Origin of the sequence: Mycobacterium sp. PSTR-4-N (genome assembly GCF_022348085.1) — a bacterium.
Taxonomy (GTDB): domain Bacteria; phylum Actinomycetota; class Actinomycetes; order Mycobacteriales; family Mycobacteriaceae; genus Mycobacterium.
Window position 1 is genome coordinate 57,281 of record NZ_JAKRFN010000012.1, and the last position, 55,377, is coordinate 112,657.

A 55,377-nucleotide genomic window follows, 5' to 3' on the forward strand; every position below is an offset into this window, starting at 1 on the left:
GTCGAGGGGGAGAGCGATGCGGGCGGTGGTGTCCGCGGTGAGGGTCACAGCACGATCTCCGGAACCTCGAGGCGCACACCGCGTGCGGAACTCTCGAGGCCGAGTTGGGCGAGCTGGACACCGCGTGCGGCCGAGAGCAGTCCGAAGCGATGCAACCGCGCGGCGAGCACGTCGCGCAGATACTCCTCCCACTGCAGCTTGAAGCCGTTGTCGAGGTCGGCGTTGGCCGGCACGTCGAGCCACTGGTCGCGAAACCTCTCGGTGACGGGCAGATCGGGATTCCACACGGGTTTCGGCGTGTGCGCGCGCTGCTGCGCGACGCAATTCCGCAGTCCCGCAACGGCCGAACCGTGGGTGCCGTCAATCTGGAACTCGACGAGTTCGTCGCGGTGCACACGCACCGCCCACGACGAGTTGATCTGCGCGATGACGCCGCCGGCGATCTCGAAGATGCCGTATGCGGCGTCGTCAGCGGTGGCGGCGTACTCCTTGCCTGCCTCGTCCCAGCGTGTCGGGATGTGGGTGACGGTCTTCGCGGTGACCGCCTCGACCTTGCCCAGCAGACTTTCCATGACGTAGTTCCAGTGGCAGAACATGTCGACGGTGATCCCGCCGCCGTCCTCGGCGCGGTAGTTCCAGCTCGGCCGCTGCGCCGCCTGACCGTCACCCTCGAACACCCAGTAGCCGAACTCGCCGCGCATCGAGAGGATGCGGCCGAAGAAGCCCTCGTCGACGAGTCGGCGCAATTTGACCAGGCCGGGCAGGTAGAGCTTGTCGTGGACGACGCCGGCCACGATGCCGGCGTTCTCGGCCATCCGGGCGAGCTCGATGGCCTCGACCAACGTTTCGGCCGTTGGCTTTTCGGTGTAGACGTGCTTGCCCGCCTTGATCGCGGCGGTCAGTGCCTCGACCCTGCGGGACGTCACCTGGGCGTCGAAGTAGACGTCTACGGTGGGATCGGCGATGACCGCGGCGGTGTCGGTGGTCCAGTGCTCGACACCGTGCCGGGCGGCGAGATCGGCGAGACGGTCGGCGTTACGGCCGACCAGGATCGGCTCGACGGCGACGCGTGAGCCGTCCTCGAGCGCCAAGCCCGAGTCGCGCAACGGCAGGATCGAGCGCACCAGGTGTTGGCGGTAGCCCATGCGGCCGGTGACGCCGTTCATAGCGATGCGCAGAGTCTTGCGGGCAGTGGTCATGGTGAACGTGCTCCATCGTGGGGCGCGGCGTCGACGACGCTGCGCGAAAGGGCGGTGGATTGCACTTCGGAATGCGCATTCCACGGTAAGCTCACAGCCGCGCGTCGGTCAACCCGTGCGCCGGAACTTGCCCGTGACGTGGCGATTGAGAAAGGCAAGCGGATGGCGGTCACCCTGCAGGACGTGGCGACCCGTGCGGGCGTGTCCCAGGCGACGGCGTCCCGGGTGCTCAACGGGTCCGCTCGCGTGCCCGGCGAGGGCGTCGCCGATCGCGTCCGGGCGGCGGCCAGGGAGCTGGGCTACGTGCCGAACGCGCAGGCCCAGGCGCTGGCGAGAGCGTCGACCGGACTGCTCGGCCTGGTGGTGCACGACATCGCCGACCCGTACTTCTCGTCGATAGCGCGCGGCGTGCAGAACGCCTCGCGCGCGGCCGGAAAGCAGGTGCTGCTCGCCAGTACCGACCGCGATTACGACATCGAACGCGACGCGGTCAGCACCTTCATTTCGCACCGCGCCGACGCGATCGTGCTGGCTGGTTCCCGCCAGAGCGGACACCTCGACCGCGACATCGAAACCGAGTTCGGCCGCTACCGGGACAACGGCGGTCGCATCGTCGTCATCGGTCAGCCGTTGGCCTTCGGCGGTGCTGTCGAACCCGAAAATGCTTTTGCCTCAGCAGAACTCGCTGATCAGCTGGTCGAGTTGGGACACACGCAGTTCGCCGTGATCGGCGGGCCGGGCAGCATTCGCACCGCGGTGGACCGCCGCAACGGTTTCGTCGACGCCCTGGGGAGGCGAGGCATCACTCCGCTGGTCGAGGTCTCGGGCGATTTCACCCGCGACGGGGGGCACTCGGCTGCCCGGCGGCTGGCCGCCGCGCTGCAGCTCGGCCCCGCGACCGGCGCCCCGCCGGTGTGCGTCTTCGCCGTCACCGACGTGATGGCCATCGGTGCGATCGCCGCATGGCGGGAGATGGGCCTGGAAGTCCCGCGCGACGTCTGTATCGCCGGCTTCGACGACATCCCCACGCTGCGTGACCATTGGCCGAGTCTTTCGACGGTGGCCCTTCCGCTGGAACGGATCGGGGCACGCGCAGTCGAACTCGCGCTGTGCACCGATCCGGGCGCCGGCGACCGTCGGGAACGAGTCCCCGGCGAGGTCGTGCTCCGCACCAGCACGCAACTCTGACCTCCACTGACGCCGGGTCGTTGCGCAGCGTCGTTGACAGTGTGCGCTGCATCACGTTAGGGTCGGAAGTGCTTCGGAAAGCGCATTCCCATCGGGTGCTCGCCCGCCCGGACCTTCGAATCAAGGATTCATCCATGGCCGTAACCGCACCCGCGGAATCGCGCCGGGCCACGCGCCCCGCCGCACAGGAAAGGCGCCCGCGGCGATCCCCGCGGACATCGTTGTCGCCGATGGCCACGCTGTCGAGCATCTGGCGCCCGTCCGCTCTGCTGCTCGCGCTTCTCGTGGCGTGGTGGGCCGTCACCGAGGCCGACCTCGTCGCTCCCTACATCCTGCCCTCACCCGCCGATACGTGGCAGACCGCCGTGGACAACGCCGCGTACCTCGCCCAGAACACCTGGGTCACCACCTGGGAGACGGTGGTCGGCTTCGCTATCGCCACTGTGGTCGGTGTCTTCGTCGCGGTCGTGATGGTCTACTCGTCGAACATCGAGAAAACCGTCTATCCGTTGATCCTGTTCGCCCAGGTGATCCCGAAGATCGCGATCGCGCCGCTGTTCATCGTGTGGCTGGGTTTCGGCACGTCGCCCAAGATCCTGGTCGCCGTCCTGATGGCGTTCTTCCCGATCGTCATCTCGGGACTGGCCGGCCTGAGGTCGGTCGATCCGGAGATTCTCGAACTGACGTCGACCATGGGTGCGAGCAAGCTCAAGACCTTCGCCAAGATCCGCCTCCCCGCATCGCTGCCCCAGTTGATGTCGGGACTGAAAGTCGCCGCCACACTCGCCGTCACCGGTGCTGTCGTCGGTGAGTTCGTCGGCTCCAACGAGGGACTCGGCTACGTCATCCTGCAGGCCAACGGAAACGTCGACACCGCAATGCTGTTCGCCGCACTCGTGATCATGTCCGTGCTGGGCATCGCACTCTTCGCCATCATCGAGATCGCCGAGAAGCTGCTCATCCCGTGGCACTCGTCGCGCCGCGTCAATTCATCCACCACCCAAGCCTGACCCGGAACCCAGGAGAGACCATGTCGTTGCACCGACGGGCCGTCGGCATCGCCGCCGCGGCCACCGCCACCCTGCTGACGCTGACCGCCTGCGGCGGCAGTGGCTCCGAGACCTCAACCGCCGCCGACGGATCGACTTCACCGGCGACACTGATGCTCAACTGGTACCCCTACGGTGAGCACGCGCCGTTCTACTACGGCGTCGAGAAGGGCATCTTCGCCGAACATGGAATCAACCTCACGATCGACGCCGGGCAGGGTTCGACCAAGACCGTGCAGGCCGTCGGTTCCCAGCAGGTCGATTTCGGCTGGGCGGACACCCCTGCGGTACTCAGCAACATCGACAAGGGCGTCAAGGCCAAGAGCATGGGCGTCTTCCTGCAGACGACGCCGTCGGCGGTGCAGGTGTTCGCGGACTCGGGGATCGAGACCCCCCAGGATCTCGTCGGCAAGACCATCGCGGTATCCGCCGGTGACGCGCCGACGACGACCTTCCCGATCTACCTCGAGAAGGTCGGTGTGCCCGAGGACCAGGTCAAGCAGCAGAGTCTCGACGCCGCGGGCAAGATGTCCGCCCTCATGTCCGGCCGAGTCGACGGATTGATCGGCTTCGCCCACGACCAGGGCCCGACGATCGCGAACAAGAGCGGTCGCGAGATGCGCTACCTCCGGTACAGCGATGCGGGCCTGAACTTCTACAGCAACGGCCTCATCGCCAACACCGAAACCCTCTCCGACAGGACAGAACTCGCGCAGCAGATGGTCGAAGCCACCAGCGAGGCCTTCGCGGCGGCGATCGCCGACCCCGAGGGCGCCGTGGACGCCATGGCAGGCAAAGACCCGCAGATGCCGCCGCGCGAGGTGCTGCTCGAGCAGTGGCGTCAGACCATTCCGTTGTTGAGCACCCCGGCGACCGCGGACCAGGCGCCAGGCGTCAACACCGAAGCAGACTGGAAGTCCACCATCGCCACGCTGAACCAGGCGGGTCTGCTGGAGACGGCCAAGGATCCCAGCGAGTACTGGGACGCCTCCATCAGCCCGCGCGGCAACGAGTGAGGGGACCGGAGATGACCGCCGCCACCATCGATCCGTCGACCGGCGTGACCCCCGCCGGCATCACCGTGGAAGGACTCACGGTGACGTTCTCCTCCAAGCGGGGGACCACCACCGCGCTGCAGGACATCGATCTGCGTGTCGCCGACGGCGAGTTCGTCACCATCGCAGGCCCCTCGGGGTGCGGGAAGTCGACGCTGCTCAAGGTGATCGCCGGACTGACCGGATCCACCAGCGGCGCGGTACGTCTGCGCGGCAGATCCGTGCGTGGGCCCCAGCGCGAGATCGGCTACGTCTTCCAGCGCGCCGCACTGCTCGAATGGCGCAGTGTGCGCAAGAACATCCTTCTTCAGGCCGAGATGCGCGGCATGTCCCGGCAGGACGCTGCGCGCCGGTGCGATCACCTGTTGGACATGACGGGACTCTCGGGCTTCGCCAACGCGATGCCCTACGAGCTCTCGGGCGGTATGCAGCAACGGGTTTCGTTGTGCCGGGCGCTGCTGCACGAACCCGACGTGCTGCTGATGGACGAGCCGTTCGGTGCGCTCGACGCGCTGACTCGGGAAAAGATGAACGTCGAACTGCATCGCATCTGGCGGGAAACACAGACGACAGTCGTCCTGGTGACCCACTCTGTCGCCGAGGCCGTCTACCTGGCCAACCGCGTCGTGGTGATGAGCCCTCGTCCCGGCCGGATCGTCGAGACGCTCGACGTCGACCTGCCAGTGGATCGGGACTACGCCGAGACGATGGAGCGTCCGGAGTTCATTCGCGTCGCCAATCGCGTCCGGGATCTGCTGGGCAGCACGACCGCCGCGGACTGAGGCCCCGACCAATTCGTCGCACCCCGATCGATGTGCCGCGTCCGACGGCGCGCCGCAACACACCGCGTGCTCAGCTGATCACCCGCATCGCCCACGATGACTGCGGTTACGCAACGATTGCGGTGATGTCCAGGTAACATTCATCGCCGCGGATGGCCCGCCGACATCGACGAACCGGGGGGGGACCGTTGCTGACCGTCGTCGTCATTCTGGTGGTCTCCGCAGCACTCATGCTGGGTGCGGCATGGGGCATCTACGGATCCCTACCCGAGAAGGCCGAGGGCTTCATCGTCGCGCTGGCGGGCGGCGCCCTCATCATCTCGGTCGTCCTGGAGCTCGTCCGTCCCGCGACCGAGCAGGCCCCGATATGGGCGGTCTCGCTGGTGGTTCTGCTCGGCGCGATCGTCTTCGCGGTACTCGATCGGTGGGTCAACACGAGGTGGGATTCCGACAGCGGCGGTGGGCTGCTGGCCGCCATCACGCTGGACGGTGTGCCGGAGAACATGGCGCTCGGAGTGGCTCTCATCGGGGCGGGGCCGCTCCAGGTCGCCGCCCTGTCGGGCTCCATCTTCCTGTCTAATCTGCCCGAGGCCGCCGGCGGGGCGAAGCAGATGTCGAGTGGCGGGGCGTCCAACGGCAAGGTGTTCGCGTTGTGGAGCGCCACGGCCGGACTTCTCTCGGTCGCCGCACTGGGCGGCAACCTGCTGCTGGCGGGGGTGCCGGCGGCGGCGCTGGCGCTGATCAGGTGCTTCGCCGGTGGTGCCGTGGTGGCATCGCTGGCCACGGAGGTGTTCCCGAAGGCGTTCAAGCAGGATTCGTACACCACGGGTGTGGCCGCCGCCGGGGGTCTCATCTTGGCGCTTGTGCTGGATCAATTGGGCTGAGGCGTCCGGTTCGGCGGGACCGGCGCCGACTTCCTCGCTCGCCGCGCGGTCTCCTAGGCTCGAGGTGATGGATCCCGAGCGCGAGGTACGAGACCTGCGTGCACGGCTGTCCCGCCAGGCGCGCGCTGTCCGCGACGTCGTGCTGAGCCGGGGGACCGCACGTTTCGACCGCCTCCCGGGTCCGCTGCAACAGGCGAGCCGACTGATCTGGCGGACCGGGCGCGCCGCAGTACACGATCGATTGCCCGGCCTGGCAGCCGAGGCGGCATTGTTCACCCTGATCTCGCTGCCCGCCCTGCTGCTGGCCGTCATCGGCTCCCTGGGCTTCGTCGCAGCAGCTCTGGGCCCCCAGGGCACCGCCGAACTCAGCGAGCTCGTGCTCGGTATCCCCGAGTCGTTCCTGTCCGATCCGACGTACGCCGCCTACGAGAACGCGGTGCAGACCGTGCTCGCCGAGACTCGCGGCGGCGTGGTCTCGCTGAGCTTGGCGCTCAGCCTGTGGACCGGATCGCGAGCAGTCAACCGCTACCTGGAGACGATCACGATCGTCTACGGCGTCGAGCCGAGGCCCGGGTGGCGACGGCGCTTGCTGGCCCTGGGTCTGACGATCGCGGCGCTCGCCGGCGCGGTGGCGGTTCTACCACCCATGGTCATCGGACCGCGGTTGGTGCGCTGGCTGGCACCCGACGCGATCGCCGACACCACGCTGCGTGCTCTGGACCTGATGTTCTGGCCCAGCGTGATACTGGTCGTCCTCGTCGGGCTGGCCACGCTCTATCACATCGGGGTCCCATGGAAGACGCCGTGGCGCCGAGATCTGCCCGGTGCCGTGCTCGCGGTCGCCCTCTGGGTGCTGGCGTCAGCGGGACTGCGGGCCTACCTGACCTTCAGCGTCGCCGATGACGCCATCTTCAGCCAGCTGGCCGTTCCCCTGGCTGTCGTTCTGTGGCTCTGGGTGACCGGCATCGTCATCTTGCTCGGCGCCGAGTTCAACGCCGAAATCGAGCGGATGTGGCCGCACGAGGATCATCCTTGGCGGATCACCAGCCTGCGTGACCGGCTGATCCGGCATCGCTGAACCGCGAGGAGCTCTCACGTGACCGATCGCTCACACGTTGCCCTGCCCGACTACCCGCAGATGGCGGCCGCGCGCGGACGCGTCGAGCCGGTACCGCGCCGAGTCCGCGGATTCTTGGACGGCCAGCAGCTTTTCGACACTGTTGCCGCCAGGTACGTCTGGGAGGTGCCGTACTACCCGCAGTACTACATCCCGCTCAGCGATGTCCGCTCCGACTTCCTGCGTGACGACGATCATCCTCAGAAAGTGCAGTTCGGCACCTCCCGCATGTTCACCGTTGTCGGTCCGTCGACGACACATCCGGCAGCGGCGCGAGTGTTCGACGCCGGCGACGGGATGGTCGCCGGTCTGGTGCGCTTCGAGTGGACGGCCGTGACGTGGTTCGAAGAGGACGAGCCGATCTACGGCCACCCACGTAATCCGTACGTGCGGGTGGATGCCCTCCGCTCGCACCGCCACATCACCGTCGACGTCGACGGCGTCCGGCTGGCCGACACGCGTAGCGCGGTTCTCGTCTTCGAAACAGGCCTGCCGACACGGTATTACATCGACCGGACCGACGTGTCGTTCGATCACCTCGAGCCCTCGGACACCGAGACGCTCTGCCCCTACAAGGGTGTCACGTCCGGGTATTGGTCGGCGCGCATCGGAGAGACGACGCACACCGATCTCGCCTGGACCTATCAGTCCCCGCTACCTGCGGTCGCGCCGATCGCCAACATGGTCGCGTTCTACAACGAGAAGGTCGACATCACTGTCGACGGGCGTGCCCTCGACCGTCCGCACACGCATTTCTGAATGCTGGGTGCTTGCTGTGAGTCGACGAACCATACGGCTGAAAAACGCCACGCCGGGGTATGAAGCCGAGACGAAAGCACGACGGGTCACCGGGCCCGGAAAGCGAGGCGGTCGGCGATGATCCGAGTCGGGGTGGTGGCGGGACTGGCAGTCCTGGCCGTCGTGCTGGCCGCGGGTGGGTTCGTCTGGCACTGGGGGTGGTTCATCGCGGCGGCGTTGGTGGCGATGTTGGCTGCGGTCGGCTGCTACGACCTGGTGCAGCGGCGGCACGCGGTCTTGAGGAACTATCCGATCCTCGGTCACATGCGCTATCTGCTCGAGGCTCTACGGCCCGAACTGCAGCAGTACTTCATCGAGCGCAATTTCGATGGGCGGCCCTTCGACCGAGACGTGCGATCGCTGATCTACGAGCGCGCGAAAGGCACTGCGGCCGAACTGTCGTTCGGCACCGAACGGGACATCGACGAACCCGGTTACGAGTACCTCGTGCACTCGACCGCGCCGATCGAGCAGCCGTCCGATCCGCCCCGGGTGCGCATCGGCGGGCCGGACTGTCGCCGTCCCTACGACATGGCGCTGATGAACATTTCGTCGATGAGTTTCGGGGCGTTGTCGGGCAACGCGTTGAAGGCTCTCAACAACGGCGCCAAGCGAGGCGGTTTCGCCCACGACACCGGCGAGGGTGGGTTGACGCCGTATCACCTCGGCGGTGCAGATGTGGTGTGGGAGATAGGCTCTGGCTACTTCGGCACGCGTACCGAGGACGGAGCCTTCGATCCCGACCAGTTCGAGGACAAGGCAGCCAACGACGCCGTCAAGTGCATCTCCATCAAACTCAGTCAGGGCGCCAAACCGGGTGTCGGCGGTGTGCTGCCCGCGTCCAAGGTCAGCGATGAGATCGCCCGCTACCGCGGTGTTCCCGCCGGCCAGAAGTGTGTCAGCCCGGCTGCGCATTCGGAGTTCCACACGCCGCGTCAGCTGATCGGGTTCGTCGCCCGTCTGCGTGAGCTCGCCGACGGCAAGCCCGTCGGGTTCAAACTGTGCGTCGGCTCCCGGGTGGATGTCCTCGCGATCTGCAAGGCGATGCTCAGTGAGGGGATCACCCCGGACTTCATCATCGTCGACGGTGCCGAGGGCGGTACCGCCGCGGCGCCGCTGGAGTACGAGGATCATGTCGGTCTTCCGTTGACCGACGGATTGATGACCGTGCACAACGCCTTGGTCGGCACCGGGCTGCGCAACCGCATCCGAATCGGGGCCAGCGGCAAGGTGGCTACCGGTACGGACATCGTGAAACGGCTCATCCAGGGCGCCGACTACACCAATGCAGCGCGGTCGATGATGATGGCGACCGGCTGCATCCAATCTCAACGCTGCCACACCAACCATTGCCCGGTGGGCGTCGCCACCCAGGATCCGCGGCGGGCGCGCGCTCTGGACGTCGTCGACAAGAGTGAACGTGTCCACCGTTACCAACAGGCGACGGTCGCCGAGGCGATGCGATTGATGGCGTCCATGGGTGTGTCCGACCCCGCCGACCTGTCGCCGCACCTGCTGCGTAAGCGCTTGTCGGCCACCGAGCAGCGCTCGTACGCAGAGATTTTCGAGTGGTTACCGGCGAAAGCGCTACTCGACGACGCGGTGCCGACGTGGCGCTCGGACTGGGCGGCCGCCGATGCCGACTCGTTCACCCCTGCTCGTCTCCAACACAGATGACCCCGACACAGAAAGGAGCGACATGGCCACCGTCGCTTCGACGCTCGTCTCCGCACTCACCGATCTCGGCGTCCGTCAGGTGTGGGGGGTGGTCGGGGACGCGCTGAACCCCATCACCGACGCCATCCGCCGCCAGGACACGGTGGAATGGATCGGTGTGCGCCACGAGGAAGCGGCGGCCTTCGCCGCGGGGGCGCAGGCCCAGCTCACCGGTTCACTCGGGGTGTGCATGGGCACCGTCGGTCCGGGCTCGCTGCACCTGCTCAACGGTCTGTACGACGCGAAGAAGTCGCACGCCCCGGTGCTGGCGATCTGCGGTCAGGTCCCCACGTCGGACATGTGGAGCAACTTCTTTCAGGAGGTCGACAACGACGCGGTCTTCGCCGACGTGGCCGTGTACCACGCCACCGTCACCGCGCCCACCCAGCTGCCGTATCTGCTCGAGCAGGCAGTCAACTCGGCGCTGGCCCGGCGCGGCGTCGCGGTCCTGACGATTCCCGGTGACATCGGCGATCAAGAGGTTGCCGACCATCAGCGGTCATTCGCGTCGCAGCGCTCGCGGCAGGTGGCCGCGCCCGCCGATGTCGAGGCGGCCGCGGCACTGCTCAACGACGCCGACACCGTGACGATGCTCGTCGGCTGCGGCGCCCGGGAGGCGCGCGAGCAGGTGCTCTCGGTGGCGAAAACACTGGCGGCGCCGATGGTTCTGACGTTGAAGGGCAAGGAGGGACTCGAAGGCGACAACCCCTACCAGGTCGGTCAGTCGGGGCTGATCGGAAACCCGGCGGCGCACCTGGCCTTGCACCAGGCCGATGCCCTGCTGCTGGTGGGTACCGACTTCCCTTACCGGGACTGGCTGCCGCAGGACAAGAAGGTGGTCCAGCTCGACAGCAGACCCGAACACATCGGCCGTCGCCTGCCGGTCGCGGCTCCGCTGGTCGGCGATGCCAAAGACACGCTGGAGCAACTACTTCCGTTGCTTCAGCGGCGGGCCGACACCAAGTTCCTCGACCGCCATCGTAAAGAATTCCAGGTGTGGCACGCCGCGCAGCGCCGGCTGGCTGAACCCGATCACGACCGCAAACTGCTGGGCCGACTACGCAAACACCTGGACAACCCCGACGAGTTGATCCGGCCGGAGGCGGTGGCGGCTGCGATCGACGACGCCGCCTCCGACGACGCCGTCTTCACCTCGGACACCGGCATGTCGACGGTGTGGTTGTCGCGCTTCGTCGAGATGCGCGGCGAGCGGCGGCTGCTCGGCTCCTACAACCTCGGCTCGATGGCCAATGCGATGCCGCAGGCGCTGGGGGCTGCAGCGCTCGACCGCGACCGTCAAGTCATCGCGTTCTGTGGCGATGGCGGGCTGATGATGCTGCTGGGCGATCTTCGTACGGCCGTGACCTACCGGTTGCCCGCGACGTTCGTCGTGTTCAACAACGGACGTCTGGGAATGGTCAAGCTCGAGCAGGAGCAGAGCGGACTGCCCGAACACGGCACCGAACTCGACAATCCCGACATCGCCGCGGTCGCCACCGCCATGGGGTTGCGCGCCCGTTGCGTCACCCGCCCCGACGACATCGCGGACGCCGTCGGCGAGGCGCTGGCTCACGACGGTCCATTCCTGTTGGACTTCCGGACCAACCCGGCCGAGATCTCGATACCGCCCAAGCCGACCGTCGAGCAGGGCTGGGGCTTCGCGATCGCGAAAATGAAGGAAACCCTCAACAGCCGCGAATGATCGCGGGATCGATGCCGTGCAGGTGCGGCAGTGCCGCTCAGGACCACTCGGCGAGCACTCGCATCTTGCCGGCCTTGATCGCCGCGTCGCGCCGAAGGCGCTTCAACTCCGGCGCGAAGGTGTTGCGCTGGTTGCCCTGCAGGTTCAACGGGAGCATCAGCGCGGTGAGAAGCTTGGCTTCCACATGCCACGGCTCCGGGTGCAGCACCCAGGACACCGCCGCGTTCTCCGCCATCCACCGGGTCAGAACCGCTTCACCACCGGCGAAGGTCTGCCGCTTCCCCGACCCGACCCTGCGCAACGCGAAGCCCAGCTCGCCACCGAGGAGGACGCCCAGCGACTTGCGCAGCGTCGAGCCGTCCGCCCCGGCGTTGCCCGCGCCGAAGTGGTAGCGGATGCGTTTGCGCAGATCCTGCGGGGTCTGCGGCTTACCGTCCGCCCGCGGCGGGCCGGGACTCACTCCGACGTACAGCAGGGTCCAGCCGTCGCGCTGCTCGCAGTCGGAGACGTCGATGCCGCCCGGGATCTCCCGGAACCACCACCCGTGCGCACCCGGCCGGGACGGCACCGGATCTGCCTCGGAGAACACCTCGTCACGGGTATACCGCTGCGCAGCAAGGAAATTGGATACCAAGTCCGCGGTACGCCGCTCGGACATCCTGCCAGCCATGGCGCTCAGTCTAGCCGCGCTGATTCACGGCGAACGCGGCTGCGGCGCGCGGGCAGGGCTCACGCTCCGACGAGGGCCCTCAACGCCACATAGAACACCGACGGACCCAGCAGGCAACCCAGCCCGGTGTAGAAGGTCGCGGTCATGGCGCCGTAGGGCACGAGGCGCTTGTCCGTGGCGGCGAGGCCGCCGGCCACACCGGACGTGGTTCCCATCAGACCGCCGTAGGCCATAGCGGACTTCGGATTGTTCAGCCCGATCAGTCGTGCGATCATCGGGGTACCGACCATCACGACAACGGACTTCACCAGTCCGGCCGCCACCGACAGCGCGATCACCTCGGAGCTGGCGCCCACGGCGGTCCCGGTCACCGGACCGACGATGTAGGTGGCGGCACCGGCGCCGATGGTGGCCAACGATTCGGCATCGCGGTACCCGAATGCCGCAGCGACGCAGGCGCCGACGATGAACGACACCACCACGCCCAACACGATGGACAGGGCGCCGGCTGCGCCCGACCGCTTGATCTCTTTCAGATCGACTCCGTAGGCGGTGGACACGATGGCCAGGTCGCGCAGCATCGCTCCGCCCATGAGGCCCAGGCCGGAGAAGACCGCGAAATCGGCCAATCCGTGGTCACCGCCGGTCGTCACGCCGCCCCAGTAGGCCAACGCCAATCCGAGGATGATCGCGATGGCCGATCCGTGCAGTCTGCCGCGGGTCAACGTCGTCGACAGCCAGCCCGACAGCAACACCAGGGCGCCGATGAGCACGAACGCCACCAGCAGATCGTTCTTCTGCAGTACCGAACTGATCAGCTCCATCTCAGGCCTCCTGCTTCTCTTCTTCGGTCAACGGCGGCAGCGGTTCGGCTGGTTCGCCGACACGGGAGAGCACCGGGACAAGCGCGGCGCCGGCGGTCAAAGCCCCCAACCCGGCAAGGATCGCCATGGGACCGCCGGTGACCGCCTTGGCGACATTCTGGATGGAGGCCATCGCTATCACGATGGGGATGTACATCGCACTCCAGAACAGCACGCCTTGCTCACTTGCCTTTGGAAACTTGCCTTTTCGGCGCAACCAGTCGGTGGCGAAGATCAGCATGATCATGGCGAAGCCGACACCGCCGACATTAGCGTCCACACCTAGGACCACGCCCAGCAATTCGCCGACGATCGTGCCGGCGAGCATGCAGAGAGCCAGCGCGGCCACTCCATAGAGAACCATCATCTACTCCTGTGTTGAAGGGTCGTCACGCGTCGACGTCGGCGAACAGATCGGCGTAACGCGTTCGGAGCTCGGCCTTTTGGACCTTCCCCATGACGTTGCGGGGCAGTGCGTCGACCACCCGCACCGCGCGGGGCTGCTTGAACCGCGCGAGATCAGCAGCGACGTGGTCGAGCAACTCGCGCTCCTGTGGCTGCTGATCCGGCGCCGGCACGACGACCGCCACCACTGTTTCGCCGAACTCCGGGTGCGGTACGCCGATCACCGCGGACTCGAGCACCTTCGGGTGGCCGTCGAGCAGCTCCTCGATCTCCTTGGGATAGATGTTGTATCCCCCGGAGATCACCAGGTCCTTGTCGCGTCCGACGATGCAGAGGTAGCCGTCCTCGTCGATACGGCCCAGGTCGCCGGTGATGAAGAACCCGTCCGATCGGAACTCGGCCGCCGTCTTGTCCGGCATCTGCCAGTAACCGGCGAAGACGTTGGGACCGCGCACCTCGACGATGCCGACGTCACCGTCGGGCAGCACCTCCGCTGTGTCGCGGTCGACGACACGCATCTCGGTGCCCGGGAGCGGTTTTCCGACGGTGCCTGGTTTGCGCGGGCCGCCGTCGTAGGGGTTCGTGGTGTTCATGCCCGTCTCGGTCATGCCGTAGCGCTCGAGGATCGCGTGGCCGGTCCGTGCGGCGAACGCCTCGTGGTCGCTGGCCAGCAGCGGCGCAGAACCCGAGACGAACAAGCGCATCTGCGAGCACTGCTCGGCGGTCAACCGCGGGCTCTTGAGCAACCGGGTGTAGAAGGTGGGCACGCCCATCAGCACGGTGGCGCGCGGCAGCAGGTCGACGATGGCGTCGGTGTCGAACTTCGACAGGTAGTACATCGACGCGCCGGCCGCCAGCGTCATGTTGACGGCGACGAACAGGCCGTGGATGTGGAAGATCGGCAGGGCGTGGATGAGTCGATCGTCGGCGGTGTACCGCCACGCCTGCACGAGCGCTTGGCAATTCGATGCGAGGTTGCCGTGGGTGAGCATCGCACCCTTGGAACGTCCGGTGGTGCCGGAGGTGTAGAGGATGGCCGCGAGATCTGTCGCATCGGCGTCGAAGATCTCCTCGTGCCGCTGGTCGTCGCGCAGCAGGGTGCCGTCACCGGACTCGCCGAGGGTTTCGACGACGAGACCGTCGGCGAGGTCGCCGAGTTCGGCGGCGAGATCGGCGTAGTCCGCCTGCCGCTCGGGCGCGCAGACCAGCACACGGGGCTGCGCGTCACCCAGGAAGTACCGCATCTCGGCGGCGGTGTAGGCGGTGTTGAGCGGCAGGAACACGCCACCGATCTGCAGGGTCGCCAGATACAGCGCTACGGCCTCCGGTGACTTGGCCACCTGCATGGCGACACGGTCGCCCGGCGTGACACCGTCGGCCACGAGTCGGGCGGCGATGCGGTGCACGGTGTCGGCGGTGTCGCGGTAACTCACGGTGCGCCCGTCGGGCACTTCGAACAGAGCCTTGTCAGGCTGTCGCGCAACATGATCGGTGAACATGCGGTAGATGGTGGGGGGATGCGCCATCGGTGGTGTTCCTCTCTCGTGGGTTCGGGATCGGGCGTCGGCCAGGGCATGCAGTGGCCCGGTGACAGCGACGCTGCGCCGGCGCACGAACTCCTCGTGGCGACGCTCGAGTTGGCTGGGTTCGTAGAGGTAGTTGACCATCGCCCCGTAGGACTGCTGCCATGCGGCGGCACTGGGGTTGGCCGGCCAGTTCAGCCGCCACGCGGCAGCCCCGTTACCGAGGTGGAAACGGGCGACCGCGTCGACCGGGCGTCCGTCGTCACGCCGCTCCACGGTCAGATAGGTGAGAAGCGCCGACAGGAGTCGGTCGCGACACCGTGCCACCCGGGCAGGGGTGAGATCAGCCGGGTCCAGCATATCCAATTCGTCGGCGAGCGACCGCAATTCGGGATTGGAGCCGATCCTCGCGTCGAGCCAGGTGCGGAAACCGGGAATCGGTGAGATCGTGGCGAACTGCCGCAGATGGGGGAGTTCGGCGCTGACCTGTTCGATGACCTGCTTGATCAGGAAACTGCCGAACGACACGCCGGCGAGCCCGTCGAGTGCGTTGTTGATCGAATACAGCACTGCGGTGTCCGCGCTGGATGGATCGAGCGGCGAATCTGCCTCCAGGAGCGGGGTGATCCGGTCTGGGATGCCCTGTACCAGAGCGACTTCGACGAAGATCAGCGGCACGTCGCCGGTAGCGGGGTGGAAGAACGCGTAGACGCGGCGATCGTCGGGTTGCAGGCGTCGACGGAGCTCGGCATCTCCTGTCATCGGATGGACGCTCTCGTAGCGCAGGAGGTGCTCGCGCAGCCGCGGCGGCGAGTTCCATGTCACCTCCGACATGTGGAGGAATCCCCGATTGAACCAGGACGTCAGGAGGTGGTGGAAGTCGTGGTCGAGGGGCCGCAGACCGGGGTGCGTGCGCATCAGACGACGGAGATCGGCGCGCATCTCCACCAGTGCCAGAGTGGCGCCAGGAGCGTGGTTCATCCTGCGGAGCAGCTGCTGGCGCGCCGGTTCGACGGCGGTGAACAACCCGATCAGTTCCTCGCCTGCGTGTGAACCGGACTCGCGGACGTCATCCCACTGCTGGAACGCGGCGCGGACGCGGTCGGCGTCGACGTCGTAGGCGGTGGTGATGTGACTGAAGAAGTGGAGCTTGGCGTCGTCGTCGAGGTCGGCGTACGCGCCGAGCGCGTCGTGGGCGATCGCCCGCAGGGAGGCCTCCCCGACGTCGCTCATCAGGGTTGCGCACGCGGCGAGCAGCTCGGTCAGTGACCGGCTGTCAACGCGTTCCATGTCTGCTCCTTCTCTGATCCCCGTCGCTCGCTGCCTGCGATGTGACGGAGCCGATATTCATCCGTCGACGTGATATATATAACGTCGACCGTATCGTATAAAAGTGAGCTGCACCACCCCCGTCGTTCGTTAATCTGAGCCCCAGGAGGTGCGGCATGGTGCGAGTCCCGGAATCGCAGCGGGTGCGCGACGCGCTGGAGAACGCTGTCGTCGACGGCCACTACCGGCCCGGTCAGCGGTTGGACCCGGCACAGCTGGAGAAGGAGTTCGGCTGTTCCCGCACGCCGATCCGCGAGGCTCTGCAGGCGCTGGAGCGCTCCGGCCTGGTGCAGATCAAGCCCAAGCAGGGCACGTTCGTCACCGAGCTGAGTATTTCGGAAGTCGCCGAGCGCTTCGAGGTCATGGCCGAGCTCGAAGGCATGGCCGCCCGACTTTCGGCCGGCCGCATCGAGCGCGAGGCGTTGGCGGAACTGGAGTCCGCTCTGCAGGAGTGCGAACTCCACGCGACCGAAGGCGATGCCGACGCGTACTACTACGCCAATGCCCGGTTTCACGGCGTCGTCTACGACTCGTGTGGCAACGACTACCTGCGTCAGCAGGCCCACGCGCTCAAGCGCGTGCTTCAGCCGTATCGGCGCCTACAACTTCGCGTGCCCGACCGCATGCGACGCTCGATGGCCGAGCATCGGGTGATCGCCGACGCCATCTCGCAGGGTGACGCGGGGGCCGCCGAGAACGCGGCGCGCGACCACGTCCTGGTCCAGGTCAAGGAGTTCGGCCACTTGGTGCGCACCTGGCGGCAGCTGTCCGCGAGCTGACGGCAGCAGCCGCGCCACGAGTTCTCACGAGGCCGTGGTGCCGGGTGTCTGCACGCGCTGCGCCAGCCAGGGCAGTGCGTCGGAGAAGGCATGTTCGGCGAACTGCCACGTGTGGAAGCTGATGATCTTGTGGATCGAGCACGAGATTCCCACCGCCTGACCGGCCGCGCACAGATCTTCGGCAGCGCCCAACTCGTCGGTGTCGCGCTCCCCGTCATGGCCGCCGAACCCTGACGGGGAGCTCGACTGCGGGCGGTGCAGGCCGGCGTTCTTCATCACTTGATCGGCGTTGGCCGGGGTGACCGTGTCCTCGAACCAGCCCGCGACATCGGTGTACGGGCCGTGCTCGGTCATCACCGTGCGCGGATTAAAGGCGTCCCACTGCGCGGCGTCACCGCCGTAGAGCCGGTCGATCGTCTGCTGCCTGGTGCCCGCGGTCGGACCGTGGTCGCCCGCGATGTCCTCGAACGTCGCGAACAGATCGGGGTGCATCACCGTCAGGTCCACCGCACACGTGCCGCCCATCGACCAGCCGACGACCGCCCAGTTGATCGCTGCGTCGGACGCACCGTAGTTCGCGACGAGATAGGGCCGAACATCTTCGGTCAGGTGATCGGCGGCGTTGCCGCGCGGCCCGTTGACGCATTCGGTGTCGTTGTTGAAGCTGCCGCCGACGTCGACGAACACGAAAATCGGGGTCTGGCCGTGGTGCTGGCTCGAGTACTGGTCGATGATCGGCATGATGTTGCCGCTACGCATCCAGTCCGCCGGGGTGTTGAACTCGCCGGCGATCATCATCACCACCGGCAGTCGCGGTGGCACGGCGCCGGCGAACCAGGCCGGCGGCAGGTAGATGTACTCGCTGCGATGTGCGAAACCGCTTGCGGTGTCGGGAATGTCGACCTTCACCACCTTGCCGGTATCCGGGGTGGTGTCACGCAGCGAGGGTAGCGCCGAGACGTCGACCTCGTGGGGGAGCGGGCCCGCGGTGACGGCACCCCAGGCTGATTGCAGCGACGGGTAGTAGCCGACCCACTGGTTCAGCGAGATCGCCGCGGCCACCAAGGTCAGCGGTACGGCGAGCACCGACAGCCCACGCCGCCACCAACTGGCGTCGCGCCAGCCCAGTACCGCGATCGCGACTGCCGCGCCGAACACCGCCGTCCACACCCACAGCGTGACGGGTGCCGGGTCCGAGGCCAGCCCCTCGGAGTTCATATAGGTGCGCGCTGCCAGCGCGACGAGAATGCCGACGGCCGCCGATGTCGGCACCCAGACCACTCGCCACCGTCGGGTCCGCCAGCCGATGACCGCGATCAGCACGACGACGGCGACGATCTCGACGGTCAGTGGGAACCAGCCGCCGAGCAGCGAGATGCCGCGGCGGAATTCGTGGAAGTCAGGTGCCGGGAGCTGTGGCAACGGTGGAGGCGGCGTCGGCGTCGGCGGCGGCATGTCTCCATCGTGTCGGCGCCGGCTGTGTACTTGCCGAAAAGAGCTGGGATCTGGTCAGACAGCCGACCGGTGCCGAAGCAGACGTCCGCGCTCGATCGCCGTCATCGCGCCCCAGACTCCGTACTGTTCGGGGGTCCGCAGGGCGTGATCACGGCACTGCTGCAGAACGGGACACTCCCGGCAGATCGCCTTCGCGACCCTCTCCTTGTGCCGCACCACGGCCCGATGGGGGTCGTCGGGGAAGAAGACCTCGATGGGGTGGTCGCGGCAGCTGCCCCGCCACTGCCAGCTCCACGAGTCTTGCGTCGGAGGCGGAAGACGCAGGCCGTGTGGGTGCGCGGAGGAGCTCGGGTAGCCACCTCGTCCAGTCATGGGCGGACCTCACTCACACAAGTGCCGTTGCGCATCGTGCGTCACGGCGGTCACTCTGGACGTCGGCCCGGGCGTTCGCGGCGTTACAGGGGTTTCCGCACAGCTGACTACTGTCGGCACCATGCAGATCACCGGGGCGTTCCTGGCCGAGCACGCGGAGATCGTCGACGGCAAACTCAACGTGACGGGCGGTGTCCTCGACCTGGTCAAGGCTCCGGCGGTGGGGTTGACGACCGAACGCGGCGAGCAACTGGCGTTGCCGCTGAGCTTGGTGACGTTGATGCAAGCCGGGCCCGACGACGAGGGCAGGCCATTCCGAATGACGTTGGAGGTCGTCTCCGCCACCGGTGAGGTCATCGTCCTCGGCGATCAGGAGATCCCCGGGGGGCATCGCGAGGGCGAGAACCATTTCTGGATCAGTGACTTCGGGCTGACGGCCCACGCGACGGGGCGGGTGGCGCTGATCGCCAGCATCGAGGGAGGTGGCAGCGTGAGCGTGCCGGTGTTCGTCGAACGGGTGGATCGACATCCGGCCGCCGGCTAGCGCCGCGCGCTCCGTGCGGGTGCTGCTCACGATTCTTCACGTCGTACTCGCGGCCATCGGAATCGTGGTGGTCGGTGGTGCTCTCTCGCGACACGCACGCACCGGCGGTCCTCCGGTGCTGCCGGATCTGACCTTCCTCACCGAGTCGATGCTCGTCGATCAGCGCTCGGTGCCCGCCATGCCGGGCACCCGGTGGGCGACCATCGTCGCATCCCCGCAGGGCGGGCCCGCTCCCGTTCGGCCCGCCGAATGCGGTGTGTTCCTGTCGCAGGGCGAGGTGACGCAGAAAGCTCTCGGATTGCGGTCGATGAACGGCGCCGCCATCGGTGTGGAGCTGGCGCTCACCCCGCGGCCGGTGCAGATCGACGGGCTCGCCGACCGGTGCGCGTCGTTCTCGCTGGCCACACCGGCCCTGCAGTCCGAGACCCGGCTGGCTGCACCGCCTTTCGACGACGTGCCGGCCGGCTCGGTCGGCGTGCTGATGCACACTCGAACGACCACCGACACGCAGTCGCTGGCCTGGGACATCGCGATGATCGTCGGCGTGCACCGCGGGGTTCTGGTGACGGCCGAGTACACGCCGGGACCGCGCGGGGGCCGGTTCGACCCGGCGCTCGCGGCGGCATTGCCCGACCTCTACCGGGCTCAGCTGACCCGCCTCGACAAAGTCTGAATGCCCGCTTTGACATCACTGCCAGCCATGTCCTTATCCTGACCTCCCCGCCTCACGCGAAATGCGACTTGTACACCTGCCCGTGCACGCCGACGGTGCGATCCACCACCTGCGACACCGAGAAGTCCGCAGCCGCAGACAGATACGCGTACGCCGTCGCGCGATCCATCCCCTTGTCGGTCTCCAGGAAGTCCAAAGCGTTCACCACCGCGCGGCGCATCGCCACGTCGAGGTCACTGCCTTGACCGCCGATCGATGCGTCAGGGTCCGAGAGTCCGATGGGCACCCAGGCGTCCGCGGTCTCGGCGAACGGGTAGCGGTACGACACCGACGGCGCATCACCCGATCCGGGCTTGCACACCGTCAACCGGTACGTTCCCCGCAGCGAACCCTCCATCGCCGTCAGCGCCACCTCACCGTCACCCATGCCCATGTGCGGATCACCCACGTAGAACAGCGCGCCCTCGGCGAAGACCGGCAGGTAGAACGTCGAGCCGGTGCCCAGCAGACGGATGTCGATGTTCCCGCCGCCGACGGTGGGCGGGATGGAATTCGCCGTCGCCGCGGTCAACTCGGTGTCCTGTGAGAACGCGACGCCCATCATTCCCATGAACGGCCGCAGCGGAAACCGGACCCGGGAGTCGCCATAGGTCATCACTCCGTGACCGTCCTCGACAGTGGTGAAGGTCGACACGCTCCCGTAGCGGACGGGGTCGTCTGTGGACCGTCCGTCGGTGCTGATCGGCGGCATCACCTCCGCCAGCGTGATTCCCGCCGGCGGGCCACCGTCGGGCGTGCGGGCCAGCGCACCCTTGCCGTGCCTACTCGAGACCACGCCGTAGGGGACCCTCGGAATCGCCTCCAGCACGTCGATCTTCAGCACATCACCCGGCTGTGCTCCCTCGACGAAGACGGGCCCGGTGACCACGTGCGGACCGTCCTTGTCGAAGTCGCGTGGTGTCCTGCGGTACTCGGAGGCGATCGCGATCGCGTCGTCGAGCACATCGGATCTCGCGACCCCGTGGGCGCCGAAGTACTCCACGGGGTTTCGGCCCTGATCTTCGAGGATGCCTTCATGGCTGACCGCGTCGATGCTGACCGTCTGGCCGGACGTCATCTGCAGCACGGGTTTCGCGTGGACGGTCGGCACATAACCCCACAGCACCTCGTCCGGTCGGGACTGTAGATAGTGGTCGCCGGCGGGATCGCCCTGGCCCGGCTGCAAGAGCGTGAAGCTCCCTGCGGTCGCCGTGAGCGGCGATGGTCCGGAGCTGCCCGAGGAACACGCCGCTGCGACGCCGACGACACCCGTTCCGGCGCCGACGGCCGCGACCGCGCGCAGGAAATCCCGTCGCCCCAATCCCGTGCACAGAGCTTCTGCTGCGTGTCGAGCCATGTCAGTCATCGGTCACCTTTCGTCGGGAGCGTGAAAGGGATTCCCGCGCAGTGTTTCCGCTGTGATAACTCTGAAAAACTGCTGTGTTAGGGAACGATCGTGGGTGTGTCGGTACTGTCGGGGTACCGCCGAGGAGAGGGACAGCCATGCCGAAAGGCGATGTACGGAACTCAGCGACAGCTTTCCTGACCACTGCCCGCGGCTTCGCGCTGGCAACGGTCGCGGTGCTGATCGTCTCGTTCGTGACGGCGGGTGAGCTGGTGCAGCTGCACGAACTCGAAGACATCCACGGCGGTGCCGCGATCGCGCTGCACGTCGTCACCGCCGGGCTGACAGCCGCGCTGGCGGGGCTCGCCTATCACCGGCGTAGCGGGTGGTGGACGGTGATCCTCGCCGGTCTCGCGTTCGTCTACTCGTTCATCCAGGCCGCCTTGGGGGAAGGCGACACCCTCAAATTTCACATACCGGGCGCGTTGTTCCTCGTCGCCGCGATCGTGTGGCTCACCGCCTGGCTCTTTTCGCCGTCAGCGACCGACCCCGGTCGCTGATCGATGCGCCCGTCTCGCTGAGTTCGAGCACTTCGTCGAAGCCGTCCCGGAGGCACTCCATGAACAGGGGCAGGTCGGGGACCGCGCCGGCGTCGACGTCGACACCCAGCGCGCACGTGTCGACGTAGGTCAGCAGGGTCACGTTCACTGCCGCGCCGATCGTCGGTCCAAAGGCGTACTGCTTCAACACGTGTGCCCCGGCCAGGGTGACTGGTACCGGGATGCCGGGCACGTCGCTGCACAGGAAGTCCACGTGCCGCAGGATCGACCCGATGTACCACCGCGGCACCCTGTTGAGCACTCCGGCGATCAGCTGCGTGTGGGGGAGCGACTTCTCGTGCCGGACCCGGGTGGTGACCTCGCGGATCCGGTGGATGCGCATGGCGGGATCGCGTTCGTCGACCGGGATGTCGAACCGCATCACGGTGATGCGGTTGCCGCCGGGCGCATCGTCGTCGGTGCGCAGATTGATCGGCATGGTCAGATGTAGCGAGGTGACACCGACGTCGTGTCGCTCGTGGTAGAGGCGCAACCCGCCGGCCACCCCGGCGACGAAGGCGTCGTTGAGCGCGCCCCCGCCACGGTGGGCGGCCTCCCGCAGCCGGGGCATGGGGATGTCGAGCACGTCGAGGCGCCGCAGCAGGGTTCGCTTGCTCATCAGAGCCGATCCCGCGCGGTTCACCGGTCGGACGGTCCGGTACACCGACGTGGCCATCTCCGCGGCGGAGCGCGTGGCGCGCAGCGGTGATCGGACGCTGTCGACGAGCAGTCGCGGCAACGCCGTCGCGGCGTCGGTCGCGACTTCGCCGATGAGGCCGGCGCCGTATCGCGCAGCCTCGGCATAGCCGTCGAACACGGTGTGCGACGAGCTGACTCGCTGCGCGTCGTGGTGCGCCGCGAGCTCTGTCAGGCCGAACAGGGTCATCGCGATCTGCACGCCGCCCACCCCGTCGGAGAGGGCATGGTGGAAGACGCACAGCACTGCGGCCCCACCATCGGGCAATCCCTCGATCAGCGTGATCTTCCACAACGGTCGAGCGCGATCGAAGTCCTCCATCTGCGCCAGGCGGGCAAGTTCGAGGACGTCTGCGAACGATCCGTCCGACGGCAACGCCATTCGGCGCATGTGGAAGTCGAGATCGAAGTTCGTGCAGTCGTGCCATCGCGGCGGTGCGTACAGCGGTGTCTCCACCACGCGTTGCCGCAGCATCGGCAGCGTCAGGCTGAGGGCCTCGACGCGACGTCGCACCTCATCCCAATCGGGCAGGCGATCGAGCAGCATCACGGTGACCACAGTGGAACGCAATCGTGGATCGCTTTCCATGGACCACGTGAAAGCGTCGCTGCTGCGCATGAATTCGTTCATCGTCATCTCCTGCGCACCAGTGTGACGACGAGCGGCGCGTACTCAGAAGGGGCTTTGGTCCCGTCCTGGGGCCACCGCCTCAGCGACCCTGTACCTCGCCGGTGATGTCGTTCAGCGCGCTGTCGTGGCGGTGGTCGTTCATGTTCCGGCACTCGCCGAAGATCTGCAGCGCACCGCGCTCGGGGTAGTTGCCCACTGCAGCGATCGCCATGACGCCGCCCTTGTGCGCGACTTCACCGAAGGGGTTGAGTCCCGGCGGCGGACCGGCCGCCCAGCCCGGCAACTTCGCCGCGACTGCGGCAACCTGCTTGGCCATCGCCGCGCTCTCCGTGCCCGATGGCACCTCATATGCCACGTCGACACGACCGTGATACGGCGGTTCGCCTTGATCGTTGCACCATTCCCACTCGAAGGTGGCATAGGTGACGCGCAGATTCGCCGCCCGGGCGATCTCCTTGGCCGCGTCGACGACCTGCGCGCGGGCCTGATCGTCGGGCAGGCCCTGCGCCGACGGGCCGGCGGATGCGGTGTCCTTGGGCGGGGGAGACATCGATGAGCAACCTCCTGTGAGGGCGGCGAGGACAGCGAGGGCAGTGAATGACGCTGCCGCGCAGACGCGTAACCGCATGTCAGTATTTGTGGTCATTGGTGACGGTCTCTCGGTCCCATTCGGGGTCGTAGGTGATCGGGGTCTGCACGTCGACGCCGGGGATCGGCACCTTTCCGATGATGGGGACGTCGACCTCGCGGGGCGTACTCACGGTCACCGGGTGGCGGTGCTCGGCAATGAGGTTGTCCGTGGCGAGGCGGTCGGCGTTCCCGGACGCGATGTCGGTGATGCTGCGCAACGATTCGCTGCCGACCGTGTAGTAGTTCGAATGGTCGGCCGGGTCGATGCCGTCCGCCCCGGCGACCTCGGCGCGGAACCTGACCGACCCGAAGTCCTGGCCGGCGGGGTCGGTGCCCAGTCCGGCCGAGACACCCATCATGTTGCCCAGTTTCTCGTTCAGCGCGTTGGGCAGACCCGGCCCGGCTTCGCCGAGCATGCCCACCGGATCGGTGGAGGCGTCGCCGACGTAGACCTGTCCGCCGTTGAGGTGGAAGTCGGCGGCGCTGCGGGCGGCATCAGTGCCCGGGCAGCCGAGCAGCACGGCGTCGTTGGCCTGCATACCGCTGCGGGCGAAGGCATCGGCCACCGTGGTCGATCCGTAGGAGTGTCCGATGACCGTGGTGTGCTGGGGCACCGACGGGTCGTGGGTGACCCCCAGGCTGTTGACATCCCACGCCAGCGCGTCGCCGCCGGTGCGGGCCAGCCCGGGGGTGGCGATGTTCGGATCGGTGAAGCTCTCGGGAGTGTCGTAACCCATCCACGACATCACCGCGGTGGGGTTGTTCGGATCTGCCCGCAGCGCCTGATCGTAGAGATTGCGGGCGTCGTTGTGACCGTCGGAGAGCCACCCGTCGCGCACACTGGACCCGGTGCCGGGCACGATGACCGAGGTGTTGGCCGATTTGTCCGGATTGCCGATGGACACGGCCGCCCGCCCCTTGCCGTCGAAAGCCGTTGGCTCGTAGGCCCACAACATCGTCGGCCGAAGGTTGCGGTCCATCCGTTCCTGCGGGCTGATGTCGCTGTAGCGGCGAGCGTTGCGCTCGTCACCGTCGATACCCATTTGATGCAGCAGTCCGTCCTGCGTTCGCTTGGCGTTGTCGTAGCGCACGACGTCGTTGCGCGAGAGCCCGAACCGGCTCGGATCGGACTTCACGTCGCCGACCGACACCCCGTGCTGGTGCGCGGTGCGCTCGACCCGGTCCAGATCGTCGTCCATCACCGCGACGTTGACCTGATCGCGCACCTCTGCCGGCAACCCGTTCAGGTTGCCCAGGATCGGGGGATGCTGGGCAATCAGTTCCTGGCGCTGCTGCTCGCTGAGGCTGTCCCACCACTGCTTGACGTCCGCGGGTGCGGTGTCCATCGACGGGATCTGCACGTCGTGTCCGCCGACGTTGATGGTCGGGTTGTCGAGGTTGGGGCCGTCGGCCTGATCGATCGCGGCCGCGGTGTTCTCGTCGAGATCGGTGAACAGCTGCAGGATCTTCTTCAGCATCGTGGTGCAGTTCGCGGCGATGCTGTCCAGGAACCGTCCGATCAGCCACTGGTGTGGGGTCACCGTACCGTCGTCGGCCACCGCGAAACCCATCTTCTCCAGCGAGGACACCAGGTTCAGCAGCGCGTCACGCAGCGCGCCCATCTGCAGGCCCGCGTTCTGCAGCGCAGACTGCAGCTGCTGCAGGCGCATCGCGGTCCGCTCCTGGATCGCGATGTCCTTGAGGCCACGCGCGATGGCGGCGTCGGCGGCCGCGCCTTTCCAGTGGTCCTGCAGATGGGACAGAGTCTCCCGCTCGCCTGTGATGAGGGTCTGGACCTCGGTGTATTCGCGACCCAGCTCGGCGGCGGCATCGACGAGCTTGCCCGGCTGTGTCCCCCTGACCACCGAGATCGATACCGGCATGACCCTCCGCTCCTCGCTGAGTCGATGGTGTCACATCATGGGTGGCTGTTGGTGCGCCTGGCGGGTGCTGGTGGGTGCGGTGCGGCAGCGCTTTTCGGGTCGGTGAGTCGGTCGCGCCGACGTGTCGGTGCCCTGTGGTTGTGTGGGGTCATGTACCCACGCAGTTCGTTGGCCATCGATGAGCGGTTGTCAATGCTCTTCGACGAGCTGGCAGAACTGACCGGGCAGCGCAACGCGATCGACGGGCGGATCGTCGAGATCTTCGCGGAAATCGACCGCGATCAGATGTGGGCTGCGGCGGGAGCGAAATCGACGGCAGGGTTGGCGGCGTGGAAGGCGGGGGTGTCTCCGTCGCGGGCGCAGACCATCGCGACGATCGCCCAGCGATATGACGAATTCCCCTCCTGTATCGAGGGTTTGGCGCAGGGGCGGTTCTCCGTCGACCAGGTCGGGGTGATCGCCCAGCACGGTCTCCCGGGCTCTGACGAGCACTTCGCCACGTTGGCGCAGTGTGCGACGGTGACTCAGTTGCGGACCGCATTGAAGATGCAACCGAAGCCCGCGCCCGAGCAGGAGCCCGACGAGGACGGTGAACCCGACGGCGAGCCCGTGCTCGATCCAGGGCCACAGCCGTCGATCAGCTCGACCAGCGATGAGCAGTACACGTACTGGCACATCGCGCTGCCCCATCCCGAGAACGCAGTCTTCGAAGCGGCGCTGGGGTCGCATCGTGACGCGCTGGTCACCGAATGGAAGGACGCCGACCCTGACGGGCGGGCCGCGATGCCGAACACTGCGGCGGCGTTTCTGCGGCTGGTCGACGCCGGGTGGGACGCCGAGGCGGCCGCCCGCCCGCACGGGCAGCGCACCACCGTCGTGGTGCATGTGGACGTCTCCGAGAAGATAGCGGCTTTGCACCTGGGACCTGTTCTCCCCGACGGTGACCGCCGTTATCTGACCTGTGATGCCACCTGCGAGGTGTGGTTTCACCGCGACGGGCAGGTGATCGGCGCGAGCCGATCCACCCGCACGGTGAACCGGCGGTTGCGCCGTGCGCTGGAGCATCGCGATCGCTGCTGTGTGGTGCCCGGGTGCGGGGCCACCCGCGCGCTGCACGCCCATCATCTGGTGCACTGGGAGGACGGCGGACCGACGGAGATGTGGAATCTCGCGCTGGTGTGTCCCTATCACCACCGGGCTCACCACCGCGGCCTGATCACGATCACCGGCCCCGCCGACCAACTCGTCGTCACCGACGCCGCCGGCCGCGCCCTGACCTCAGCGTCGCTGGCCCGCACCCCGACACAGCCGCCCCCGGACGTCGCGCCGTGTCCCGGTCCGACCGGGGAACGCGCTCAGTGGTGGTGGTACCAGCCTTACGAACCCCGACCGCCTTCGACGAATTAGGGGCGATGGCGCGTCGCTACTCGCTGTGCGTGAGCGAGTCGGTGAACGCGGCGTTCGCCGCACTGTTGAGGCGGCGTCCGTCGAAACCGTACTCGATGGCGTCACCGCGGATGGCCCGAAGCGGATCCTCGAAATCCCTGAAATACCCCATCGCCCAAGCACCCTCCTGGTAGCCGATGAGCTTCAACAGATCGTCATCGAGTATCGCCATCGCATGTGTTGAGCTGGTAAAACATCGTCACGCAGCGGTTACGCTCCGACGACCCAGATCAGGAGACGGGCGCGACAATCGCGGTTGGCGCAAGGAGGCGGGCGGAGAGCTCGACCAGAGTCGTCTGCAGGTCACCGTCATCGATGTCGGACATGTCGGGGTCGGCGGCCACCCGGCAGACCCCGGAGAGGAACACTCGGAGGGCGATCCGGTCGGCGACGCATGGCTGCGGTCCCTCGAGCAGTTCCTGCAGGCGGTCGGTCACGATCCTGAATTCCGGTTCGTCGCGCACCAATTGGTCGATACCGGGATCACCGTAGAACAGGACCGACAGCTGACGGTGCCTGACGACCATCTCGATGAGGCCGCTGACCAACACTTCGCGACGGCGCTGCATGTCGGGAAGTACCTCGGCGATGCGGATGACCCGCGCCATGTCGTCGATCGAGGGCCGCAACACTTCGAGGGCGATGTCTTCTTTCGAGCGGAACTGGTAGTAGACCGCTGCTTTGCTCACCCCGATGCGGTCGGCGATCATCTGCAGCGAGGTCCCGTGCACGCCGTGTTCGGCGAACAACGCCAGAGCCGCGTCGAGCACCCGCTGCCGCGCCCAGCCGCGTGGGGCCGTCGGTCGCGCCATCAACCTTCGCCCTTCCTGTGAGATCGACTCCACCTTAACGTCGCACTTCCGCGACGAGCCGGTTTCGGGCTAAACGATCGGATAGAGCAAGCTAGCCGATCGGCTTGCTCAAATTATGCAGCCCATCTATGTTTGCTTAGCCGACACACGTGGTGTCGCGTGGCGCATAAGGGGCGTGCATGGTCGGGGTCTTGAAACGGGCGTGGATACCGCTCGTCATCGTGGCGGTGGTCGCCGTCGGAGCGACGGTGGTGTACCGGATGCACGGCTTCTTCGGTTCGAACAACGAGATCACCAGGCCCGGTGCAGGTCTGGCCCAGGACGCCGAACCGTTCAACCCCAAAGTCGTCACCTACGAGATCAGCGGAGTGCCGGGCGCGATGGCGACCATCAACTATCTGGATCTGGACGCCAACCCGCACCGAGTCGACGACGCTCCGCTGCCCTGGTCGATCACGTTGCAGACCACCAAACCGTCTGCCGCCGCCACGATCATCGCGCAGGGCGACGGTGCCACGATCAGCTGCAAGATCCTGGTCGACAACGAGGTGCGGGATCAACAGACCTACGACGGAGTGAATGCCCAGACCTCCTGCTTGGTGAAATCCCTGTGAGCGCGCCGCAGACCGGCCACGCCCGGATTCCCCGCTTCCTCCGGCTCTTCTGCGTTCCCGTCCTGCTGGGTTGGCTGGCGCTGACCGCGCTCCTCAACGTCGTCGTCCCCCAGCTCGAAGCGGTGGGTGCGGCCAACACCACCTCGCTCACACCCAACGATGCGCCGTCGCTGCAGGCCACTCAGCTCGTCGGAAAGCTGTTCGGGGAGTACACCTCCAACAGCTCGGCGATGATAGTGCTGGAGAGCGACACGCCGCTCGGCGACGAGGCGCACAAGTACTACGACGGGCTGGTCGCCGCTCTACGCCAGGACACCAAGCACATCCAGCACATCCAGGACCTTTGGGGTGATCCGCTCACCTCGTCGGGCTCGCAGTCCGCGGACAATCTGTCGTCGTATGTCCAGCTCTACCTCGCGGGCAACCAGGGCGAGTCTCTTGCCAACGAATCCGTCGAGGCGGTGCGCGACATCGTGGCCGCGCACCCGCCGCCCCCGGGGCTCCGGGTGTACGTCACGGGCGCCGGGCCGCTGCTCTCCGACCAGCAGCACGCAGGCGACGAGAGCCTGCAGTTGGTGACGGCACTGACGTTCGTCGTCATCATCACGATGCTGCTGCTGGTCTACCGCTCCATCGTCACGGTGCTGACGGTGCTGGTGACGGTCGTTCTCGAACTCGCCGTGGCGCGCGGTGTGGTGGCATTCCTCGGCTATCACCACATCATCGAGCTGTCCACGTTCGCGGTGAATCTGTTGACGCTCTTGGCCATTGCCGCGGCCACCGATTACGCGATCTTCCTGGTCGGGCGCTATCACGAGGCGCGCGCCGCCGGCGACGACCGGGAGAGCGCCTTCTACGTGATGTATCACGGCACCGCGCACGTGATCCTGGGGTCGGGCCTGACGATCGCCGGAGCGACGCTGTGCCTGCACTTCACTCGGCTGCCCTACTTCCAGACCCTCGGTATCCCGCTTGCGATCGGCATGTTCGTCGTCACCGTGGCGGCGCTGACCCTGGCGCCGGCACTCATCACCGTCGCCACGCGGTTCGGCCTGCTCGAGCCCAAGCGCAGCCAGCGGACCCGGGGATGGCGGCGCATCGGGACCGCGGTGGTGCGCTGGCCGGGGCCGATCCTGGTGGCGTCCCTGGCGGTGACGCTGGTCGGTCTGCTTGCCCTGCCCTCCTACACCACGAGCTACGACGACAAGAAGTACCTACCGTCCAGCGTCGAGGCGAATGTCGGTTATCAGGTTGCGGCCAAACATTTTCCACAGGCCCGGCTCAATCCCGAGGTGCTGATGCTGGTGGCCGATCACGACCTGCGCAACCCGACCGACATGCTCATCGTCGACCGGGTGGCCAAGGAGGTCTTCCATCTGCCGGGAATCGCACGAGTGCAGACGATCACGCGCCCTCTCGGGACGCCGATCGAGGGTTCCTCGATTCCCTACATCGTGGGCCAGCAGGGGGTGAACCAGAAGCTCACGCAGTCCTACGCCGAAGCCCGCACCACCGATCTGCTCCGTCAGGCGGCCGACATCAACAACCAGATCGACGTCCTGCGTCGACAATTGGAGCTGCAGAAGGAAAGCGCCAACGCCCAGCAGGAGCAGACCGACGTACTGAAGCAGACCGTCGCGGTCACCAACGATCTACGCGACAAGATCGCCAACTTCGACGACTTCTTCCGGCCCATCCGGAACTACTTCTACTGGGAACCGCACTGCTACGACATCCCGGTCTGCTACGCCCTGCGCTCGCTGTTCGACGCGCTGGACGGCATCGATCAGCTCTCCGGTCTGCTCGCCGAGACCACGATCAGCCTCGACAAGATCAACGCACTGCAGCCCAAGCTGCTGGCGCTGATTCCGCCCCAGATCGCCAGCCAGGAACGCAACCGCGATCAGATCATGACGAACTACGCGACTCAGAAGGATCAACAGGACCTGCAAGACCGGCAACAGTCCGACCCCGCCGCGATCGGCCGGGCCTTCAATCAGTCCAAGATCGACGATTCGTTCTACCTACCGCCCGAGGTCTTCGACAACCCCGATTTCAAGCGCGGCCTCAAACAGTTCGTCTCACCCGATGGCAAGGCGGTTCGCTTCATCATCTCCCATCAGGGGGATCCGGCGACGCCAGAAGGTATTTCGCATATCGACAAGATCAAGAACGCGGCGTTCGAGGCCATCAAGGGCACCCCGTTGGAGACCTCCAAGATCTACCTGGGCGGCACCGCGGCCACGTACAAGGACATGCGGGACGGCTCGAACTACGACCTCGTCATCGCGGCGATCTCGGCGATCTGCCTGATCTTCATCATCATGCTGATCATCACCCGGTCGGCGATCGCGGCGCTGGTCATCGTCGGCACGGTGGTGCTGTCCCTGGCCGCCTCCTTCGGCCTGGCGGTTCTGTTGTGGCAGCACATCATCGGGCTCGAACTGCACTGGCTGGTGCTGGCGATGTCGGTGATCATCCTGTTGGCCGTGGGATCGGACTACAACCTGCTCCTGGTGTCGCGATTCAAGGAAGAACGCGACGCAGGACTGAACACCGGGATCATCCGCGCCATCGCGGGCAGCGGCAGCGTGGTGACCTCGGCCGGCTTGGTGTTCGCCTTCACCATGATGTCGTTCGCGATCAGCGACCTGAAGGTGATGGCTCAGGTGGGCACCACGATCGGGCTCGGGCTTCTCGTCGACACCCTGATCATCCGGTCGTTCATGACACCGTCCATCGCGGCGCTGATGGGTCGCTGGTTCTGGTGGCCGCAGAATGTCCGGCCACGGCCCTTGCGCCGGGTGCCGGTAGCCGAAACGCGAACACCGGACGCGTTCTGAGCCTGTGATGTCACATCACCGATTAGCGTTCGCCGCTGTGAGCACATGGATTGCAGCGGTGGTGGCATGCGTCGGCCTGATGACGTGGGCACCCACGCCTGTCGCACTGGCCGCGGACTGCGATCCGAACTACTCAGGTGCGTGCGTGCCGATCGCCAGCGACGTCGACTGCGCGGGTGGCAGCGGGAACGGGCCTGCCTACGTGCAGGGGCCGGTCACCGTGATCGGCAACGACATCTATGACCTCGATCGCGATGGAGACGGGACGGGCTGCGATTCCTAGGCGCTCGGGTCGACCGTGACCTCACCGTCGGGCGTGACGTGCACGGTGCCGTCCTCGTGTGCCCCCGGCAGATCAGGCATCTCGTGGCGACCGCCCGCCGACCGGCGCCGCGCCGACCACACCACGCCGCCCACTGCGGACGCCGCTGCTGCCGCGATCGGCCACACCAGCCGAGATCTGTTGCCCATGTGCCCCGGTATGCCCGCAGTGCACCGTCGGAAAACCGGTCAGCAGGGGTAGAAGTATCCGCTGCCCAAACGCCACGACACCCGTCGCCAATCACTGAACCACGACACATGGTCGCGGTCGCGGATGATGTAGTAACCCATGTGGTTCTCCCATCCGCACTCGGTGGTGAAGTCCTGATACGGGAAACCCCACGAGAAGATCGGGCCGCTGTCGCGGTTGAGGAAGTACAGCCCGTGCGTAACACCCAGCGTCTCGCCGGCCCCGGAGCCGTGGCCGGTCCGCCAGCCGCGTGAGGTCACCCGATAGGTGAACGCGATGAACAACCATTGGGCGCCATCGTGGGGATCGGTCATCTTCGTCACCGTGGTGGACATCCCGCTCAACGACGCGAGCACGGTGTCGTCGGTGGCGAGGATGTCGCGGTCGCGCATCTTGATCGTCTTGCTGGTGGCGCTGCGCTCAGGGTGGTGTTCGATGCCGAGCAGATTGCTGATGTCGTGCCCGACCGCGAAGTCGTTGTGCACCATCTCGTCGCTGAGGGTGTCGGTGACCTCGATGTCGGCGCTCCGCGCAAACCGGGTGGTGATGATGTGTGTCATGGCTGCTCCTGCCTTCCCGGCCCACTGTGGGCCGCTGGGTTCAGCCAACGCCCGCCGCGGCGCAGACACCTGCGTAGTGAGGTACTCGAGTCTCGGGGAGATCGTCGGGCTACCGTGGCCAGATGACCGAGATGCCGCCACGCGTCGCCGTGCTCGGTGCGGGGCTCGCCGGGGCGGCGTGCGCGCAGGCGCTGCGTGAGCGGGGGATCACCGTCGAGATCTCCGAGCGTGGCCGCGGTCCCGGCGGCCGGATGGCGTCGCCGACCGTGCAGGGGCGACGCGTCGACCTGGGGGCCGCGTACTTCACGGTCAAGGAGCCGGCGTTCGGCGCCGTCGTCGACGAGTGGACACGCCGCGGGCTGGCCCGCCCCTGGACCGACACCTTCGCCGTCCTGTCGCCCGGCAGCCGCGACAGCACCTCCGGCCCCCTGCGCTTCGCCGCCGACCGGGGTCTGCGCTCACTGGTCGACGACCTGCTGCCCGGCGATGTTCGTTTCCAGACCCCGGTCGAGTCCCTCGACGAGCTGACCCACGACGGCGTCGTGTTGGCGATGCCCGATCCGCAAGCTGCCCGGCTCACCACCGCTCCGCCCGGGGGCTGGGTTCCCTACGACCCGGTGATCGCGGTCGCGGCCGGCTGGCCGCAGCGCAGCTGGCCGCCGGTCGACGCCGCCTTCATCAACGACGATCCGGACCTGTCGTTCCTCGCCGACGACGGATCGCGCCGCGGGGACGGCGCCGCGGTGCTCGTCGCGCACACCACCGCCGAGCGGGCGCAGCGGCACCTCGAGAATCCCGAGCAGGCCGTGGCGCCCGTGCTGGCCGCGATGCGCCGGCTTCTCGGCATCGCGGACGAGCCGCAGTGGACCCACGTGCATCGGTGGACGTTCGCCAAACCGGCGGACACCCACGGTGAGGCCGCGTTCCACCTCGACACCACCGGCCGGCCGGTCGGGTTGTGCGGTGACTCCTGGTGTCCGTCGGGCGCCCCACGTGTCGAAGCGGCATTCTTGTCGGGGCAGCGTCTCGGTGCCGCGATGGCGGCTCATCTCATGGAAGGGAAGTCATGAACGTCATTGAGCTCTGGCGCTTTCCAGTGAAGTCGATGGGTGGAACGCCGGTGGACGAGCTGCGCATCGACGAGCGCGGCGTACATGCCGACCGGCTGTGGGCAGTCCGCGACGTCGAGAAGGGGGTCACCGCCTCGGCCCGCCGAATCCCCGCCCTGCTGCAGTGCTCGGCGCGCTACGTCGACGAGCCCGGGCCCGACGCAGGACCCGGACATGTTCCCCCCGTGGTGATCTCGTTACCCGACGGCCGGGAGATCACCAGCGACGACCCGACCGTGCACGCCACCCTGAGCGAGCTCGTCGGCCGAGAAGTGCGTCTCACCGCACTCCCGTCACCGAACGACACCAGCGCCCATCGCATGTCGCTGCAGACCTCGCTCGGCAACTTCGCCGCCGATCAGGTCCGCAGAGATTTCGGTCTCGACGACACCGACGAGTTGCCTGACACCTCGGTCTTCACCACCCGCCAGATGGTGACGTTGGCGCGCTATTCCACACCTCCGGGGACGTTCGTCGACCTCAGCCCGGTCCATGTGCTCAGTACCGCGAGTCTGCGCAGCCTCTCGGTCGACGGCACCCCGTACGACGTGCGGCGGTTTCGGCCCAACGTGCTCGTCGATGTCGACAGTCCCGACCCGTTCCCTGAATCCGCCTGGGTCGGCGGCGAGATTCACGTGGGCACCGTCGTGCTGTCGGTGACCAACCCGACGATCCGGTGCGTGGTCGGGACGCGGCCGCAGCCGGGCCTGGACAAGGACCTGTCGGTGACCCGGCAGCTGGCCCAGAAGACGAACCGTTTCCTCGGCATCTACGCCGACGTCGCCACCGCGGGCACCGTGCGCGTCGCCGACGAGGCGACCGTCTATCTGCCGCCGCCACCGAACGTGGTCGAGAGGACGGCCACCGCGGTCGGCAAGTCGGCCAGCCGGGGGTTGCAGAAGCTGGTCGAAGCCACGGTGCTGCGCTTCGCGAAGTGACGGATCACCGGCCCGGGTGCCGCAGGTGGTCGGGCTGACTCACCCAGCCCGGCGGGACATCGACCGACAACGCGAGATGCACGAACCGGCCCACCGCTGCGGTCGTCGCGCGGATCGGGCACCACTGCAGCGTGTAGGGAATGAACCGAGGCGGTTCCAGCGGTACGAGCCTCACCCCGGGTGTAGCGCCTGCGACGGCGGCCGTGGTCAGTGTCCAGTCCACCTCACGTTGTTCGGGCCAGCGGTGCGCCGACAGATCGATCTCGGTCAATTCGACCGAAGGAGGCGCTGTTTCGGCGTCGTCGAGGATCTTCTGCAAGGCCAGCGACCACGCGGGGAACAACGCCTCGCTGTGCGCACCCAGGGTCTCGCCGGACAAGTGGGCGAGGTCGATCGACGGACGGTGCGCGAAGCGATGGCTCTCACGAAGCGCCACCACCACCGGCTCGGCGCAGAACACCTCGCTCAAGATGCCGGGCGGGTTGGTGACCGGTCCGCAGGTGATCGCGACATCGAGCGCGCCCTCTGCGATGGCCTGTTGCAGATCGGGAAGCCACATCCGGCGCACCGAGAGCTCGACTTCAGGTGCTGCTCGGCCGAGCGCATGCGCCAGATGGGGGGTCAGCAGCGGTGCCGCAGGCGGCGTGATGCCCAGCCGCACCGTCCCCGTGTCACCGTCGGCGAGCCGGCGCACTGCGGCCGCTGCGCCTTCGACATCGTCGAGAATGCTCACCGCACGCCCGAACAACTCGGCGCCCGCCTGCGTAAGGGCCACTCGGCGCGTCGTCCTGGTCAGCAGTGAGGTGCCCACTTCCCGTTCGAGACGGCGAATCAGCTCACTCAACGTGGGCTGAGAGATGTGGAGTCTTTCGGCGGCGCGGCCGAAGTGCAGCTCTCGCGCCACCGCGACGAACGCCTCCAGCTGGCGCAGTTCCACCCGACGATCCTAAGGCCCATGACGCGATTGATCAGCCGGCCCGATGAATGCGATTCCAGATCGGCCCTTGTTCGCCGCATGGCGGACCGCGCAGGCTGAACGCGTGTCCGAAAACATCACGCGCTACCACACCGCGACCATCGACGGGCTCGACGTCTTCTACCGGGAGGCCGGCGATCCCAACCGGCCCACAGTGCTTCTGCTGCACGGCTTTCCGTCCAGCTCGCACATGTTCCGCAACCTGATCGCCGCGCTGGCCGACGACTATCATCTGGTCGCGCCCGATCACGTGGGCTTCGGGCAGTCGGCGATGCCCTCGGTCAATCAGTTCACCTACAGCTTCGATCGGCTCACCGAGATCACCGAGGGACTGATCGCGCATCTCGGCCTCGATCGCTTCGCCATCTACATCCACGATTACGGCGCCCCGATCGGCCTGCGTATCGCCCATGCCCGGCCCGACCGCATCACCGCGATCATCAGCCAGAGCGGCAACGCCTATCTCGAGGGCTTCACCCCGTTCTGGGACCGTCTTTTTGCGCACGCGAAAGACCGCGGTGCGAACGAGGATTCGGTACGCGAGTACTTCACCGCCGACACCACGCGGTGGCAGTACACCCACGGCGTACCCGCTGACCGGCTGGACCGGATCGCCCCGGAGGCCTGGCAGCTCGACCAGGCCGGGCTGGACCGCAAAGGCAACGACGCGATCCAGCTGCAACTGTTCTGGGATTACCAATTCAACCTCGACGGCTACCCGGGGTTCCAGGAGTACTTCCGCACCCATCAACCGCCGCTGCTGGTGACGTGGGGGCGCAACGACCAGATCTTCGGCGCCGAAGGCGCCGAGGCCTTCAAGCGTGACCTGCCCGACGGCGAGTACCACCTGCTCGACACCGGCCACTTCGCGCTGGAGACCCACGGCGACGAGATCGTCGGTTACATGCGGGACTTCCTCGGCCGGAAGGTGACGCGGTGATCCGCACGCCGGCCGACACCGCGGTGGTCGTGATAGACCCGCAGAACGACGTGCTCAGCCCGACGGGGAAGAACTGGGAGGTGTTGCGCGACAGCGTCGCCGAGAACCGGACCGTCGAGCATCTCGTCGAGTTGCTCAGCGCGGCTCACGGCAACGGGTACGGGGTGTTCGTCTCACCGCACTACTTCTATCCCACCGACCACCGCTGGCTGTTCAACGGACCGCTGGAAACCGACGAACTGCGCACGGACACCTTCGCCCGCCGCGGGCCGCTGACCCTCGACGGGTTTCGCGGCTCCGGCGCGGACTGGCTGCCCGAACTCGCTCCGCTCATCGATCACGACGGCACCGTCGTGGCCAGCCCCCACAAGGTGTGGGGACCGCAGACCAACGACCTGGTCCTGCAGCTGCGCAAACGCCGGATCGGCACGGTGGTGCTGTGCGGGATGCTCGCCAACATCTGCGTCGAATCGCATCTTCGCGACCTCCTGGAGCAGGGTTTCGAAGTCGTCGTGGTCAGCGATGCCACCGCGGGGCCGCGGCACCCGGTGTTCGGTGACGGCTATCAGGCGGCCCTGGTCAACTACGCGTTCCTCGCGCACGATGTCATGACCACGAACGACGCGGTCAGCGCGATGACGAAGGAAGGTGCTCGATCATGACGGAATCCCGGCCCCCGTTTCCGCCGTTCGACTTGACCACCGCGCTGCAGAAAGTGCAGGCCGCCGAAGACGCATGGAACACCTGCGACCCGCACCGGGTCAGCCTCGCCTACACCGAGGACAGCGTGTGGCGCAACCGCGACCAGTTCGTCACCGGGCGGGCCCAGATCGTGGAGTTCCTCACCGCCAAATGGGAGCGCGAGCTCGACTACGCGCTGCGCAAGAGCCTCTGGGGCTTTCGCCACAACCGGATCGGCGTGCGGTTTCAGTACGAGTGCCGCGACGCCTCAGGTCAGTGGTGGCGCAGCTACGGCAACGAACTGTGGGAGTTCGACGAGCGCGGTCTGATGCGTCGGCGTGAGGCGAGCATCAACGACGTGCCGATCGACGAGTCGGCGCGCCGCTATTTCGGGCCGCGGCCGGAGGCCGAACACGGTCACGAGATCCCGCTGCAGTGAGGATGTTTCGCCCAGGACCGAATGCATGCGCATGCGCATGCGATTGGACGTCCAGGTGATTCACAGGTAGTCGTGTTTGCCGTGAACCGGCGGCGGGAAAAGCCAATCAGGTGAGCGGAGAAAGCGGTGCCGAACCGGACACCATCATCAAGCAATTGCACGACATCCTCGACCGCGAGCACGGCCTGCGAGAACTCCTGGAGAAGTCTCTGCAGCAGGCGTCGCTGCGTGCGCAGGAATCCCTGAACGGCGACCTCTACCAGGCATTGGACTGGCCGACGACGCTGGGCGAGTACGACGACTATCTGTCCGGCTTCATCCGATGGATTCCCCGGCAAACCGATGCGCCGGCGTGGAAGACCACCGCGCCCCACCAGCGCTACGCCAAAGAGGTCAGCGACAGGCTGGCCCACTTCTTCTGGCTGGTCGACCAGAAGGTCGGCGACGGCGATGATCAAGCAATCGCGGAGCGCTCCAGCGTATTTCGCTCTTGGCTCACCACATTTGCACGGACGTGGGGAAACTTCCTCGACACCCCGGAATCCTTCGACGACGAGATCCTGCAGTCCTTTCTGCAGGACGCGCCGGAGTACACGATCGAGGAATCGTTGATCAACGGTCGGCCGAACATGCCCAGCGGCTGGCGTACTTTCAACCAGTTCTTCGCCCGCGAGCTCAACCCCGGGCTGCGCCCGATCGCCGCGCCCGGTGAGAACCGCGTCGTCACTTCGCCGGCCGACTGCTCGTTCCAGCACGCCTACGACATCAGCGCCGACTCGGAAATCCCCGCGACCACGATCAAGGGCACTCACCGATACGGGAACATCGCCCAGCTGCTGGACGGCAGCCGCTACGCGAACGCGTTCGCCAACGGCACCTTCGTGCACTACATGCTGCCGCCCTCGGCATACCACCGCTATCACGTCCCGGTGTCCGGCACCGTCGAGGAATCCTTCGTGATCCAAGGTCAGGTGTACATGCAGGTGGACCTCGAAGATCACGCTCTGCAGGCCCGCGACAGCACCAGCAGCGGCTACGAGTTCTTCCAGACCCGCGGCGTGCTGATACTGGACACCTCTCGATCCGGGCACGGCGACCTGGGCCTGGTCGGCGTCGTTCCCGTGGGGATGTCGAATGTCGCGTCGGTGACGCTGAGCACCGTGGTGGGAACCCAGGTGGTCAAGGGGGAGGAGTTCGGCTACTTCCAGTTCGGCGGGTCGGACATCATCATCCTGTTCCAGGAGGGCATCGAACCCACGGTCGACACCGATTCCGAACCGCGCCGAATGGGGTCTGTGGTGGCGCGCGTCGACGGGCGCGGCGGGAGGCACCGCAGCGATGGGTGAGGTGAAAGAGACGTTGCACCGAGACCTGTTGCAGGAGCTCCTGTGGGCCTACGGCCCGGGCGGGCAGGAAGACGCGGTCCGCGAGATCTGCCGCCGGGAACTCGAGCCACACGTCGACGAAAGCTGGGTCGACAAGGCAGGCAACCTCGTCGGACTCGTGCGCGGCAGCGACACGGACACCGCCCGCGCGGGTTCGTACGACGATGAGCGCGCCACCAGAATCCTCGCGCACATGGACGAGCTGTCCATGATCGTCAAACGGGTCGACGACGACGGCATCCTGCACGTGACGCCTGCCGGGGTGATGTATCCGGCCAACTTCGGGCTCGGGCCGGTCGCGATCCTCGGCGATCGGACGACCCTGACCGGCGTGCTGTCGCTGGGTTCCGAGCACACCACGAAGGAGAGCCTGCGGATCTGGCAGACCAAACCGGACAAAGGCGGCGAGTCCATGGATTGGCTGCATGTCTACGTCTTCACCGGCTGCACCCGGCAGGAACTGACCGCCGCGGGCGTGCATCCCGGCACCCGGGTGTGCATCGAACGCAGCAAGCGCACGTTGGTCGACGTCGGAGCGTACCTGGGCTCCTACTTCATGGACGACCGAGCCTCGGTGACCGCGCTGCTGCACACTGCGCAGGTGCTGCGGGAACAGTCGCAACGGCCCGCCAACGACGTGTATTTCGTGTTCACCACCAACGAGGAGATCGGCGGGGTGGGGGCGTCGTACGCGTGCCGCACGCTGCCCGGTGATCTCACGGTGGCGCTGGAGGTGGGGCCGACGGAGGCCGAATACGACACGACGGTCACCGGCGGTCCGATCATCGCCTACAGCGACACCCGCTGCGTCTACGACAAGGACGTCGCTGATCGCCTGATCGAGATCGCCACCGAACTCGGGCTCTCGCCGCAAGCCGCGGTCCTCGGCGCCTTCGAGTCGGACGCCTCGCACGCCAAGGCCTCGGGCCTCTCGCCCCGGGCCGGTCTGTTGTGCGTGCCGACGCTGAGCACGCACGGCTACGAGGTGATCCCGCGGACCGCGACCGCGGACATGGCCAGCGTGCTCGTGCGGTTCCTCGGTGAGAAAGCCTGAACCGCCGACCGCCTGATTCAGCCGGCCACTCAGCGGGTAGGTCGACCACATGCCCATGACCAAGAAGAACGGCAAGCCGAAGAAGAGCGAGTTGCCGAGCACGCTGAAGAAGTCGGGTAAGAAAGCCCAGCGCACCTTCGCCAAGGCACACGACGCCGCCGCCGAGGAATACGGCGACGGAGAACGTGCGCACCGCGTCGCCTACAGCGCACTGAAACACAAGTTCGAGAAGGTGGGCGACCACTGGGAGAAGAAGGACAAGAAGGGTCCGTCCGATTCCCGCGCCCGCAGCGGCGGCCCGAAACCCAAGGGCCGCAGCGCCGAAGGCGTCGATGCGAACGCGTCCAAGAAACACCTGGTCGAGGTGGCGCGCAAACTCGACATCCCCCGCCGTTCGACGATGAAAAAAGACGAACTGGTTTCGGCGATCAAGAAGGCCAACCGCCGCGAGAGCGCCCGCAGCCGCTAGCCGCATCACGTCGCGATCACCGTGCCGATGCTTGCGGCTGAGCATCAGTTGCTGCCCGTGTCCGATATGTGATCGTCCGCCCCGAAGTCGGGCCCCCAAAAACGGGGCCCCCAAAAACGGGCAGTGTGCGGTCAATCAGGCTAGTTTGAGTCTTTCCCGTGTCATGATCGAAAGGGAGGGACCAGCATGCACGCCGGTTCGTCGGGATTCGACGCTGCGAGGACGACGGGATGGTTGCCCCGGATCCGCGGCCGCTTCGTCTATGTGACCGCGCTCTTGCTCGTGCTCGGCATCGGCTCGGCACTGACGGTTCCGCAGACCCTCCCAGAGGCCGGGGCGCAGGGTCAGACGTACACCATCGCCACCGACACCACCTTCGCGCCGTTCGAATTCCAGGACAAGCAGGGCAATTTCGTCGGTATCGACATGGACCTGATCCGGGCGATCGCCAAAGACCAAGGGTTCACCGTCGACATCAAACCTCTCGGTTTCGACGCTGCGCTGCAGGCGGTGCAGGCCAATCAGGTCGACGGCGTCATCGCGGGTATGTCGATCACGGACGAACGCAAGCAGGTGTTCGACTTCTCGGACCCGTACTTCGAGTCCGGCATCCAGATGGCGGTACTGAAGTCCAACAACGACATCAAGTCCTATGACGACCTACGCGGGAAGCGGGTCGCGGTCAAGAACGGCACCCAGGGCTCGGATTTCGCCAACTCGATCAAAGACAAGTACGGCTTCGAGGTGGTCTCCTTCGCCGACTCGTCCTCGATGTTCGACGAGGTGCGGACGGGCAACTCGGACGCGGTGTTCGAGGACTACCCCGTGCTGCTCTACGGCATCGCGCAGGGCAACGGCTTCAAGACCGTCACCCCGAAGGAGGACCCGACGGGGTACGGCTTCGCGGTCAACAAGGGCCAGAACGCCGAGCTGCTCGCGAAGTTCAACGAGGGGCTGAAGAATCTCAAGGCATCCGGCGAGTACGACAAGATCGTCAGTGCCTACCTGGGCGAAGAGGCCAGCACAGCGGACAATTCGATCTTCGGGTTGATCAAGAGCACCTTCCCGCTGCTGCTCGAGGGTCTCAAGATGACAATCGTCCTGACGGTCGTCTCCATCTTCTTCGCGCTGATCCTCGGTGTGATCTTCGGGTTGTTCCGGGTGTCGCGGGCCATCTGGCTGCGCGCCATCGGCACCACGTTCGTCGACATCTTCCGCGGCACACCGCTGCTGGTGCAGGCGTTCTTCATCTACTTCGGCATCCCGTCGGCGTTGGGCTTCCAGATGTCGGCGCTCACGGCGGGCATCATCACGCTGTCGCTGAACGCGGGCGCCTACATGACCGAGATCGTGCGCGGCGGTATCCAATCCGTGGACAAGGGGCAGATGGAGGCGGCGCGCAGTCTGGGTATCGGCTACCTGCCGACCATGCGCAAAGTGATCCTGCCGCAGGCCATCCGCACCATGATCCCGTCCTACATCAATCAATTCGTCATCACGCTGAAGGACACCTCGATCCTGTCGGTGATCGGCATCGCCGAACTCACCCAGACGGGCCGGATCATCATCGCCGGCAACTACCAGTCGTTCAACATGTGGCTGATCATCGGCGTCATCTACTTCATCGTCATCATGGCGCTCACCAAACTGTCGGACCGACTGGAACGCCGACTTGTCAGATAGGGGCATCGTCAAATGAACCAGCTCGCACCGGACAGCGCGACCGAATCCAAGGGTGCGGTGAAGATCCGCATCGACAACCTGAAGAAGTCGTTCGGTGACCTGGTGGTGCTCGACGGCATCACCACCACCGTCAAGGAGGGCGAGGTCGTCTGCGTGATCGGGCCGTCCGGCTCGGGCAAGTCGACGTTCCTGCGGTGCCTGAACAAGCTCGAGGACATCACCGACGGCACGGTCGTCATCGATGAGTTCGACCTGACCGACAAGAAGATCGACCTCGACAAGGTGCGCCAGCGCATCGGCATGGTGTTCCAGCACTTCAACCTGTTCCCGCATATGACGGTGATTGACAACGTCACGCTGGCCCCGCTGTTGACCAAGAAGATGGACAAGGCGGCCGCCGAGAAGCGCGCGATGGAACTGCTCGGACAGGTGGGCCTGGCCGAGAAGGCGCATGTGAAACCGGCGACGCTGTCGGGCGGTCAGAAGCAGCGCGTGGCGATCGCCCGCGCGCTGGCGATGAACCCGTCGATCATGCTGTTCGACGAAGCCACCAGCGCGCTCGACCCCGAGATGGTCGGCGACGTGCTCGAGGTGCTGCGCACGCTGGCCGCCGAGGGGATGACCATGGTCGTCGTGACCCACGAGATGGGCTTCGCGCGCGAGGTCGCCTCGCGGGTGATCTTCATGGCCGACGGCAACATCGTCGAGGACGACACCCCCGCTCAGGTGTTCGACCATCCCAAACACCCACGGCTGCAGGATTTCCTGTCGAAGGTGCTGTGACATCTGGCCAGTCACCGGAATATCGCCACCTCGGTGGTGTTGACTGGTGGCATGACTGAGCAACCGGAGCTGAGCCCCACCGACTGGGTCCGCGACCAGACCAAACAAATTCTCGAGCAGGGCACCACCGAGGGTGTCCAGATCATGGACCGGCCCGTGGTGCTGTTCACGACGACGGGCGCGAAGTCCGGTCAGAAGCGCTACGTGCCGCTGATGCGGGTCGAGGAGAACGGCAAGTACGCGATGGTCGCGTCCAAAGGCGGCGACCCCGCACACCCGTCGTGGTACCACAACGTCAAGGCGAACCCGGCTGTGACGGTGCAGGACGGCACCGAGATCCGCGAGATGACCGCGCGTGAACTCTCCGGCGAGGAGCGGGAGCACTGGTGGTCGCTGGCGGTCGACGCGTACCCGCCCTACGCCGAATACCAGACCAAGACCGACCGCCGGATCCCGGTCTTCGTCGTCGAGTAGCAGAGTCGAGTAGCCGCCGGTGACCACGCGGGGATTCCTTGTCCTCGCGGCCACCGCCACGCTCGCCGGCATCGTCATCGGTCTGGTCGGCGGCGCCTTCCGCTGGTGTCTGCAACATGCTGAAGGGCTCCGCCTCGACCTGATTGCGTGGGCGCACCATCTGCCCGGTCCGGGTTGGCTGATCCCGATCGCCGCGGCAGCGCTCGGAGCGTGGCTGGCTGCGTTGATCGTGCGCCGCCAGCCCCTGGCCGCGGGCAGCGGCATCCAGCACGTCGAAGCCGTGTACCACGGCCATGCGCGCCCGCCGCTGATCGGGCTGCTCGTCGCGAAGTTCGTCGGTGGGGCGCTGGCCCTCGGATCGGGCCTGGTACTCGGGCGGGAAGGGCCGACCGTTCACATGGGCGCCGCGGTGGGCGCACAAGCAGCCAGGCAGGCACGGCTGGGTGACGCCGACGTGCGCCTGATGCAGACCGCGGTCGGCGGCGCGGGTCTGGCCGTGGCGTTCAACGCGCCGATCGCCGGCGTGCTGTTCGCCGTGGAAGAGGTCAGCAAGTCCTTCCGGATGCAGCTGGTGCTGGCCACCACCCTGGCGTCGGCGACCGCGGTCGGATGTACCCGCCTGATCCTGGGCAATCATCCCGATTTCGCCGTGGAGCCGGTGGCCGCTCCGGCCCTGGGTTGGCTACCGCTGTTCCTTCTCTTCGGCGTGCTCACCGGACTCCTCGGGGCCGCCTACAACGTGGTCGTGCTGTGGTTCCTCGACCACGTCGCGGCGCTGGCGCGCATCCCCAACACGGTGAAAGCCCCCATCATCGGTGCATTAATCGGGTTGGCTGCCGTGGTGCTGCCACTGTCGGTCGGCGACGGGCAGACCATCACCCAGCTCATCCTCAGCGGCCACAACCTGGTGCCGGCCGTCATCGTCGGCTACCTGGCGGTGCGATTCATCGCCGGGCCGCTGAGCTATTCGGCCGCGTTGCCTGGAGGGCTCTTCGCGCCGCTGCTCGCCATCGGGGCGTTGTGGGGCATGGGGTTCGTCGCCATCGCCGGCGCGGTGTGGCCCCACGATCTGACTCCGCTGATCATCCCGATGGCGATCGTCGGGATGGCCGCCTTCTTCTCCGCGACAGTGCGCGCACCGGTCACGGGGATGGTGATTGTCATCGAGATGACGGCCACCACGTCGGTCACCGTGCCGATGCTGGCGGCCACTGCAGCGGCGGTGATCGCGGCGCAGCTCACCGGTTCCGCACCGATCTACGACAGTCTGCGGGACCGGATGGTGCCCGAACGCGGGCCGATAGACGAGGAGGTCAGGGACGACCTCGACGACTCCGCCGACTAGGCCGGCAGCTCAGTTCTCGTCGGGGATCTGGTCTCGGGTCTGCCACCCGGCAGGTGCATCCGCGTCGTCGTCCTGATGGTCGAGCTTGTCCTGCAGGTCGCGCTGTTCGTCGGTGGCTTCGCTCGCGTCCTCGGGTGTGCTGTGGTCGGTCACGACGGTGAGGATTCTCCGTTCGCCCGGCGTCCAAACACCGGCACCCTGACGCCATAGTGTGGGCCCATGTTCTGTGGGACCGCCCTTGCGCAGCGCATCGAACATGCCGAGGCCGATCTCATCGGGGCGGCGACCCGGGCGGCCGCCCGTCGTGGTGCGCCCGGGATCGTCATGCCCGTCGTCGGCGGCCTCGCCTGCTACGCCGACGCGGACTCGCCGATGAACAAGGTGGTGGGCCTGGGCTTCGACGGCGTGCCCGATGCCGGCGTGCTCGACGCGATCGAACAGACCTTCGCGGGCCACGGGGCGGCCGTCGCGGTGGAACTGTGCACCCTCGCCGATCCCGGGGTCGGGCCGCTCCTGAGTGACCGCGGCTATCGGCTCGTCGGGTTCGAGAACGTGCTCGGGTGCGCCCTGCCGCTCACGGTCCAGTACGTCGGCCACCCGGAGGTGTGGCCGGCCGGCGCCGGGGAGAGCGTGGCGTGGCTCGACGTGCTCGTCGACGGATTCGCCCACCCGGACGGCGATGGTGTGCCCAGCCACGAGGAATTCCCCCGCGACGTCATCGTCGACGCGGCGAACGACATGCACCAGGCGGGCGCCATCCGCTACCTTGCAGGACTCGACGGCGCTGTGGCGGGTGCAGCGAGCATGCGGACCGCGGACGGCGTGGCGCAGCTGACGGGCGCGGCGACCGCACCTGGGTACCGGCGGCGGGGAGTCCAGGCCGCCCTGCTGGCCCACCGTCTCCACATCGCGTCGGACGCCGGATGTGACATCGCGGTGGTGACGACGGCGCCGGGATCGCTATCGCAGAAGAACGTGCAGCGCTTGGGTTTTCATCTGCTGTTCACCCGGGCGGTGCTCGTACGAGACGCGGAATGCTAGTGGCGTCACTTCTGGATACGGGTTCCCGAACAATCGTGGTCGAGTGTTCAAACTTATTGTGCGCCAGTCTTTTTCGACACCGAGAAGTTGCATGCCATCGAGGCGGAGGGTAGCCTTACCCGAAGTGAAGGGGAGTAGCCCCCAATCGGATGGTCGACATACTGGCTGATCGCCTGCGTATCAGCCCGGTCATCTGAACCGGACCTGTGATCCGGTGGGCGAGACCTTCGGTCGTGCATCGTATGTCGATTGCCGGCCGGAGGGTGTTCCCATCTGGCCGGCAGTCACGAGTAGAGGAGTTGTCGGTGATCGCCGCCCTGCTGCTGAGTTTCGCCGTGATCTTCGTGGCTGAACTCGGTGACAAGAGCCAGCTGATGGCGATGATGTTCGCCCTGCGATACCGGTGGTGGGTCGTGCTGTCCGCCATCCTCGCAGCCACCACGGCCGTGCACGTCCTGTCCGTCGCCATCGGGCACTACCTCGGCGCCGCACTCCCCACGCACCTGCTCGGCCTCATCGCGGGTGCGATGTTCGTGGTCTTCGGTGTCTGGACGCTGCGTGGCGACTCGCTCACCGACCAGGAGGCGTCACGGGCCCAGCGCGCCACCGCCCCCGCTTTCTTCGTGGTCACCTCGGCTTTCATGCTGGCCGAGCTGGGCGACAAGACCATGCTCGCCACGATCACGCTGGCCGCCGACAACAACTGGCTCGGCGTGTGGATCGGCTCCACGATCGGCATGGTCGCCGCCGACGCACTGGCCATCCTGGTCGGAGCGGTCGCCGGCAAGCATCTACCAGAACGGCTCATCCAGGTGGTCGCCGCGGCGCTGTTCGGGGTGTTCGGCATCTTCATGGTGATCGACAACCTGCGTCCCGCCCTGCCGGCCACGGTCAGCGTCGGAATAGCGGTCGCCGGTGTCGCTGCCGTGGGATTGGTGCTGCGTGCCCTGCCTGAGCGCATGCGCCCGGCCGTTCTGCGGCCCGCCCCGCAGCTGCCCGCAGAGCCCTCTTCCCTGCAGGCCTCCCGCGACTGATCTCAGATCGGTGCGACCGACCGGATCGCGATCTGCTCCGTCTCGCACATCCGGCAGGTCAGAGGTCGAACGTTCAACCGCACGTTGGCAATTCGAAGAGCGCGTCGGCACATGGGGTAGGGGCATCCGCACGACAGCGTGACCCACCACTGCGCCGGATGCGCCAGCGGGCCGCAGAAGCGCCGGCAGGTGCAGAGGATGTCGGGCTCGAAATCCAGGTCCGCCAGCGACGGTTCCAGCAAGGTGGTCACGGCCCCCAAGGCTAAAGTCAGGGTCGAGGGTTTCGCGGGAGGCGCGCGCGAGCGGTGCGGTCCGGTCTCCCGGAGCACCGCCCGCGCGCTGCGACGTCAGAGTCGAATCCAGCGGCCCAGGAACCAGAATCCCCAGCCGTCGCCATTGCCGGCGGGCAGCGGATGGACCTGCTGACCGTTGTACTGGAACGGTTGGTGGTCCCGCCGAGCCTGGTCGATCCCGCGATGCTGCCAGTCGCCATTCGGCTGCGGTGCCGGTTGGCATGCGGGCGCACCAGGGGCGCCGCAGGGGCCGCCTGGTTGGGCGGCGGCGGTGCCCGCGACCCCGGAGGTGAGCCCGGTGAGGGTGATGGCGCCGGCGATCGCCGTGGCGCCCAGAATGCGGGGGAGTGTCATACGTCGTCCGTTCGTCGTGTCACGCATGGCGGTTGCCATACGAGCGACGACGCTAGGGCCGCGGAATGGGTGAGCTATGTGCCTCACCTGGGCGCCGGCTTTGGATCCGGTCACGAATCGGACACCGCACGGCGACAAGATGATTCACCCAACCCCGTCACGAGCAGTTCAGCGTGACCGTCACCTTGGGCTTCGGGAATCTGGTGAACACGGTGATGTCGTCATCGTCGATCGGGATGATCTGCGCCGGCCGCGAGAAGGTGTTCACGTTGGTCACCTCGCATTCGTCGAGTGGAGCGCTGCCGACACGGTTGATCCGGACCTCGGCGCCGGAGGCTTTGAGCTGGTTGATGGTTGCCACGGCGTTGCCGCCGGAGCCGCCGCTCGAGCTCGGGGCCGCCTGGGCCGTGGCGGCCATCACCGGAATCGCCCCCGTGGCGATGAGGGCGGCGATGATGAATGTCTTTGTCTTGGCCATGGTGGGAACTCCCTGTGATGTCGCTGTGGCGTGTCAACCTGTGACACGGTGGCCGCGACCGGATGGTTCACCGTTGCCGAAAAAAGAATGCGCGCACAGACTCTTGCGGCTCAACTGCCGTCGGCGACGTGAGTGTCGAAGACGGCGCGCGACAACGGATAGCCGCCCAGGGCGGCCGACGTCGCGACCGCCAGTTCGTCGACGACGGTGGCCGCGAATCCGCGCGTGGTGACCACGTCGGCGATCCAGGCCACCGTCTCGGGGATCGGTCGGCTGTCGCCGGTGAGCAGCACGGCCGAGACTGCATGCAAGAGCTGATTGAGCGCATCGGTGGCCATCGCCTTGTCGGCGGCGTCCAGGCGACCGCTCGCCGTCACGGTCCAGGACGCGGCGAGACCGTCCACGATCGAGCGGTGGTCGTGCTCGAGGTCCGCCTGCTCGGCTGCCGCCTGCGGCGGCAGCGGCGAGACCGGGGGAACCACTGGCGGCAGGTTCGCGACCGCGGCCAGCGCCCCGTGCGCATCGGCCGCCCACGCCGTCGCGCCGAGCGCTTTGGCGCGCACGTCGTCGATACCGAACGCCGGACCGCCCACCACGATGGGCACTCCTGCAGCCGTACTGGCCTCGATGAACCGCCGCGTCGCCGGAAGGGAACCCAGCACCGAACAGCTGACGGCCACCGCCTCCGGTCCGTGGTCCTGCAGATACTGGTTCAGCCGCACGGGCGACGTGGCCGCACCCATCAGGATGCTGTCCCACCCGGCGCTGCGCAGAGTGCAGTCGATGATCATCGCGGGCAGCGCGTGCCATTCCCGCTCGGCACACGCGACCAGCACCCGGCCGCGCGTCGGCGCCACCGCACGCACGTGACGGCCCACTGCCTTGGTCGCGGCCACCGCCATCGCCGTCGCCGCGTGCTCCTCGGCGATGGTCCACTCCCCGCGCTGCCAGCGCTCCCCGTTGTCGCGCTGCACAGCTGCGATCACGTCGGTCAACACCGTCACCGGGTCCAGCCCGTCGACGAGCATGCGGTGGATCATCGACTGCACCGTCGCGGCATCACGCGTGGCCACCGCCTCGCGATACGCCCGCATCCGCTCCGGCCCGCTCAGCCCGGACACGTCACCGCCAGCAGTGCGATGTCGTCGTGGGGGCGTCCGTCGACGTATTCGACGACCTGCTGTTCGACCGCCTCGCACAACACGTCGGGGGAGGTGCCCGCGTACGCGGGCAGCAGACCGGCCAACCGATCCACGCCGAACATGCCCTGCGCGCCGTGCGCCTCGTCGACGCCGTCGGTGAACATCAACATCGTGTCGCCGCGCTCCAGGCGCAGCTCGATCGTGCGGTACTCGACGTCGGGGATCATCCCGCAGGCGGTGCCGAACACCTCGAGCTGCTCCACGTGGCCGTCGCGGCGCACCACCAACGGTGCCTGGTGGCCGGCGGTGGCCAACTCCACGTCGACGTGTGACCCCGACTCGGCGATGTGCACTCCGGCGCAGAGCATCGTGACGAACTGCTCGGGCCGCGTCTCGTACAGCACGCTGTTCAACGCGCGCAGCAGCGTCGCGGGACGGCGATCGAAGTAGGCGGCGGTGCGGATGCTCTGCCGGGTACGCCCGGTCAGTGCCGCTGCCTCGACGCCCTTACCGCTGGCGTCGCCGAGCGCGATCAGCCAGTCCCGGTCCGCGCCGAGCACGTCGTAGAAGTCGCCGCCGATGTCGATGTGCTCGGCGGCCGGACGATAGCGCGCCGCCAGGTGCAGATGATCGACGTCCGGCAGCGACGGCGGCCGTAGGGCGCTGCTGAGCACGGCCGCGATGTGCGTGCGTTCCTCGTAGAGCCGGGCAGAGTCGAGCGCGATCGTGGCTCGTGCGGCGAGATGGCCTGCGAAGGCGATGTCATCGGCGTCGAACGATCCACGACGGGCGAGCAGCAGCGCCCCCAGGGTGGCGCCGCGCGCGTTGAGGCCGACGGCCAGAAGATGCCTGACGCCCAGCCTCGCGACCTCCGCCCGGAGAGCGGGGTGGGGCAGCAGTTCGGCAACCGAGGAATCGCCGAGATCGGTGGTCGCGTCGGTGTTCCCGGTGCGCAGCACCCTGTCCAGGCGGCTGCCCGCGATCACGGCCTGCGAGATCGTCGCGGTGAACCCCACCGATTCGCCGCCCTGCAGGACGAGCCCGCCGCTGCGGGCGTCCGGCAGCGCCAGCATGGCCCAATCGGCGAGCTCGGGTTTGAGCAGCGTGAGGAGCCGCATCGCCGCGCGCCTGGGGTGCAACGAGCCGGCGAGGCCGAGCTCGACCTCCTCAGCCAGTTGTGTGCGCGTGCGAACGGAGCACCTCCCAGTGCAGTCTGTGCCCGGCGCATGTGGCAACGTCAGGCCTGCTCTACGGTAGTCGTCGCCGGAAGGTGTGCGGGCCGGTCGGCCCAACCGGTCCACGCGCCGGTTCCCGCACTCGGCTAGCCTGTACCCGGTTGTCGGAACCCGACACCGCGTCGAGCAGGTTCAGACTGCAGCCTCGTGACATCATCGCCCCCTGCAAGGCGAAGAGAGAAGAGGCATCGCGCGTGCAGCAATTCAGCGAACACCAGGTCGACGGCGTCGTCGTGATCGCGGCGTCCGGTGCTGTCGACATGCTGTCCGCCCCCCAGCTCCAGGACGTGATGAGTGCGGCGGCCGATCGCCGTCCCGCGGGTCTGATCCTCGACCTGACCGAGGTGGACTTCCTCGGCACGGCGGGCATGGAAGTCCTGATGACCACGCGTAAGCAACTCGACGAGGGCACCCGGTTCGCGGTGGTCGCCGACGGTCCCGCGACGAGCCGCCCGTTGACGATCATGGGCCTGGCCGATTACATCGAACTGTTCTCGTCATTGGACGTCGCGCTGAGCGACTTCGCTGGTTAGATGTTTCGTATCCCAGGGGCCAGGGAACAGACGCTTCGCTGAGCGGCCCGGCCGCTCCCCGGAGCGGAAATGATCCGTCCGGGCACGACACTGCAGAGGGAGCGCTCCCGTGGGTGACAACAATTCCGGTCCTGAAGAAGCCGTCAAGGGCGTCGTCGAAGGCGTCAAAGGCAAAGCCAAAGAGGTCGCCGGCATCGTGACCGGTCGCGATGATCTGAAGCAAGAGGGTGAGGCCCAGCAGGACAAGGCCGACGCCCAACGGGAGGTGGCCCAGAAAGAGGCCGAGGCCGAGAAGGCGCGTGGCGAAGCCAAGGCCAACGAGGCCCGCCAGAAGGCCGCCGAGCAGTCGTAATCATGAAGCAGTGATGTCCGTGTCATGACCGTCACGTCCATTCGGAGCAGGTCATCAGACTGTCGGAGCTTTTTCGTGGCTTCGACAGATCTGTCTGTTGCGACTCGGACGCGCGGTCGTGGCCGGGCGAAGGAGGCGACCGTCGCCGTCTCCGGCGAGGTCGACGCCGCCAATGCCAAGCGGTTCGCGCACGCGATCCGCGAGGCGGCGGGCGCTTCTCGCGCGGTGGTCGTCGATCTGACCGCCGTGTCGTTCATGGCTTTCGACGGGGCCTCAGCGCTGTACGCCATCAGTGCATATTTTTCCCGCGAGGACGTCCGATGGTGTGTGGTCGGGAGCCCAGCGGTCACCCGGGTGCTGCAGTTGTGCGACCCCGAGCAACTGATTCCCCGCGCGGACGTTCCGATCTTGCGCGGCGTCGGCCTCGCATGAGTGTGATCTGACACTCACTTCGTTCCCCGGACTCTAAGAAACCTGAGCGGAACGATTTCGTCACAGGCGGTAACAGCCGGTGCGGACCAATGGTTTCGCGCTGTTCACCGCATGTTTGCTCGTCGTCGCCCCAAGATAACGATCTGGTAACGAAGAGAAGTCTAAGTGGACGTTGAGAAATCCGATCCGCACCGCTCCCCTCAAGTGACCTTTGGCACCTCTGACCTCCGTTTTCCGTCACTAGACTCGATCGAGACCGCGCCCGGAAGGGCTGCCGACGGACCTCATCGGACCCGGGAGACATTGTCCCGGGGGAGGTGACCTACCTACGGAGAGATTTGCGATGCCCCTGTGGAAATCGACACGAATGCACACTGCTGCGGCCGGAGAGATCGATGGGCCCGATGGGGCAGTTGTGAACGGTGCCGCCGATGACGTGCGGCGCATGACCGTGGGCCGCGGACCCATCGGCGACATCGCCGCCGGACCGCACGTCGTCGCCGTCGCGAATCCTGCCGACGACACCGTCACTCTGCTCGATCCCCACACGCTCGAGCAGCGTGCCGTCGTGTCCCTCGGTGGTGAGCCCACCGGGGTCGTGGTCAGCGACGACCGCGCCTACCTCAGCGTCACCTCCGCCCAGCAGGACACCGTCGTCGTCATCGACGTGGAGACCGCCGCTGTCACGGCGACGTTCCCGGTCTCTTCCGGAATCACCGCGCTTGCCGTCGGGCCCGACGGCAAGCGGCTCTACGCCGGTCGAGCAGGCGGCGACCGCGTCGAGGTGACGGTCATCGACGTGACCGCGGAGCGTGCCGGCACCATCGACATCGGGCGGGGCCCGGCAGCCAACGTCGATGCGCTGGCACTCGATCCGCGCGGTAGGCGTCTGATGGTCGCCGTGACCGACGATTGGGGAAGCCAGCTGGTCATCGTCGACGCCGAAACCGCACGGGTGCGGCGTGTCGTGCCGGTCGGCTCGCCGCTGCGCGATCTGGCCTGCGCGGGCGACACGGTCTATGCGCTGACCTCCGATCGCGAAGTCGGCGGCGCCGTCCATGTCATCGACCTGGCGACCGCCCGCATCACTGCCACGGTCACCGTCGGTGGAGCCCCCACCCAGCTGTCACTGAGTCGCGATGAGGCGCGCGTCTACGTCGTCGACTACGACCGCGTGCACGTCGTGTGCACGATGCAACTCGAGATCGCCGACTCGCTGTCGGCGCCGGCGCGGCCGTCGTGCGTGGCGCACAGCGCCGACGGTGGCGAACTGTTCCTGGCGGACTACGCCGGAGGACTGGCCGTGCACGCAGTCGAGTCGACGGTCGGCATGCTCTACTCGCAGTTCCTCGCGACGGAGCCGTTCGCTCTCACCGCGCCGCGCACCCGTCAGCCTGTCGCCGTCTAGGGCGCCTCAGCGCCACTGATACCGGGTTTTCGGGCGGCCCGCTTTGCCGTAGTCGGTTTCGCGGCGCACCGTGCCCTCCTCGGCGAGCCGCTCGAGGTAGCGCCACGCCGTCACCCGGGACACGCCGATCTGCTTGGCGACGGTGTCCGCGGTGACACCTGCGTCGCCGGAATCGCGGACGGCACGGGCGATCTCGTCGTTGGTGCCGGGCGCGATGCCCTTCGGTGCGGCCGTCCGGTCGGGTCCGATCCGCAGTTCGGCCAGCGCGCGGTCGACCTCGGCCTGGCTGGCGGCGTCGGTGCCGGCCGGCAGGGCCTGGCGGTACCGGGCATACCGCTCGAGCCGGTCGCGGAACGCGGCGAACGTGAACGGTTTGAGCAGGTAGGCCAGAGCGCCGTGGCCGACCGCCGCGCGCACCATCTCCAAGTCGCGTTCCGAGGTGATCGTGATGATGTCGGGGGCGGGCCGCAGCCCCGACAGCGCTGACGCCAGTGCGATGCCGTTCGCGTCGGGGAGTCCGATGTCCAGCAGCACGAGGTCGATCGGGGTGCCATCGGCTGCCGCCTCCGATGCGGCCCGCATCGCGTCACGGGCCGTGTGCGCCACCGCTGCCACCGAAAAGTCCTGCAGGCGGCCGAGATACGCATGATGCGCCTCGGCGATCAACGGTTCGTCCTCCACGATGAGCACCCGGATCATGGCGCGCTGACCTCGACCGTGACCACCGACCCGTACGTCACGTCGGCGCACAGCGAACCACCGTGGCGCTTGACCACCTGTGCCACCAGCGCCAGCCCGAGACCGTGCTGCTCGGCGTCGCTGCCCGTCTTGGTCGAGTAGCCGCGCTGCATCGCCTTGTCAAAGGTCTTGGCATCCATGCCTTCTCCGCTGTCGGCCACTCGGATCAGCAGCCGGTCGTCACTCTGATTGACCGTGACCTCCACCCACGGATCGGATTTGTCGCAGGCGTCCATCGCGTTGTCGATCAGGTTGCCGAGCACCGTCACCATCTCCGAACCGCTGAGCAGATGACCGTCGCCGGCCGGCAGATGGGTGTCCTCGGTGATCGTCAGCTCGATTCCGCGCTCGTCGGCCTGGGCGGTCTTCCCCAGCAGCAGCGCCACCAGCGCCGGTTCTGCCACCGCGCTCGACAGGCGATCGACGAGATGTTGGGACAGCTCCAACTCAGCAGTCGCGAATCGGACCGCGTCGTCGGAGCGACCCATCTCCACCATCGTCACGATCGTGTGCAGCGTGTTGGCCGCCTCATGGGCCTGCGCGCGCAGCGAATCGGTCAGGACCTTCAAAGAGTTCAATTCGCCCAGGGCACCCTGCAATTCGGTGCGGTCGCGGATCGTCACCACCTCCGACGAACGACCTGCCGAGGGCACAGACGACCGGTTGACCACGAGCACACGGTCATCGGTGACATGGACCTCGTCGCGGGCACCGGGCGCGAAGGACTGCAGGAACTCCGGGAGATCGTCACGGCGGACATCGCCCGCCGGCAGCGACAGCAGCCGGCGCGCCTCGTCGTTGACCACTGCCACGCCGTCGCGGTCCAGCACGATGAGGCCCTCGGACACCGAGTGCAGGATCGCGTCGTGGTGGTCGTACATCACCCGCAGCTCATCGGGCCGCAGACCGCGGGTCTGGCGCAGCAGGCGGCGCCGGATCCCCCAGACCCCGACCAGCGACACCGCCAGCGCGCCGACGCCCACCGCCGCGATCACCGGCCACTGCGACCGCCACCGCTCGGCCAGGCTCTTCTGAAGGATGCCTGCCGCCACCAGGCCGACGATCCGGCCCGACGCATCGCGCACCGGCGCCACGGCGCGGACCGACGGGCCGAGCGTGCCGGTGTAGGTCTCGGTGAACGTCTCACCGCGCAGCGCGGGCTCGATGGTGCCGATGTAGGAGCCGCCGATCTGGGACGGATCGGTGTGGGTGAACCGCGTGCGGTCGGGCGCCATGATCGTGATGAACGCGATGTCGGTATGGGTGCGCACCAGCTCGGTCATCGGTTGCAGGATCTCGGTGGCGCGACCCGACTCGATGGCCGCTGCGGTCGACGGTGCATCGGCCAG

General features: G+C 67.0%; 61 protein-coding genes (2 of these 61 only partly in view). 36 read left to right on the plus strand and 25 right to left on the minus strand.

The window, feature by feature from the left end:
• Together MHN84_RS16990 and MHN84_RS16995 are read right to left on the minus strand one after the other, a co-directional pair.
• Positions 1 to 48, minus strand: the 5' portion of a protein-coding gene (locus MHN84_RS16990) for a dihydrodipicolinate synthase family protein (protein ID WP_241205679.1). Its footprint begins 1,146 nt before the window's first position; the window shows 48 of its 1,194 coding nt (coding positions 1–48); the start codon lies at positions 46 to 48; the stop codon falls past the left edge of the window.
• Positions 45 to 1,199, minus strand: coding sequence for a Gfo/Idh/MocA family protein (locus MHN84_RS16995; protein WP_241205680.1), 1,155 nt, complete (start codon positions 1,197 to 1,199; stop codon positions 45 to 47). The genes MHN84_RS16990 and MHN84_RS16995 overlap by 4 nt, the downstream gene beginning before the upstream one ends.
• A 162-nt stretch (positions 1,200 to 1,361) precedes the next feature.
• On the opposite strand from MHN84_RS16995, the gene MHN84_RS17000 reads away from it, so the two are divergent.
• The 9 genes from MHN84_RS17000 (at position 1,362) to MHN84_RS17040 (ending at position 11,490) form a co-directional block, all read left to right on the plus strand.
• A complete protein-coding gene (locus MHN84_RS17000; RefSeq protein WP_241205783.1) occupies positions 1,362 to 2,387 on the plus strand; it encodes a LacI family DNA-binding transcriptional regulator in 1,026 nt (341 codons plus the stop codon).
• 230 nt (positions 2,388 to 2,617) lie between these two features.
• Entirely contained in the window at positions 2,618 to 3,397 is a 780-nt protein-coding gene (locus MHN84_RS17005) for an ABC transporter permease (protein ID WP_241205681.1), read from the plus strand.
• Between the two features lie 20 nt (positions 3,398 to 3,417).
• Positions 3,418 to 4,452 carry an ABC transporter substrate-binding protein gene (locus MHN84_RS17010; protein ID WP_241205682.1) on the plus strand — a complete coding sequence of 345 codons (1,035 nt, stop codon included), beginning with the start codon at positions 3,418 to 3,420 and terminating at the stop codon, positions 4,450 to 4,452.
• 11 nt (positions 4,453 to 4,463) lie between these two features.
• Positions 4,464 to 5,273 carry an ABC transporter ATP-binding protein gene (locus tag MHN84_RS17015; RefSeq protein ID WP_241205683.1) on the plus strand — a complete coding sequence of 270 codons (810 nt, stop codon included), beginning with the start codon at positions 4,464 to 4,466 and terminating at the stop codon, positions 5,271 to 5,273.
• A gap of 188 nt (positions 5,274 to 5,461) precedes the next feature.
• Positions 5,462 to 6,157 (plus strand): zinc transporter, encoded by a 696-nt coding sequence (locus MHN84_RS17020; RefSeq protein WP_241205684.1) that lies wholly within the window; start codon positions 5,462 to 5,464, stop codon positions 6,155 to 6,157.
• Between the two features lie 67 nt (positions 6,158 to 6,224).
• Positions 6,225 to 7,235: a YihY/virulence factor BrkB family protein gene (locus MHN84_RS17025; RefSeq protein WP_241205685.1), complete on the plus strand. Its 1,011-nt coding sequence runs from the start codon at positions 6,225 to 6,227 to the stop codon at positions 7,233 to 7,235.
• Positions 7,236 to 7,295: 60 nt separating this feature from the next.
• Complete coding sequence (locus tag MHN84_RS17030) at positions 7,296 to 8,033, plus strand: DUF427 domain-containing protein (protein WP_241205784.1); 738 nt, start codon at positions 7,296 to 7,298, stop codon at positions 8,031 to 8,033.
• Positions 8,034 to 8,150: 117 nt separating this feature from the next.
• Positions 8,151 to 9,749, plus strand: coding sequence for an FMN-binding glutamate synthase family protein (locus tag MHN84_RS17035; RefSeq protein WP_241205686.1), 1,599 nt, complete (start codon positions 8,151 to 8,153; stop codon positions 9,747 to 9,749).
• Positions 9,750 to 9,771: 22 nt separating this feature from the next.
• The gene (locus tag MHN84_RS17040) at positions 9,772 to 11,490 is read left to right on the plus strand and encodes a thiamine pyrophosphate-dependent enzyme (protein WP_241205687.1); all 1,719 of its coding nucleotides are present in this window, start codon (positions 9,772 to 9,774) and stop codon (positions 11,488 to 11,490) included.
• 37 nt (positions 11,491 to 11,527) lie between these two features.
• On the opposite strand, the gene MHN84_RS17045 is transcribed toward MHN84_RS17040, so the two are convergent.
• From MHN84_RS17045 to MHN84_RS17060, 4 genes are read right to left on the minus strand one after another with little or no spacing between them, the layout of a single operon-like run.
• Positions 11,528 to 12,160 carry a GIY-YIG nuclease family protein gene (locus tag MHN84_RS17045; protein WP_241205688.1) on the minus strand — a complete coding sequence of 211 codons (633 nt, stop codon included), beginning with the start codon at positions 12,158 to 12,160 and terminating at the stop codon, positions 11,528 to 11,530.
• A 59-nt stretch (positions 12,161 to 12,219) separates the two neighbouring features.
• Positions 12,220 to 12,984 carry a malonate transporter subunit MadM gene (gene madM / locus MHN84_RS17050; protein WP_241205689.1) on the minus strand — a complete coding sequence of 255 codons (765 nt, stop codon included), beginning with the start codon at positions 12,982 to 12,984 and terminating at the stop codon, positions 12,220 to 12,222.
• A 1-nt stretch (position 12,985) separates the two neighbouring features.
• Positions 12,986 to 13,387: a malonate transporter subunit MadL gene (gene madL, locus MHN84_RS17055; RefSeq protein WP_241205690.1), complete on the minus strand. Its 402-nt coding sequence runs from the start codon at positions 13,385 to 13,387 to the stop codon at positions 12,986 to 12,988.
• A gap of 25 nt (positions 13,388 to 13,412) precedes the next feature.
• The gene (locus MHN84_RS17060) at positions 13,413 to 16,241 is read right to left on the minus strand and encodes an AMP-binding protein (RefSeq protein WP_241205691.1); all 2,829 of its coding nucleotides are present in this window, start codon (positions 16,239 to 16,241) and stop codon (positions 13,413 to 13,415) included.
• A 155-nt stretch (positions 16,242 to 16,396) separates the two neighbouring features.
• On the opposite strand from MHN84_RS17060, the gene MHN84_RS17065 reads away from it, so the two are divergent.
• Positions 16,397 to 17,059: a GntR family transcriptional regulator gene (locus MHN84_RS17065; protein ID WP_241205692.1), complete on the plus strand. Its 663-nt coding sequence runs from the start codon at positions 16,397 to 16,399 to the stop codon at positions 17,057 to 17,059.
• Between the two features lie 24 nt (positions 17,060 to 17,083).
• Here the strand turns inward: MHN84_RS17065 and MHN84_RS17070 are convergent, their stop codons facing one another.
• On the minus strand, positions 17,084 to 18,514 hold the full coding sequence (locus MHN84_RS17070) for an alpha/beta hydrolase family protein (protein WP_241205693.1): 1,431 nt from the start codon (positions 18,512 to 18,514) through the stop codon (positions 17,084 to 17,086).
• A gap of 54 nt (positions 18,515 to 18,568) precedes the next feature.
• Positions 18,569 to 18,886: a WhiB family transcriptional regulator gene (locus tag MHN84_RS17075; protein ID WP_241205694.1), complete on the minus strand. Its 318-nt coding sequence runs from the start codon at positions 18,884 to 18,886 to the stop codon at positions 18,569 to 18,571.
• A 121-nt stretch (positions 18,887 to 19,007) separates the two neighbouring features.
• Between MHN84_RS17075 and MHN84_RS17080 the strand changes: the two genes are divergently transcribed.
• Together MHN84_RS17080 and MHN84_RS17085 are read left to right on the plus strand one after the other, a co-directional pair.
• Entirely contained in the window at positions 19,008 to 19,430 is a 423-nt protein-coding gene (locus tag MHN84_RS17080) for a hypothetical protein (protein WP_241205695.1), read from the plus strand.
• 13 nt (positions 19,431 to 19,443) lie between these two features.
• The gene (locus MHN84_RS17085) at positions 19,444 to 20,103 is read left to right on the plus strand and encodes a hypothetical protein (RefSeq protein WP_241205696.1); all 660 of its coding nucleotides are present in this window, start codon (positions 19,444 to 19,446) and stop codon (positions 20,101 to 20,103) included.
• A gap of 52 nt (positions 20,104 to 20,155) precedes the next feature.
• On the opposite strand, the gene MHN84_RS17090 is transcribed toward MHN84_RS17085, so the two are convergent.
• Positions 20,156 to 21,508: an acetamidase/formamidase family protein gene (locus MHN84_RS17090; protein ID WP_241205697.1), complete on the minus strand. Its 1,353-nt coding sequence runs from the start codon at positions 21,506 to 21,508 to the stop codon at positions 20,156 to 20,158.
• Between the two features lie 137 nt (positions 21,509 to 21,645).
• Between MHN84_RS17090 and MHN84_RS17095 the strand changes: the two genes are divergently transcribed.
• Positions 21,646 to 22,047, plus strand: a complete 402-nt coding sequence (locus tag MHN84_RS17095; protein ID WP_241205698.1) for a hypothetical protein — start codon at positions 21,646 to 21,648, stop codon at positions 22,045 to 22,047.
• Here the strand turns inward: MHN84_RS17095 and MHN84_RS17100 are convergent.
• From MHN84_RS17100 to MHN84_RS17110, 3 genes are all read right to left on the minus strand, one after another.
• Positions 22,001 to 23,413, minus strand: coding sequence for a wax ester/triacylglycerol synthase domain-containing protein (locus tag MHN84_RS17100; RefSeq protein WP_241205699.1), 1,413 nt, complete (start codon positions 23,411 to 23,413; stop codon positions 22,001 to 22,003). The genes MHN84_RS17095 and MHN84_RS17100 overlap by 47 nt on opposite strands.
• Positions 23,414 to 23,492: 79 nt before the next feature.
• On the minus strand, positions 23,493 to 23,963 hold the full coding sequence (locus MHN84_RS17105) for a hypothetical protein (protein WP_241205700.1): 471 nt from the start codon (positions 23,961 to 23,963) through the stop codon (positions 23,493 to 23,495).
• A gap of 79 nt (positions 23,964 to 24,042) precedes the next feature.
• Positions 24,043 to 25,926: an alpha/beta hydrolase gene (locus MHN84_RS17110; RefSeq protein WP_241205701.1), complete on the minus strand. Its 1,884-nt coding sequence runs from the start codon at positions 25,924 to 25,926 to the stop codon at positions 24,043 to 24,045.
• A gap of 150 nt (positions 25,927 to 26,076) precedes the next feature.
• On the opposite strand from MHN84_RS17110, the gene MHN84_RS17115 reads away from it, so the two are divergent.
• Positions 26,077 to 27,333: an HNH endonuclease signature motif containing protein gene (locus MHN84_RS17115; RefSeq protein ID WP_241205702.1), complete on the plus strand. Its 1,257-nt coding sequence runs from the start codon at positions 26,077 to 26,079 to the stop codon at positions 27,331 to 27,333.
• 16 nt (positions 27,334 to 27,349) lie between these two features.
• Here MHN84_RS17115 and MHN84_RS17120 read toward each other — a convergent pair whose 3' ends face one another.
• Complete coding sequence (locus MHN84_RS17120; RefSeq protein WP_241205703.1) at positions 27,350 to 27,544, minus strand: hypothetical protein; 195 nt, start codon at positions 27,542 to 27,544, stop codon at positions 27,350 to 27,352.
• A gap of 58 nt (positions 27,545 to 27,602) precedes the next feature.
• Positions 27,603 to 28,184, minus strand: a complete 582-nt coding sequence (locus tag MHN84_RS17125; RefSeq protein WP_241205704.1) for a TetR/AcrR family transcriptional regulator — start codon at positions 28,182 to 28,184, stop codon at positions 27,603 to 27,605.
• A gap of 179 nt (positions 28,185 to 28,363) precedes the next feature.
• Between MHN84_RS17125 and MHN84_RS17130 the strand changes: the two genes are divergently transcribed.
• From MHN84_RS17130 to MHN84_RS17140, 3 genes are all read left to right on the plus strand, one after another.
• Complete coding sequence (locus tag MHN84_RS17130) at positions 28,364 to 28,798, plus strand: MmpS family transport accessory protein (protein WP_241205705.1); 435 nt, start codon at positions 28,364 to 28,366, stop codon at positions 28,796 to 28,798.
• Positions 28,789 to 31,641 carry an RND family transporter gene (locus tag MHN84_RS17135; protein ID WP_374238380.1) on the plus strand — a complete coding sequence of 951 codons (2,853 nt, stop codon included), beginning with the start codon at positions 28,789 to 28,791 and terminating at the stop codon, positions 31,639 to 31,641. Before MHN84_RS17130 ends, MHN84_RS17135 begins: the two co-directional genes overlap by 10 nt.
• 79 nt (positions 31,642 to 31,720) lie before the next feature.
• On the plus strand, positions 31,721 to 31,924 hold the full coding sequence (locus MHN84_RS17140) for a hypothetical protein (protein ID WP_241205785.1): 204 nt from the start codon (positions 31,721 to 31,723) through the stop codon (positions 31,922 to 31,924).
• Here MHN84_RS17140 and MHN84_RS17145 read toward each other — a convergent pair.
• Positions 31,921 to 32,112: a hypothetical protein gene (locus MHN84_RS17145; protein ID WP_241205707.1), complete on the minus strand. Its 192-nt coding sequence runs from the start codon at positions 32,110 to 32,112 to the stop codon at positions 31,921 to 31,923. The genes MHN84_RS17140 and MHN84_RS17145 overlap by 4 nt on opposite strands.
• Positions 32,113 to 32,151: 39 nt before the next feature.
• Positions 32,152 to 32,712, minus strand: a complete 561-nt coding sequence (locus MHN84_RS17150; protein WP_241205708.1) for a hypothetical protein — start codon at positions 32,710 to 32,712, stop codon at positions 32,152 to 32,154.
• On the opposite strand from MHN84_RS17150, the gene MHN84_RS29995 reads away from it, so the two are divergent.
• From MHN84_RS29995 to MHN84_RS17160, 3 genes are read left to right on the plus strand one after another with little or no spacing between them, the layout of a single operon-like run.
• Complete coding sequence (locus MHN84_RS29995) at positions 32,704 to 32,838, plus strand: hypothetical protein (protein WP_374238378.1); 135 nt, start codon at positions 32,704 to 32,706, stop codon at positions 32,836 to 32,838. The two genes, MHN84_RS17150 and MHN84_RS29995, sit on opposite strands and share 9 nt — an antisense overlap.
• Positions 32,835 to 33,782, plus strand: coding sequence for an NAD(P)/FAD-dependent oxidoreductase (locus tag MHN84_RS17155; protein ID WP_241205709.1), 948 nt, complete (start codon positions 32,835 to 32,837; stop codon positions 33,780 to 33,782). Before MHN84_RS29995 ends, MHN84_RS17155 begins: the two co-directional genes overlap by 4 nt.
• 35 nt (positions 33,783 to 33,817) lie before the next feature.
• Positions 33,818 to 34,759 (plus strand): MOSC domain-containing protein, encoded by a 942-nt coding sequence (locus MHN84_RS17160; RefSeq protein ID WP_241205710.1) that lies wholly within the window; start codon positions 33,818 to 33,820, stop codon positions 34,757 to 34,759.
• 4 nt (positions 34,760 to 34,763) lie between these two features.
• Here the strand turns inward: MHN84_RS17160 and MHN84_RS17165 are convergent, their stop codons facing one another.
• Entirely contained in the window at positions 34,764 to 35,696 is a 933-nt protein-coding gene (locus MHN84_RS17165; RefSeq protein ID WP_241205711.1) for a LysR family transcriptional regulator, read from the minus strand.
• Between the two features lie 103 nt (positions 35,697 to 35,799).
• Here MHN84_RS17165 and MHN84_RS17170 point away from each other — a divergent pair, with 103 nt between their 5' ends.
• From MHN84_RS17170 to MHN84_RS17215, 10 genes are all read left to right on the plus strand, one after another.
• Positions 35,800 to 36,675 carry an alpha/beta fold hydrolase gene (locus MHN84_RS17170; protein WP_241205712.1) on the plus strand — a complete coding sequence of 292 codons (876 nt, stop codon included), beginning with the start codon at positions 35,800 to 35,802 and terminating at the stop codon, positions 36,673 to 36,675.
• A complete protein-coding gene (locus MHN84_RS17175; RefSeq protein ID WP_241205713.1) occupies positions 36,672 to 37,337 on the plus strand; it encodes a cysteine hydrolase in 666 nt (221 codons plus the stop codon). The genes MHN84_RS17170 and MHN84_RS17175 overlap by 4 nt, the downstream gene beginning before the upstream one ends.
• Positions 37,334 to 37,795: a nuclear transport factor 2 family protein gene (locus MHN84_RS17180; RefSeq protein WP_241205714.1), complete on the plus strand. Its 462-nt coding sequence runs from the start codon at positions 37,334 to 37,336 to the stop codon at positions 37,793 to 37,795. The genes MHN84_RS17175 and MHN84_RS17180 overlap by 4 nt, the downstream gene beginning before the upstream one ends.
• A gap of 110 nt (positions 37,796 to 37,905) precedes the next feature.
• Positions 37,906 to 39,141, plus strand: coding sequence for a phosphatidylserine decarboxylase (locus MHN84_RS17185; RefSeq protein WP_241205715.1), 1,236 nt, complete (start codon positions 37,906 to 37,908; stop codon positions 39,139 to 39,141).
• A complete protein-coding gene (locus MHN84_RS17190; protein ID WP_241205716.1) occupies positions 39,134 to 40,234 on the plus strand; it encodes a M42 family metallopeptidase in 1,101 nt (366 codons plus the stop codon). The genes MHN84_RS17185 and MHN84_RS17190 overlap by 8 nt, the downstream gene beginning before the upstream one ends.
• A 49-nt stretch (positions 40,235 to 40,283) precedes the next feature.
• Entirely contained in the window at positions 40,284 to 40,703 is a 420-nt protein-coding gene (locus tag MHN84_RS17195) for a ChaB family protein (RefSeq protein WP_241205717.1), read from the plus strand.
• Between the two features lie 186 nt (positions 40,704 to 40,889).
• Positions 40,890 to 42,386: an amino acid ABC transporter substrate-binding protein/permease gene (locus MHN84_RS17200; protein ID WP_241205718.1), complete on the plus strand. Its 1,497-nt coding sequence runs from the start codon at positions 40,890 to 40,892 to the stop codon at positions 42,384 to 42,386.
• 12 nt (positions 42,387 to 42,398) lie between these two features.
• Positions 42,399 to 43,169 carry an amino acid ABC transporter ATP-binding protein gene (locus MHN84_RS17205; protein WP_241205719.1) on the plus strand — a complete coding sequence of 257 codons (771 nt, stop codon included), beginning with the start codon at positions 42,399 to 42,401 and terminating at the stop codon, positions 43,167 to 43,169.
• A 51-nt stretch (positions 43,170 to 43,220) separates the two neighbouring features.
• Entirely contained in the window at positions 43,221 to 43,643 is a 423-nt protein-coding gene (locus MHN84_RS17210) for a nitroreductase family deazaflavin-dependent oxidoreductase (RefSeq protein ID WP_241205720.1), read from the plus strand.
• 19 nt (positions 43,644 to 43,662) lie between these two features.
• Positions 43,663 to 44,988: a ClC family H(+)/Cl(-) exchange transporter gene (locus MHN84_RS17215; RefSeq protein WP_241205721.1), complete on the plus strand. Its 1,326-nt coding sequence runs from the start codon at positions 43,663 to 43,665 to the stop codon at positions 44,986 to 44,988.
• Between the two features lie 9 nt (positions 44,989 to 44,997).
• Here the strand turns inward: MHN84_RS17215 and MHN84_RS17220 are convergent, their stop codons facing one another.
• Entirely contained in the window at positions 44,998 to 45,141 is a 144-nt protein-coding gene (locus tag MHN84_RS17220; protein ID WP_241205722.1) for a hypothetical protein, read from the minus strand.
• A 66-nt stretch (positions 45,142 to 45,207) separates the two neighbouring features.
• Here MHN84_RS17220 and MHN84_RS17225 point away from each other — a divergent pair, with 66 nt between their 5' ends.
• Together MHN84_RS17225 and MHN84_RS17230 are read left to right on the plus strand one after the other, a co-directional pair.
• On the plus strand, positions 45,208 to 46,029 hold the full coding sequence (locus MHN84_RS17225; RefSeq protein ID WP_241205723.1) for a GNAT family N-acetyltransferase: 822 nt from the start codon (positions 45,208 to 45,210) through the stop codon (positions 46,027 to 46,029).
• Between the two features lie 305 nt (positions 46,030 to 46,334).
• The gene (locus MHN84_RS17230; protein WP_241205724.1) at positions 46,335 to 47,063 is read left to right on the plus strand and encodes a TMEM165/GDT1 family protein; all 729 of its coding nucleotides are present in this window, start codon (positions 46,335 to 46,337) and stop codon (positions 47,061 to 47,063) included.
• 2 nt (positions 47,064 to 47,065) lie between these two features.
• Here the strand turns inward: MHN84_RS17230 and MHN84_RS17235 are convergent, their stop codons facing one another.
• The 5 genes from MHN84_RS17235 to MHN84_RS17255 form a co-directional block, all read right to left on the minus strand.
• Positions 47,066 to 47,314: a hypothetical protein gene (locus MHN84_RS17235; RefSeq protein WP_241205725.1), complete on the minus strand. Its 249-nt coding sequence runs from the start codon at positions 47,312 to 47,314 to the stop codon at positions 47,066 to 47,068.
• A gap of 96 nt (positions 47,315 to 47,410) precedes the next feature.
• A complete protein-coding gene (locus MHN84_RS17240; protein ID WP_241205726.1) occupies positions 47,411 to 47,710 on the minus strand; it encodes a hypothetical protein in 300 nt (99 codons plus the stop codon).
• 157 nt (positions 47,711 to 47,867) lie between these two features.
• The gene (locus tag MHN84_RS17245; RefSeq protein WP_374238379.1) at positions 47,868 to 48,188 is read right to left on the minus strand and encodes a hypothetical protein; all 321 of its coding nucleotides are present in this window, start codon (positions 48,186 to 48,188) and stop codon (positions 47,868 to 47,870) included.
• Positions 48,189 to 48,298: 110 nt separating this feature from the next.
• Positions 48,299 to 49,309, minus strand: coding sequence for a B12-binding domain-containing protein (locus MHN84_RS17250; protein WP_241205727.1), 1,011 nt, complete (start codon positions 49,307 to 49,309; stop codon positions 48,299 to 48,301).
• Positions 49,297 to 50,448, minus strand: coding sequence for a PP2C family protein-serine/threonine phosphatase (locus tag MHN84_RS17255; RefSeq protein WP_241205728.1), 1,152 nt, complete (start codon positions 50,446 to 50,448; stop codon positions 49,297 to 49,299). The genes MHN84_RS17250 and MHN84_RS17255 overlap by 13 nt, the downstream gene beginning before the upstream one ends.
• 311 nt (positions 50,449 to 50,759) lie before the next feature.
• Here MHN84_RS17255 and MHN84_RS17260 point away from each other — a divergent pair, with 311 nt between their 5' ends.
• The 4 genes from MHN84_RS17260 to MHN84_RS17275 all read left to right on the plus strand — a co-directional run bounded on the left by MHN84_RS17260 (position 50,760) and on the right by MHN84_RS17275 (position 53,290).
• Positions 50,760 to 51,098 carry an STAS domain-containing protein gene (locus tag MHN84_RS17260; protein ID WP_241205729.1) on the plus strand — a complete coding sequence of 113 codons (339 nt, stop codon included), beginning with the start codon at positions 50,760 to 50,762 and terminating at the stop codon, positions 51,096 to 51,098.
• Between the two features lie 109 nt (positions 51,099 to 51,207).
• Positions 51,208 to 51,450, plus strand: a complete 243-nt coding sequence (locus tag MHN84_RS17265) for a CsbD family protein (RefSeq protein ID WP_241205730.1) — start codon at positions 51,208 to 51,210, stop codon at positions 51,448 to 51,450.
• A gap of 75 nt (positions 51,451 to 51,525) precedes the next feature.
• Positions 51,526 to 51,882, plus strand: a complete 357-nt coding sequence (locus MHN84_RS17270; protein WP_241205731.1) for an STAS domain-containing protein — start codon at positions 51,526 to 51,528, stop codon at positions 51,880 to 51,882.
• Positions 51,883 to 52,327: 445 nt separating this feature from the next.
• Positions 52,328 to 53,290, plus strand: coding sequence for a hypothetical protein (locus MHN84_RS17275; RefSeq protein WP_241205732.1), 963 nt, complete (start codon positions 52,328 to 52,330; stop codon positions 53,288 to 53,290).
• 6 nt (positions 53,291 to 53,296) lie between these two features.
• Here the strand turns inward: MHN84_RS17275 and MHN84_RS17280 are convergent, their stop codons facing one another.
• Positions 53,297 to 53,989 carry a response regulator gene (locus tag MHN84_RS17280; protein ID WP_241205733.1) on the minus strand — a complete coding sequence of 231 codons (693 nt, stop codon included), beginning with the start codon at positions 53,987 to 53,989 and terminating at the stop codon, positions 53,297 to 53,299.
• Positions 53,986 to 55,377 carry the 3' portion of an ATP-binding protein gene (locus tag MHN84_RS17285; RefSeq protein ID WP_241205734.1) on the minus strand. It continues 171 nt past the right edge of the window, so 1,392 of the gene's 1,563 nt are visible here — the last part of the coding sequence; its start codon lies off the right edge, out of view; it ends in the stop codon at positions 53,986 to 53,988. Before MHN84_RS17285 ends, MHN84_RS17280 begins: the two co-directional genes overlap by 4 nt.

Coding starts and splice junctions, on each gene's coding strand:
- MHN84_RS17000 (WP_241205783.1), top strand. CDS start 1,362: ATGGCGGTCACCCTGCAGGACGTGGCGACCCGTGCGGGCGTGTCCCAG.
- MHN84_RS17010 (WP_241205682.1), top strand. CDS start 3,418: ATGTCGTTGCACCGACGGGCCGTCGGCATCGCCGCCGCGGCCACCGCC.
- MHN84_RS17045 (WP_241205688.1), bottom strand. CDS start 12,160: ATGGCTGGCAGGATGTCCGAGCGGCGTACCGCGGACTTGGTATCCAAT.
- MHN84_RS17150 (WP_241205708.1), bottom strand. CDS start 32,712: ATGACACACATCATCACCACCCGGTTTGCGCGGAGCGCCGACATCGAG.
- MHN84_RS16995 (WP_241205680.1), bottom strand. CDS start 1,199: ATGACCACTGCCCGCAAGACTCTGCGCATCGCTATGAACGGCGTCACC.
- MHN84_RS17065 (WP_241205692.1), top strand. CDS start 16,397: ATGGTGCGAGTCCCGGAATCGCAGCGGGTGCGCGACGCGCTGGAGAAC.
- MHN84_RS17070 (WP_241205693.1), bottom strand. CDS start 18,514: ATGCCGCCGCCGACGCCGACGCCGCCTCCACCGTTGCCACAGCTCCCG.
- MHN84_RS17145 (WP_241205707.1), bottom strand. CDS start 32,112: ATGGGCAACAGATCTCGGCTGGTGTGGCCGATCGCGGCAGCAGCGGCG.
- MHN84_RS17160 (WP_241205710.1), top strand. CDS start 33,818: ATGGGTGGAACGCCGGTGGACGAGCTGCGCATCGACGAGCGCGGCGTA.
- MHN84_RS17040 (WP_241205687.1), top strand. CDS start 9,772: ATGGCCACCGTCGCTTCGACGCTCGTCTCCGCACTCACCGATCTCGGC.
- MHN84_RS17205 (WP_241205719.1), top strand. CDS start 42,399: ATGAACCAGCTCGCACCGGACAGCGCGACCGAATCCAAGGGTGCGGTG.
- MHN84_RS17075 (WP_241205694.1), bottom strand. CDS start 18,886: ATGACTGGACGAGGTGGCTACCCGAGCTCCTCCGCGCACCCACACGGC.
- MHN84_RS17005 (WP_241205681.1), top strand. CDS start 2,618: ATGGCCACGCTGTCGAGCATCTGGCGCCCGTCCGCTCTGCTGCTCGCG.
- MHN84_RS17025 (WP_241205685.1), top strand. CDS start 6,225: ATGGATCCCGAGCGCGAGGTACGAGACCTGCGTGCACGGCTGTCCCGC.
- MHN84_RS17060 (WP_241205691.1), bottom strand. CDS start 16,241: ATGGAACGCGTTGACAGCCGGTCACTGACCGAGCTGCTCGCCGCGTGC.
- MHN84_RS17280 (WP_241205733.1), bottom strand. CDS start 53,989: ATGATCCGGGTGCTCATCGTGGAGGACGAACCGTTGATCGCCGAGGCG.
- MHN84_RS17090 (WP_241205697.1), bottom strand. CDS start 21,508: ATGACTGACATGGCTCGACACGCAGCAGAAGCTCTGTGCACGGGATTG.
- MHN84_RS17180 (WP_241205714.1), top strand. CDS start 37,334: ATGACGGAATCCCGGCCCCCGTTTCCGCCGTTCGACTTGACCACCGCG.
- MHN84_RS17130 (WP_241205705.1), top strand. CDS start 28,364: ATGGTCGGGGTCTTGAAACGGGCGTGGATACCGCTCGTCATCGTGGCG.
- MHN84_RS17120 (WP_241205703.1), bottom strand. CDS start 27,544: ATGGCGATACTCGATGACGATCTGTTGAAGCTCATCGGCTACCAGGAG.
- MHN84_RS17245 (WP_374238379.1), bottom strand. CDS start 48,188: ATGGCCAAGACAAAGACATTCATCATCGCCGCCCTCATCGCCACGGGG.
- MHN84_RS17195 (WP_241205717.1), top strand. CDS start 40,284: ATGCCCATGACCAAGAAGAACGGCAAGCCGAAGAAGAGCGAGTTGCCG.
- MHN84_RS17155 (WP_241205709.1), top strand. CDS start 32,835: ATGACCGAGATGCCGCCACGCGTCGCCGTGCTCGGTGCGGGGCTCGCC.
- MHN84_RS17255 (WP_241205728.1), bottom strand. CDS start 50,448: ATGCGGCTCCTCACGCTGCTCAAACCCGAGCTCGCCGATTGGGCCATG.
- MHN84_RS17100 (WP_241205699.1), bottom strand. CDS start 23,413: ATGAACGAATTCATGCGCAGCAGCGACGCTTTCACGTGGTCCATGGAA.
- MHN84_RS17125 (WP_241205704.1), bottom strand. CDS start 28,184: ATGGCGCGACCGACGGCCCCACGCGGCTGGGCGCGGCAGCGGGTGCTC.
- MHN84_RS17140 (WP_241205785.1), top strand. CDS start 31,721: ATGACGTGGGCACCCACGCCTGTCGCACTGGCCGCGGACTGCGATCCG.
- madM (WP_241205689.1), bottom strand. CDS start 12,984: ATGGAGCTGATCAGTTCGGTACTGCAGAAGAACGATCTGCTGGTGGCG.
- MHN84_RS17035 (WP_241205686.1), top strand. CDS start 8,151: ATGATCCGAGTCGGGGTGGTGGCGGGACTGGCAGTCCTGGCCGTCGTG.
- madL (WP_241205690.1), bottom strand. CDS start 13,387: ATGGTTCTCTATGGAGTGGCCGCGCTGGCTCTCTGCATGCTCGCCGGC.
- MHN84_RS17030 (WP_241205784.1), top strand. CDS start 7,296: ATGGCGGCCGCGCGCGGACGCGTCGAGCCGGTACCGCGCCGAGTCCGC.
- MHN84_RS17240 (WP_241205726.1), bottom strand. CDS start 47,710: ATGACACTCCCCCGCATTCTGGGCGCCACGGCGATCGCCGGCGCCATC.
- MHN84_RS17115 (WP_241205702.1), top strand. CDS start 26,077: ATGTACCCACGCAGTTCGTTGGCCATCGATGAGCGGTTGTCAATGCTC.
- MHN84_RS17210 (WP_241205720.1), top strand. CDS start 43,221: ATGACTGAGCAACCGGAGCTGAGCCCCACCGACTGGGTCCGCGACCAG.
- MHN84_RS17080 (WP_241205695.1), top strand. CDS start 19,008: ATGCAGATCACCGGGGCGTTCCTGGCCGAGCACGCGGAGATCGTCGAC.
- MHN84_RS17225 (WP_241205723.1), top strand. CDS start 45,208: ATGTTCTGTGGGACCGCCCTTGCGCAGCGCATCGAACATGCCGAGGCC.
- MHN84_RS17110 (WP_241205701.1), bottom strand. CDS start 25,926: ATGCCGGTATCGATCTCGGTGGTCAGGGGGACACAGCCGGGCAAGCTC.
- MHN84_RS17095 (WP_241205698.1), top strand. CDS start 21,646: ATGCCGAAAGGCGATGTACGGAACTCAGCGACAGCTTTCCTGACCACT.
- MHN84_RS17275 (WP_241205732.1), top strand. CDS start 52,328: ATGACCGTGGGCCGCGGACCCATCGGCGACATCGCCGCCGGACCGCAC.
- MHN84_RS17190 (WP_241205716.1), top strand. CDS start 39,134: ATGGGTGAGGTGAAAGAGACGTTGCACCGAGACCTGTTGCAGGAGCTC.
- MHN84_RS17105 (WP_241205700.1), bottom strand. CDS start 23,963: ATGTCTCCCCCGCCCAAGGACACCGCATCCGCCGGCCCGTCGGCGCAG.
- MHN84_RS17200 (WP_241205718.1), top strand. CDS start 40,890: ATGCACGCCGGTTCGTCGGGATTCGACGCTGCGAGGACGACGGGATGG.
- MHN84_RS17015 (WP_241205683.1), top strand. CDS start 4,464: ATGACCGCCGCCACCATCGATCCGTCGACCGGCGTGACCCCCGCCGGC.